53 protein-coding genes and 1 rRNA gene (1 of these 54 running past the window's edge) are annotated in these 57,671 nt (G+C 43.4%); 51 read left to right on the top strand and 3 right to left on the bottom strand.

Going from position 1 to position 57,671, the window contains the following annotated elements; translation table 11 throughout:
* The 26 genes from hisH to ACQRCC_RS11490 all read left to right on the top strand — a co-directional run.
* Nucleotides 1-342: the 3' portion of an imidazole glycerol phosphate synthase subunit HisH gene (hisH, locus tag ACQRCC_RS11615; protein WP_427850941.1), read on the top strand. 264 nt of this gene lie to the left of the window's left edge; only the last 342 of its 606 coding nucleotides appear in the window; its start codon lies off the left edge, out of view; the stop codon is at nucleotides 340-342.
* 16 nt (nucleotides 343-358) lie between these two features.
* The gene (hisF, locus tag ACQRCC_RS11610) at nucleotides 359-1,120 is read left to right on the top strand and encodes an imidazole glycerol phosphate synthase subunit HisF (protein ID WP_427850940.1); all 762 of its coding nucleotides are present in this window, start codon (nucleotides 359-361) and stop codon (nucleotides 1,118-1,120) included.
* A 27-nt stretch (nucleotides 1,121-1,147) separates the two neighbouring features.
* Nucleotides 1,148-1,816, top strand: a complete 669-nt coding sequence (locus ACQRCC_RS11605; protein WP_427850939.1) for a uracil-DNA glycosylase — start codon at nucleotides 1,148-1,150, stop codon at nucleotides 1,814-1,816.
* A gap of 25 nt (nucleotides 1,817-1,841) precedes the next feature.
* Nucleotides 1,842-3,254: a dihydrolipoyl dehydrogenase gene (lpdA, locus tag ACQRCC_RS11600; RefSeq protein ID WP_427850938.1), complete on the top strand. Its 1,413-nt coding sequence runs from the start codon at nucleotides 1,842-1,844 to the stop codon at nucleotides 3,252-3,254.
* 25 nt (nucleotides 3,255-3,279) lie between these two features.
* Entirely contained in the window at nucleotides 3,280-3,834 is a 555-nt protein-coding gene (locus tag ACQRCC_RS11595) for a hypothetical protein (RefSeq protein WP_427850937.1), read from the top strand.
* A gap of 168 nt (nucleotides 3,835-4,002) precedes the next feature.
* A complete protein-coding gene (locus tag ACQRCC_RS11590) occupies nucleotides 4,003-6,393 on the top strand; it encodes a heavy metal translocating P-type ATPase (protein WP_427850936.1) in 2,391 nt (796 codons plus the stop codon).
* 182 nt (nucleotides 6,394-6,575) lie between these two features.
* Nucleotides 6,576-6,935 (top strand): ArsR/SmtB family transcription factor, encoded by a 360-nt coding sequence (locus ACQRCC_RS11585; protein WP_427850935.1) that lies wholly within the window; start codon nucleotides 6,576-6,578, stop codon nucleotides 6,933-6,935.
* Nucleotides 6,936-6,950: 15 nt separating this feature from the next.
* Nucleotides 6,951-8,810 carry a heavy metal translocating P-type ATPase gene (locus ACQRCC_RS11580; RefSeq protein ID WP_427850934.1) on the top strand — a complete coding sequence of 620 codons (1,860 nt, stop codon included), beginning with the start codon at nucleotides 6,951-6,953 and terminating at the stop codon, nucleotides 8,808-8,810.
* A gap of 35 nt (nucleotides 8,811-8,845) precedes the next feature.
* Complete coding sequence (locus ACQRCC_RS11575; RefSeq protein ID WP_427850933.1) at nucleotides 8,846-9,373, top strand: tetratricopeptide repeat protein; 528 nt, start codon at nucleotides 8,846-8,848, stop codon at nucleotides 9,371-9,373.
* Nucleotides 9,374-9,387: 14 nt separating this feature from the next.
* Entirely contained in the window at nucleotides 9,388-10,626 is a 1,239-nt protein-coding gene (hflX, locus tag ACQRCC_RS11570; RefSeq protein WP_427850932.1) for a GTPase HflX, read from the top strand.
* Nucleotides 10,627-10,638: 12 nt separating this feature from the next.
* Nucleotides 10,639-14,007, top strand: coding sequence for a PD-(D/E)XK nuclease family protein (locus ACQRCC_RS11565; RefSeq protein ID WP_427850931.1), 3,369 nt, complete (start codon nucleotides 10,639-10,641; stop codon nucleotides 14,005-14,007).
* Nucleotides 14,004-17,684, top strand: coding sequence for a helicase-exonuclease AddAB subunit AddA (gene addA / locus ACQRCC_RS11560; RefSeq protein WP_427850930.1), 3,681 nt, complete (start codon nucleotides 14,004-14,006; stop codon nucleotides 17,682-17,684). The genes ACQRCC_RS11565 and addA overlap by 4 nt, the downstream gene beginning before the upstream one ends.
* A 150-nt stretch (nucleotides 17,685-17,834) precedes the next feature.
* Complete coding sequence (locus tag ACQRCC_RS11555; RefSeq protein WP_427850929.1) at nucleotides 17,835-18,158, top strand: PadR family transcriptional regulator; 324 nt, start codon at nucleotides 17,835-17,837, stop codon at nucleotides 18,156-18,158.
* Entirely contained in the window at nucleotides 18,155-18,916 is a 762-nt protein-coding gene (locus tag ACQRCC_RS11550; protein ID WP_427850928.1) for a DUF1700 domain-containing protein, read from the top strand. Before ACQRCC_RS11555 ends, ACQRCC_RS11550 begins: the two co-directional genes overlap by 4 nt.
* Nucleotides 18,917-19,774 (top strand): DUF4097 family beta strand repeat-containing protein, encoded by an 858-nt coding sequence (locus ACQRCC_RS11545; protein ID WP_427850927.1) that lies wholly within the window; start codon nucleotides 18,917-18,919, stop codon nucleotides 19,772-19,774. It begins immediately after the preceding gene.
* Between the two features lie 3 nt (nucleotides 19,775-19,777).
* The gene (locus ACQRCC_RS11540; RefSeq protein WP_427850926.1) at nucleotides 19,778-19,966 is read left to right on the top strand and encodes a PspC domain-containing protein; all 189 of its coding nucleotides are present in this window, start codon (nucleotides 19,778-19,780) and stop codon (nucleotides 19,964-19,966) included.
* A gap of 70 nt (nucleotides 19,967-20,036) precedes the next feature.
* On the top strand, nucleotides 20,037-20,234 hold the full coding sequence (locus ACQRCC_RS11535; protein ID WP_427850925.1) for a small, acid-soluble spore protein, alpha/beta type: 198 nt from the start codon (nucleotides 20,037-20,039) through the stop codon (nucleotides 20,232-20,234).
* Nucleotides 20,235-20,334: 100 nt separating this feature from the next.
* The gene (locus ACQRCC_RS11530; RefSeq protein WP_427850924.1) at nucleotides 20,335-21,027 is read left to right on the top strand and encodes a WecB/TagA/CpsF family glycosyltransferase; all 693 of its coding nucleotides are present in this window, start codon (nucleotides 20,335-20,337) and stop codon (nucleotides 21,025-21,027) included.
* A 215-nt stretch (nucleotides 21,028-21,242) separates the two neighbouring features.
* A complete protein-coding gene (locus ACQRCC_RS11525) occupies nucleotides 21,243-22,331 on the top strand; it encodes a PucR family transcriptional regulator (protein WP_427850923.1) in 1,089 nt (362 codons plus the stop codon).
* A 16-nt stretch (nucleotides 22,332-22,347) separates the two neighbouring features.
* Nucleotides 22,348-23,034, top strand: a complete 687-nt coding sequence (gene ftsE, locus ACQRCC_RS11520; protein WP_427850922.1) for a cell division ATP-binding protein FtsE — start codon at nucleotides 22,348-22,350, stop codon at nucleotides 23,032-23,034.
* On the top strand, nucleotides 23,024-23,932 hold the full coding sequence (ftsX, locus tag ACQRCC_RS11515; RefSeq protein WP_427850921.1) for a permease-like cell division protein FtsX: 909 nt from the start codon (nucleotides 23,024-23,026) through the stop codon (nucleotides 23,930-23,932). Before ftsE ends, ftsX begins: the two co-directional genes overlap by 11 nt.
* Before the next feature lie 70 nt (nucleotides 23,933-24,002).
* Nucleotides 24,003-25,172 carry a murein hydrolase activator EnvC family protein gene (locus ACQRCC_RS11510; protein WP_427850920.1) on the top strand — a complete coding sequence of 390 codons (1,170 nt, stop codon included), beginning with the start codon at nucleotides 24,003-24,005 and terminating at the stop codon, nucleotides 25,170-25,172.
* Between the two features lie 12 nt (nucleotides 25,173-25,184).
* Entirely contained in the window at nucleotides 25,185-26,384 is a 1,200-nt protein-coding gene (locus tag ACQRCC_RS11505; RefSeq protein ID WP_427850919.1) for a S41 family peptidase, read from the top strand.
* Nucleotides 26,385-26,556: 172 nt separating this feature from the next.
* Nucleotides 26,557-27,468 carry a trans-4-hydroxy-L-proline dehydratase activase gene (locus ACQRCC_RS11500; protein ID WP_427850918.1) on the top strand — a complete coding sequence of 304 codons (912 nt, stop codon included), beginning with the start codon at nucleotides 26,557-26,559 and terminating at the stop codon, nucleotides 27,466-27,468.
* 4 nt (nucleotides 27,469-27,472) lie between these two features.
* Complete coding sequence (gene hypD / locus ACQRCC_RS11495) at nucleotides 27,473-29,848, top strand: trans-4-hydroxy-L-proline dehydratase (RefSeq protein WP_427850917.1); 2,376 nt, start codon at nucleotides 27,473-27,475, stop codon at nucleotides 29,846-29,848.
* 105 nt (nucleotides 29,849-29,953) lie between these two features.
* Nucleotides 29,954-31,027, top strand: coding sequence for a M24 family metallopeptidase (locus ACQRCC_RS11490; RefSeq protein WP_427850916.1), 1,074 nt, complete (start codon nucleotides 29,954-29,956; stop codon nucleotides 31,025-31,027).
* A 32-nt stretch (nucleotides 31,028-31,059) separates the two neighbouring features.
* Here the strand turns inward: ACQRCC_RS11490 and ACQRCC_RS11485 are convergent, their stop codons facing one another.
* Complete coding sequence (locus ACQRCC_RS11485) at nucleotides 31,060-31,722, bottom strand: GntR family transcriptional regulator (protein ID WP_427850915.1); 663 nt, start codon at nucleotides 31,720-31,722, stop codon at nucleotides 31,060-31,062.
* 210 nt (nucleotides 31,723-31,932) lie between these two features.
* Here ACQRCC_RS11485 and proC point away from each other — a divergent pair, with 210 nt between their 5' ends.
* The 6 genes from proC (at nucleotide 31,933) to ACQRCC_RS11455 (ending at nucleotide 37,395) form a co-directional block, all read left to right on the top strand.
* A complete protein-coding gene (gene proC, locus ACQRCC_RS11480; protein WP_427850914.1) occupies nucleotides 31,933-32,727 on the top strand; it encodes a pyrroline-5-carboxylate reductase in 795 nt (264 codons plus the stop codon).
* A 123-nt stretch (nucleotides 32,728-32,850) separates the two neighbouring features.
* A complete protein-coding gene (locus ACQRCC_RS11475; protein ID WP_427850913.1) occupies nucleotides 32,851-33,438 on the top strand; it encodes a TetR/AcrR family transcriptional regulator in 588 nt (195 codons plus the stop codon).
* A 36-nt stretch (nucleotides 33,439-33,474) separates the two neighbouring features.
* Nucleotides 33,475-34,767: a dihydroorotase gene (locus ACQRCC_RS11470; protein WP_427850912.1), complete on the top strand. Its 1,293-nt coding sequence runs from the start codon at nucleotides 33,475-33,477 to the stop codon at nucleotides 34,765-34,767.
* Nucleotides 34,760-35,686 carry an orotidine-5'-phosphate decarboxylase gene (gene pyrF, locus ACQRCC_RS11465; protein ID WP_427850911.1) on the top strand — a complete coding sequence of 309 codons (927 nt, stop codon included), beginning with the start codon at nucleotides 34,760-34,762 and terminating at the stop codon, nucleotides 35,684-35,686. The genes ACQRCC_RS11470 and pyrF overlap by 8 nt, the downstream gene beginning before the upstream one ends.
* Before the next feature lie 24 nt (nucleotides 35,687-35,710).
* Entirely contained in the window at nucleotides 35,711-36,493 is a 783-nt protein-coding gene (locus ACQRCC_RS11460; RefSeq protein ID WP_427850910.1) for a dihydroorotate dehydrogenase electron transfer subunit, read from the top strand.
* Nucleotides 36,493-37,395 carry a dihydroorotate dehydrogenase gene (locus ACQRCC_RS11455; protein ID WP_427850909.1) on the top strand — a complete coding sequence of 301 codons (903 nt, stop codon included), beginning with the start codon at nucleotides 36,493-36,495 and terminating at the stop codon, nucleotides 37,393-37,395. The genes ACQRCC_RS11460 and ACQRCC_RS11455 overlap by 1 nt, the downstream gene beginning before the upstream one ends.
* Before the next feature lie 66 nt (nucleotides 37,396-37,461).
* Here the strand turns inward: ACQRCC_RS11455 and ACQRCC_RS11450 are convergent, their stop codons facing one another.
* Nucleotides 37,462-38,784, bottom strand: a complete 1,323-nt coding sequence (locus ACQRCC_RS11450) for a hypothetical protein (protein ID WP_427850908.1) — start codon at nucleotides 38,782-38,784, stop codon at nucleotides 37,462-37,464.
* A 219-nt stretch (nucleotides 38,785-39,003) separates the two neighbouring features.
* Between ACQRCC_RS11450 and ACQRCC_RS11445 the strand changes: the two genes are divergently transcribed.
* The 13 genes from ACQRCC_RS11445 to purD all read left to right on the top strand — a co-directional run bounded on the left by ACQRCC_RS11445 (nucleotide 39,004) and on the right by purD (nucleotide 49,677).
* A complete protein-coding gene (locus tag ACQRCC_RS11445; RefSeq protein WP_427850907.1) occupies nucleotides 39,004-40,227 on the top strand; it encodes a M20 metallopeptidase family protein in 1,224 nt (407 codons plus the stop codon).
* 32 nt (nucleotides 40,228-40,259) lie between these two features.
* Complete coding sequence (locus tag ACQRCC_RS11440) at nucleotides 40,260-40,970, top strand: DUF5058 family protein (protein ID WP_427850906.1); 711 nt, start codon at nucleotides 40,260-40,262, stop codon at nucleotides 40,968-40,970.
* Nucleotides 40,971-40,985: 15 nt separating this feature from the next.
* Nucleotides 40,986-41,780 (top strand): hypothetical protein, encoded by a 795-nt coding sequence (locus ACQRCC_RS11435; protein ID WP_427850905.1) that lies wholly within the window; start codon nucleotides 40,986-40,988, stop codon nucleotides 41,778-41,780.
* A gap of 168 nt (nucleotides 41,781-41,948) precedes the next feature.
* A complete protein-coding gene (locus ACQRCC_RS11430) occupies nucleotides 41,949-42,104 on the top strand; it encodes a rubredoxin (protein ID WP_427850904.1) in 156 nt (51 codons plus the stop codon).
* Between the two features lie 155 nt (nucleotides 42,105-42,259).
* Nucleotides 42,260-42,940, top strand: coding sequence for an orotate phosphoribosyltransferase (pyrE, locus tag ACQRCC_RS11425; RefSeq protein WP_427850903.1), 681 nt, complete (start codon nucleotides 42,260-42,262; stop codon nucleotides 42,938-42,940).
* A gap of 14 nt (nucleotides 42,941-42,954) precedes the next feature.
* Nucleotides 42,955-43,107 (top strand): hypothetical protein, encoded by a 153-nt coding sequence (locus ACQRCC_RS11420; protein WP_427850902.1) that lies wholly within the window; start codon nucleotides 42,955-42,957, stop codon nucleotides 43,105-43,107.
* Between the two features lie 23 nt (nucleotides 43,108-43,130).
* On the top strand, nucleotides 43,131-43,616 hold the full coding sequence (locus tag ACQRCC_RS11415; RefSeq protein ID WP_427850901.1) for a VanZ family protein: 486 nt from the start codon (nucleotides 43,131-43,133) through the stop codon (nucleotides 43,614-43,616).
* Nucleotides 43,585-43,980, top strand: a complete 396-nt coding sequence (locus ACQRCC_RS11410; RefSeq protein WP_427850900.1) for a DUF6142 family protein — start codon at nucleotides 43,585-43,587, stop codon at nucleotides 43,978-43,980. Before ACQRCC_RS11415 ends, ACQRCC_RS11410 begins: the two co-directional genes overlap by 32 nt.
* On the top strand, nucleotides 43,981-46,020 hold the full coding sequence (locus tag ACQRCC_RS11405; protein WP_427850899.1) for an aminopeptidase: 2,040 nt from the start codon (nucleotides 43,981-43,983) through the stop codon (nucleotides 46,018-46,020).
* 169 nt (nucleotides 46,021-46,189) lie between these two features.
* The gene (gene purE, locus ACQRCC_RS11400; protein ID WP_427850898.1) at nucleotides 46,190-46,702 is read left to right on the top strand and encodes a 5-(carboxyamino)imidazole ribonucleotide mutase; all 513 of its coding nucleotides are present in this window, start codon (nucleotides 46,190-46,192) and stop codon (nucleotides 46,700-46,702) included.
* A gap of 35 nt (nucleotides 46,703-46,737) precedes the next feature.
* Nucleotides 46,738-47,763 (top strand): phosphoribosylformylglycinamidine cyclo-ligase, encoded by a 1,026-nt coding sequence (purM, locus tag ACQRCC_RS11395; RefSeq protein ID WP_427850897.1) that lies wholly within the window; start codon nucleotides 46,738-46,740, stop codon nucleotides 47,761-47,763.
* The gene (gene purN, locus ACQRCC_RS11390) at nucleotides 47,757-48,383 is read left to right on the top strand and encodes a phosphoribosylglycinamide formyltransferase (RefSeq protein WP_427850896.1); all 627 of its coding nucleotides are present in this window, start codon (nucleotides 47,757-47,759) and stop codon (nucleotides 48,381-48,383) included. The genes purM and purN overlap by 7 nt, the downstream gene beginning before the upstream one ends.
* Nucleotides 48,384-48,405: 22 nt before the next feature.
* The gene (gene purD / locus ACQRCC_RS11385; RefSeq protein WP_427850895.1) at nucleotides 48,406-49,677 is read left to right on the top strand and encodes a phosphoribosylamine--glycine ligase; all 1,272 of its coding nucleotides are present in this window, start codon (nucleotides 48,406-48,408) and stop codon (nucleotides 49,675-49,677) included.
* A 60-nt stretch (nucleotides 49,678-49,737) separates the two neighbouring features.
* Here the strand turns inward: purD and ACQRCC_RS11380 are convergent, their stop codons facing one another.
* A complete protein-coding gene (locus ACQRCC_RS11380; protein WP_427850894.1) occupies nucleotides 49,738-50,595 on the bottom strand; it encodes a MurR/RpiR family transcriptional regulator in 858 nt (285 codons plus the stop codon).
* Between the two features lie 294 nt (nucleotides 50,596-50,889).
* On the opposite strand from ACQRCC_RS11380, the gene ald reads away from it, so the two are divergent.
* The 6 genes from ald to ACQRCC_RS11350 all read left to right on the top strand — a co-directional run.
* Complete coding sequence (gene ald, locus ACQRCC_RS11375; RefSeq protein WP_427850893.1) at nucleotides 50,890-52,011, top strand: alanine dehydrogenase; 1,122 nt, start codon at nucleotides 50,890-50,892, stop codon at nucleotides 52,009-52,011.
* Nucleotides 52,012-52,188: 177 nt separating this feature from the next.
* Nucleotides 52,189-52,560, top strand: a complete 372-nt coding sequence (locus ACQRCC_RS11370) for a GntR family transcriptional regulator (RefSeq protein ID WP_427850892.1) — start codon at nucleotides 52,189-52,191, stop codon at nucleotides 52,558-52,560.
* Nucleotides 52,561-52,595: 35 nt separating this feature from the next.
* Nucleotides 52,596-55,040 (top strand): ATP-dependent Clp protease ATP-binding subunit, encoded by a 2,445-nt coding sequence (locus ACQRCC_RS11365; RefSeq protein ID WP_427850891.1) that lies wholly within the window; start codon nucleotides 52,596-52,598, stop codon nucleotides 55,038-55,040.
* 47 nt (nucleotides 55,041-55,087) lie between these two features.
* On the top strand, nucleotides 55,088-55,501 hold the full coding sequence (locus ACQRCC_RS11360) for an endosialidase (protein WP_427850890.1): 414 nt from the start codon (nucleotides 55,088-55,090) through the stop codon (nucleotides 55,499-55,501).
* 85 nt (nucleotides 55,502-55,586) lie between these two features.
* The gene (gene radA, locus ACQRCC_RS11355) at nucleotides 55,587-56,945 is read left to right on the top strand and encodes a DNA repair protein RadA (RefSeq protein ID WP_427850889.1); all 1,359 of its coding nucleotides are present in this window, start codon (nucleotides 55,587-55,589) and stop codon (nucleotides 56,943-56,945) included.
* Between the two features lie 587 nt (nucleotides 56,946-57,532).
* Nucleotides 57,533-57,671: ribosomal RNA gene (locus ACQRCC_RS11350) — 16S ribosomal RNA — on the top strand; the annotation flags it as partial.

The following is a 57,671-nucleotide window of genomic DNA, read 5'->3' as shown; positions in this document are numbered from 1 at the left end:
AGTGAAGAAACACCCGGAGTGGAAGGACTGGGCATATTAAAAGGCGAGATACTCAGGATCCCGGATAAGGAAGGACTTAAGATTCCTCATATGGGATGGAATTCACTGGATTTCCCGAGGGAGGGTCGGCTGTTCCGGGGACTGCCGGAGAATCCATATGTATATTTTGTTCATTCCTACTATCTGAAAGCGGAGGACGAAGATATTGTAACGGCAACTACGGAATACAGTACAACTATTCATGCTTCTGTTGAGAAGGATAATGTATTTGCCTGTCAGTTCCATCCGGAAAAGAGCAGTGATATTGGTATACAGATATTGAAAAATTTTGTGGAATTATAGATGGAGGACAGACGGAATGCATACGAAGAGAATTATTCCCTGCCTGGACGTTCATAACGGTCGGGTGGTAAAAGGGGTAAATTTTGTAGATCTGAAGGATGCCGGTGATCCGGTGGAGATTGGAAAGGCCTATGATAAAGCAGGGGCAGATGAACTGGTATTTTTGGATATTACAGCATCCTCTGATGCAAGACAAACAGTAGTTGATATGGTAAGGAAGGTGGCAGAGACGGTATTCATTCCATTTACGGTTGGCGGAGGTATCCGTACGGTGGAAGATTTTAAGGCACTTCTGCGGGAAGGTGCGGATAAGATATCTATCAACTCTTCTGCAATTAATACTCCGAACCTGATTTCCGAGGCTGCAGAAAAATTCGGCAGTCAGTGTGTAGTGGTGGCGATTGACGCCAAACGCAGAGCAGATGGAAGCGGCTGGAATATTTACAAGAACGGCGGACGAATTGATGTGGGAATCGATGCGCTGGAATGGGCAGCCAAGGTTGAAAAATTAGGAGCCGGTGAGATACTTCTGACCAGTATGGACTGTGACGGAACCAAGGCAGGATACGATCTGGAACTGACGAGAGCCATTGCGGAGGAAGTATCCATTCCTGTGATTGCTTCAGGAGGAGCAGGAACACTGGAACATTTTAAGGACGCGCTCACAGAAGGCAAGGCAGATGCGGCGCTTGCGGCATCTCTGTTTCATTATAAAGAGCTTGAGATTAAAGAGGTAAAAGAATACCTGCGCCGGGAGGGAGTATCGGTGCGGCTTTAGGATGCTTTGAAGAGAGGATATAGTTGTATGGCAGCAATTAATAATGACTGGCTGGAGGCTCTGAAAGGAGAGTTTAAAAAGCCATATTATAAAGAACTATTCAATAAGGTAAATGAGGAGTACCGTACGCATCTTGTATTTCCACCGGCAGATGACATTTTCAATGCATTTCATCTGACGCCTCTTAAGGAGGTTAAGGTGGTGATTCTGGGGCAGGATCCATATCATAATGTGGGACAGGCACACGGGCTGTGTTTTTCCGTAAAGAAAGGCGTGGATATTCCGCCTTCGCTGGTGAATATTTATAAGGAGCTTCATGATGATCTGGGATGTACGATTCCGGATCACGGCTATCTGGTGAAATGGGCAAAGCAGGGAGTGCTGATGCTGAACACAGTGCTGACGGTGCGGGCGCATCAGGCGAATTCCCATCGGGGAATCGGATGGGAGGAATTTACTGATGCCGCGATTATGGCGCTGAACAGTCAGGACAGACCGATTGTATTTATATTATGGGGGGCTCCGGCACAGAGAAAAAAAGCTATGCTTCATAATCCGAAACATTTGATACTGGAGGCACCGCACCCCAGTCCATTATCTGCATATCGGGGATTTTTTGGAAGTAAACCATTCAGTAAAACGAATGATTTCCTTGTGGCAAATGGATTGGAGCCGATTGACTGGCAGATAGAATAGTGTATTACATATTGGGGGATTTTGTATGGAGACAAGGTATGATTTATTGATCGTCGGTGCAGGACCGGGCGGTTATGTGGCGGCAAAAAAAGCTGCAGGTCTGGGAATGAAGGCTGCGATCATTGACCGGGGACCGGTAGGAGGAACCTGTATTAACAGGGGATGTATTTCTACTAAGGCGCTGCTTCATGCGGCTACATTGTACCGGGAAATGAAAGAATGTGAGAAATTCGGTCTTTCTGCGGAGAAGGTGAGTTTTGATCTGCAGAAAATTTATGAATATAAGGATCTGTCTGCGGCAGAGATGCGGGAGGATCTGGAAAAAGAATTTGAAGTGCTTGGAGTTACTGTTATTCATGGAGATGCCAGGATCATAGGCAACAGGCGGGTTCGGGTGACGGATTCTGAAGGGACAGCCACAGATTATCTTGGAAAAAATATTCTGATAGCTACCGGGGCAAAGGCGAATATGGCTGATATTCCGGGAATGGAACTTCCGGGAGTCATGACCAGTGAAGAGCTTCTGACTTCCAATGAAAGTCAGTATAAAAGCCTCCTGATTCTGGGAGGTGGCGTGATTGGTCTGGAGCTTGCTACGGTATTCAATGCATTGGGAACAGACGTAACGATTATTGAGATTTCCGACCGCCTGCTTCCGAATATGGATCTGGAGTTTTCCCAGACACTGGAGGAAATGCTGGCACACCGGGGCATTAAGATTTACAAAGAAAGTATTCTGGAGAGAGTAGAGCAGAAGGAAGACGGACTGGGATGCCGGTTTGTCAGCCATGGAAGCAATCAGGAAATCGTAGTGGAAGGTGTACTGGTGTCGGTTGGAAGAAGTGCCAATACCGAGGGACTCTTTGATCCGAGTGTTCCTATTAAACTGGAAAAAGGGAAAATTGTGGTAGACGAATTCTTTATGACCAGCATTCCGGGAATATATGCGGTGGGAGATGTCATAGAAGGCATTCAGCTTGCCCATGTGGCATCGGCAGAGGCTACCTATGTGGTGGAGAGGATGAATAATCTGAAGCCATCGGTTATATTATCTATGGTTCCGAGCTGCCTGTTTACCCCAATATCGATCGTGCCGAGCTGTCTCTATACGGAACCGGAGATTGCCTCTGTGGGACTTACCGAAGAAGAGGCAAGGCGCAAGAGTGTTCCGGTGCGCTGCGGCAGATATGTAATGAATGGCAACGGTCAGTCTATCATTACGAAAGAGGAACAGGGATTTATCAAAGTGCTTTTCGCGGCAGACAGTGATGTAATTCTGGGAGCACAGCTTATGTGTCCGAGAGCAACGGACATGATTGGTGAGCTTGCTACTGCACTGGCCAATGGCCTTACATCAAGGCAGTTAATGTATGCGATGCGTGCGCATCCTACATTTAACGAGGCTATTTCATGTGCAGTTGAAAATAGCAGGAAGTAAAAGGAGAGAGAAGGAGGACAAAATCATGGAACTGAAACAGACAAGAACAATTATGGATGTCAGAAGAGGGTATCTGATGACGGTACTGGGAGTCAGTGTTGCGGCGATATTTATTTCCGCAGTCGTGTCAAATTATTTTGTACACAGCATCCCGATATTTACCGTATGCGTATTTGCAATCTTTATTATTATGTTGTCACTTTTTTATGATGTGTTTATTAATTCTACATATCGTATATTTCTGGTAGGTGACGATGTGTATATTTATTATCCGACGTACAGTTCCCGTGCAGGAAACGAGTTCATTTATTACAAGGTTCTTAATGTGACCCGTTCCACAGTAAAGGGAAGTTCTATCGTATTTGATGGAACAGTTGCGGTAAAAGCAGATGGAGTAGAGCGTCCGGGCATGCGTGATGTGAAGAATCCGAAGGAACTTTTCGAGGAAGTATTCCAGGATGAACATGTATACACGATTCAGAAAAATTTCCGTATTTCCCGAATCTTTGAGGGAGAAAATGAATTGATGGAATGCCTGGCAAAGAAGAAACGTGCGAATAAAGCGAACCAGAATGGTTAGAAAATAAGATGGAAAAATCTCTGATGGCAGAACTCGGTAAAGGGGTTGGTTATCAGAGATTTTTGTTATATGAAAACTTTGAAAATCTCTCTTGACATTTATCTAAAACTATGTTTATATTTAATTATGAACATATGAACAGATATTCATATGTATAGGAGGAGAGATATGACAGAAATAGATAAAAACAGAGAAAGCTGCAATTGTGGCTGTGGTCACGAACATCACCACGATGAAGAATGTGGATGCGGTCATGAGCACCATCACGATGAAAAATGTGGCTGCGGACACGAACATCATCACCATGAACACGATGAAAAATGCTGCTGTGGTCATCATCATGATCATGAGGAGCACCATGAACATCACCATGACCATGGGCATCATAAACATCATCATGAACCGGATTTTACATCTGTATCTGCCGGTGTGGAACAGAGAGTATATATTCTGGAGAATTTGGGCTGTGCCAATTGTGCCGCTAAGATGGAGAAGAAGATACAGGAGCTGCCGGGTGTAAAGATGGCAAGTATTACATTTGCCACAAAACAGCTTCGGGTGGCGGCTGATCATCAGGAAGAGCTGCTGCCGAAGTTTCAGGAGATATGCAGTTCCATAGAAAGCGAAGTGACCGTAACACCAAGGGAAGAAGTAAAAGCAGAAAGAAAGACTGGAGAAAACCATGTGGGAAAACGAGGATTCTTTGCGGAAAATAAATCAGATCTTCTGCCTATTATCGGAGGAGCAGTTCTTTTTGCCGCAGGAGTGATTATGAAACAGACAGGCGTTGAGACAATCTATTTCCGAATTGTATTTCTGATTGCCTACCTGGCGTTGGGGCAGGAGATTGTAAGGACGGCATTTTCAAATCTCTTAAAGGGAAGAGTGTTTGATGAGAATTTCCTTATGAGTATTGCTACACTGGCTGCTCTGGCTATCGGTGATTTCGCAGAGGCAGTGGGTGTTATGCTGTTTTATCGGATAGGAGAATTATTTGAGCATGTGGCAGTGGAGCGAAGCCGTTCTCAGATTATGGATGCGGTAGATATGCGTCCGGAGGTTGTGAACCGGATGAATGGTGAGGAGGTTCTGGTGATTCCGGCAGAGCAGGCATGTGTTGGTGATATCCTGCTCATTCGTCCCGGGGACAGAATTCCTCTGGATGGAGTTGTGATTGACGGGGAGAGCAGGCTGGATACATCTCCGGTAACCGGGGAACCTGTCCCTGTGGCTGTGAAGGAAGGGACAGAGCTTCTGTCAGGCTGTGTTAATGGTCAGGGTCTGCTGAAGATGAGAGTGATGAAGCCGCTTGGTGAGTCAATGGTGACCAGAATTTTAAATTCCGTGGAAAATGCGGCGGCAGGAAAGCCAAAGCTGGACCGTTTTATTACACGGTTTGCAAGAGTGTATACACCGGTGGTGGTACTGGCGGCTATTGCAACGGCAGTAATTCCGTCACTTATAACGGGAGACTGGAAGCATTGGATATATACCGCGATTACCTTCCTGGTTATCAGTTGTCCGTGTGCATTAGTATTAAGTGTGCCGCTGGCATTCTTTTCCGGTATCGGAGCAGGGTCCCGACAGGGTATTCTGTTTAAGGGAGGCGTTGCACTGGAAGCGTTAAAGGATGTGAAGGCTGTTGTTATGGATAAAACCGGAACCATTACAAAAGGAGAGTTTCGGGTACAGAGCATCGTTCCGTATCAGAATCAGGAGATGAATGATATATTGAAAATGGCTGCTCAGTGCGAACTTGGTTCAACGCATCCTATAGGAATCAGCATTGTGGAGGCTGCCAGGGAGAGAAAGCTTCCGCTTGTTCGTCCGGAGGGAGTGGAAGAAATATCCGGAAAGGGCATTCGTGCTGTATGTGAAGGAAAAGAGATCCTGTGTGGTAATCAGACTTTTCTCAAAGAGCGGGGAGTTGATATTGATGGTTATCACAACGAGCAGTACGGAACAGAAGTGCTGGTTGCGGTGGAAGGAAGATTTGCCGGTTATCTGGTGATAGCCGATACCGTTAAGGAGGATGCAAAAGAGTCTATTCGGGTTATGAAACAGCACCATCTGGTAACAGCCATGCTGACCGGAGATGCTCAGAACAGTGCACAGGAGGTGGCTCGAATAACAGGAATTGACGAAGTATACGCCAAACTTCTTCCGGAAGAGAAGCTGTCAAAGCTTCAGGATATCCGAAGCCGTCATGGGGCAGTGCTTTTTGTGGGAGATGGAATTAATGATGCTCCGGTGCTTGCGGGAGCCGATGTCGGGGCAGCAATGGGAAGCGGAGCCGATGCGGCTATAGAGGCTGCAGATGTTGTATTTATGAATTCATCTGTGAGTGCGATTTCCCAGGCCATAGAGATAGCCAGGACAACCGGACGGATTGCTATGCAGAATGTAGCCGGTGCGCTGACGGTTAAGGCTCTGGTCATGATTCTGGGCTTTCTGGGCTTTGCGAATATGTGGATGGCGGTGTTTGCAGATACGGGAGTTGCCATGCTCTGTGTTATGAATTCCATTCGTGTTCTGGCGACAGGACGAAAAAAAGATTAGAATATAGATATTATTAGATGTTGGGGGGCAAAAGCCCCCAACTATGACACTAAAGTTACGAAATGATAAAAAACTGTTAACTTTGGTGTCATTTTAGTTGAAACTGTTGAAATAAAAAGCTGCATTTGGCATAATTAACAAATGAGCAGATGTTCATATATGATAGAAAGAGGAAAGTCGGTATGGAAAGATTAGAAGTGGAATGCTGTGATGTTGTGGCAACACATGATACTGCTATTGAAAAGGTAAAGGATACGATGCCGGGAGAAGATACCATGCGGGAATTGGCTGATTTTTATAAGGTTTTTGGTGATGCCACAAGAATTCGAATTTTGTGTGTTCTGCTTCAGGCGGAAGTATGTGTCTGTGATCTGGCAGAACTTCTGGGTATGACGCAGTCGGCGATTTCACATCAGCTCAGGATTTTAAAACAGGCAAAATTGGTGAAAAACAGAAGAGAAGGTAAAACAGTTTATTATTCGCTGGCAGATGATCATATCCAGACGATTATCAGTCAGGGAATGGAGCACATTGCAGAGTAGAGGAATAGAATACGCATGACAAAACAGTTGAAGACAAGGGGTTTGGTCCTTGGTATTGGAATTTTAATTTATCTGGTAGTATTGTATGCTGTTAACCGTATGCTGATAACGGACAGAGTAAAATATATTATGTTTTTTGTTACCTACCTTGTAATTGGATTCGAGGCATTTCGAAAATTTAGTGAGAATGTTTCAAATAGAAAGATTCTGGATGAGAATTTTCTGATTATACTGGCAACAATGGGCGCCTTTGGTGTGGGAAGATATCAGGAGGCTGTTTTTGTTATGCTTTTATTTGAAGCAGGGTATTTTGTCGAAGCCCTGTCGGTGGATCGCACGAAGCGCAGGATCGCAGATCTTATAAATATTCGACCGGAATATGCAACGAGAAAAGTAAGGGGAAGAGAATTCCGGGTTGTTCCGTCGGCACTTAAGCTTTATAACATCATTGTGATTAAGCCGGGAGAAAGAGTTCCGGTTGATGCTGAGATCGTGGCAGGTACTACTTCGTTGGATACTAAAGCGCTTACCGGTGAAGCGATGCCACGGTCAGCGGGAGTCGGAGATGTTATTTACAGCGGCAGTATTAATCTGACTGGTGTGATCGAGGCAAAGGTATTGAGAATATATGAGGATTCTACGGTTTCCAGAATTATGAAAATGGTAGAGGAGGCACAGAATCATAAGTCGGAGAGTGAGAATTTTGTTGCAAAATTCATCCGGATATATACTCCGGTCGTAATGCTTCTGGCGGCTCTCACTGCTTTTGTACCCGTTTATTTCTTTCAACTGGATTGGGAAATCTGGGTATACAGAGGGCTGGTCGTTTTGATTGCGGCGTGTCCGGCCGGACTTATCATGTCTACGCCAGTAGCTTTTCTGGGCGGTATCGCCTGTGCTGCAAGACAGGGGATTCTGGTAAAAGGCGGTAATTATCTGGAGGATCTCACGAAGGCAGATACGTTTATTTTTGATAAAACAGGTACATTAACGGAAGGTGTATTTCGGGTAAAAGAGATTAAGGCTGTTGGTATGAGTGAGGACGAACTTTTAAAAATAGCGGCTCATATTGAGAGTTATTCGAATCATCCAATTGCGCATTCGTTGCGTACAGCATATAAAGGAACTTATGATAAGCGCAGGGTGAAAAAGATTCGTGAAGAATCCGGTCTTGGAATCAGTGCCAGCTATGATGGAGAAAGAGTACATATTGGTAACTATCGGATGGCGCAGAAGTATGGAGTACAGACTGAGAAAGTTAAAACAGACGGAACGGTACTGTATATTATAATAGGAGATCGCTATGCCGGTTACATCGTGATTGCAGATGAGATAAAAGAGGGAGCAATGGAAATGATGGATGTCCTGAAGGAACGTTATCATGCTGTTCTTGTTATGCTGACCGGTGACAGTAAAGATGCAGGAAAGCGGGTGGCGAGAAAGCTTCGGATGGATTATGCATATACCAGTCTCATGCCGGAGGATAAGATGGAACGGGTAGAAGAGTTCCTTCAGGGGCAGGGTGCTATGGAAAAGGTAGTGTGCGTAGGAGATGGAATGAATGATGCACCCATTCTCGCACGTGCGGATGTGGGAATTGCCATGGGAGCACTCGGTTCCGCAGCGGCTATTGAGGCTGCAGATGTCGTGCTGATGGAAGATGATCTTCCTAAAATTATTGATGTTATTAAGATTGCGAAGGAAACTCTCCGGGTAGTAGGGCAGAATCTTTCTTTCGCATTGATGATAAAATTTTTGATTTTGCTATTTGCCGGAATTGGTTACATCAGTATGTGGGAAGCTGTGTGCGCAGATGTGGGGGTTATGATAATTTCAGTAATTAATGCAGCCTGGGTGGTAAAATATCAGGCGTAAAAGACAATCTGCATAGTAGATAGATGGAGGAATATATGAAAAAGAATCTGGGAACAATAACAGCGGCTCTTATGCTGGCGATTTCACTGGTTGGCTGTGGTGCTCATCCTTCGGAAGAAGGGGTGGAATTGCTGGAAGAAGGAAAGTATGAAGAAGCAATCGGAAAGTTTGAGGAGGCAATTGAAAAAGGAAAAAATGAAGCGGATGCTTACAGAGGAATAGGAATTGCCAGATGGGAATTAGAAGATTATGAAGGCGCCCTGACAGCTTTTCAATCCGCATTGGAGCAGGATGCAGAGGCCACGGCAACTCTTTATAATTTTCTGGGCAGCTGTGAGATGAAGCTGGGAGATGCGAAAAGTGCGTTGAATTATTATCGACTGGGAATTGCTTCGGAGGATTGCAGTGATGAGATGAAGCGGGAGATGCGTTTTAATGAGATTGCTGCTTATGAGCAGACAGGTGATTATGAAAGTGCCAGAACGAAGCTTAAGGAATACGTGAAAGATTATCCGGATGATGAGAGAGCAGCGAAGGAAGCAGAATTTTTAGAGACACGCTAAGGCAGGAAATATTGATGATAGAATTAGAACGGGAAATGGAACGGGTGATACTGGTGGGTATCAGTACACAGGATAATGATGATGCTGAGAAATCTCTGGAGGAGCTGGAGGAACTGGCGAAGACTGCAGGTGCGGTTACAGTCGGAAAAGTTCTGCAGAGACGGGAACAGATGCATCCGGGAACCTATGTTGGAAAGGGAAAACTGACAGAGATCAAAGACCTTCTGTGGGAAACGGAGGCTACGGGAATCATATGTGATGACGAGCTTTCTCCGGCTCAGCTTGGTAATTTAAGAGATGAACTTGACACAAAAATTATGGACAGAACACTTTTGATTCTGGATATTTTCGCATCCCGTGCATCTACCAGTGAGGGAAAGATTCAGGTGGAACTGGCACAGCTCAAATATCGTCAGTCCAGATTGACCGGATATGGAACATCGCTTTCCAGACTGGGAGGCGGAATCGGTACCAGAGGACCGGGTGAGAAGAAGCTGGAGATGGATCGGCGATTAATTAAGAGCCGGATAGCAAAATTAAACAGGGATCTTAAGGAAGTAAAAAGTCATCGTGAAGTAACACGTGAACAGAGAAACCGGAATCATATGCCGGTGGTGGCAATTGTGGGATATACCAATGCAGGAAAATCCACACTTTTGAATCTTCTGACCGGAGCAGGGATTCTGGCAGAGGATAAGCTGTTTGCCACGCTGGATCCTACTACACGCGGATATCGTATGGAGAGTGGACAGGAGATCCTTTTGACAGATACGGTTGGGTTTATCCGGAAACTTCCGCATCATCTGGTGGACGCTTTTCGCAGTACTCTTGAGGAAGCGAAATATGCAGATATCATCCTACATGTAGTGGACGTGGCCAATCCACAGATGGATGAGCAGATGTACATTGTGTATGAGACGTTGTCCATGCTGGGGGTTCAGGATAAGCCGATTATCACAGCATTTAATAAATGTGATCTTATGCCGGAAAGGATGACTGTGCGGGATTTTAAAGCGGATGAAACAGTTTTTATCTCGGCAAAAACCGGAGAGGGTGTTACAGCACTTTTAGAGAAGATTGAATCTGTTCTTCGTGGACAAAAAATTGCCATAGAGAAGCTGTATCCGTATAAAGATGCGGCAAAGATCCAGTTGATCCGAAGATATGGAGAGTTGATCGAAGAAGAGTATCTGGAAGATGGAATTGCGGTAAAAGCTTATGTACCTGCCAGAATTTATGAAAGCATTATGTGAGGGGGACGGTATATGGCGTTACAATTTATTCTGGGTGGATCCGGTTCCGGAAAATCCCATCATCTTTATAAAACAGTTATTGAGGAATCCGGGAGAAATCCCGGATTAAATTACATGGTCCTGGTGCCTGAGCAGTTTACGATGCAGACACAGAAGGACCTTGTTTTGATGCATGAAAAAAAGGGGATTATGAATATAGATGTGCTCAGTTTCGGGCGTTTGGCGTACCGTATTTTTGAGGAAACAGGAAAGGGTAATACACCTGTTCTGGATGATGAGGGCAAAAATCTGATTCTTCGACGAATTGCGGGAACCTGTGAATCCAATCTTAAGGTTCTGAGGGGAAATATGAAAAAGCTGGGATACATCAGTGAGGTGAAATCCGTCCTCTCTGAGTTTACCCAGTATGATATCGGATCGGATGAAATAGAACGTGTAATGAAGCAGGCAGGAGAAGAGTCTTATTTGTATTATAAGCTACAGGATATTCTGGTTTTACAGAAAGGATTTCAGGAATATCTGAAGGATAAATTTATTACAAAGGAAGAGGTGCTGGATGTGCTCTGCGAAGTGGCAGAGGAATCTGAACTGTTGAAGAGAAGTTGTATCGTTCTGGACGGATTTACCGGATTTACACCGGTACAGAACCGTCTGCTTGCAAAGCTTATGAAACTGTGTCTTGATGTAAGGATTACGGTGACTATTGATGAGAGAGAGAATCCTTATGTATATCAGCATCCGTACCAGCTCTTTGGGATGAGTAAGAAGACAGTTTCATCTCTGATAGCTATTGCAAAGAAAGAGGGAGTTGAGATAAAAGAACCTGTATGGATGAAGGAAAAACCATTTTTCAGATTCCGGGAAGAACCTGCTCTGGCATGGCTTGAGTCTTCTTTATTTCGTTATACAGGGGAGTCATACATAAAAGAGCAGAAGGCGGTAGTAATCCATGAAGCAACCAACCCGGGAGAAGAGGCAATGGCAGCAGCAGGTGAAGTTCGCCGTCTGGTTCGTACGGAAGGCTATCGTTATCGGGAGATTGGCGTGATTGTCACGGATATGAATACATATGGAGAGTATCTGGAACGAGCCTTTCTTCAATATGGAATTCCGATTTTTATGGATCATAAGAGAAGTATACTTTTGAATTCTTTTGTGGAGTATTTAAGGAGCCTGCTTGCTATGGTGGAGCAGGGATTTACTTATGACAGTGTATTTCGTTTCCTGAGAAGCGGATATTTTCCTTTTGAGCATGAGAAGCTGGATACTCTGGATAATTATGTGCTGGGGCTTGGAATCAGGGGATATAAGAAATGGCAGGAAAAATGGGTAAGGCTTCTGCCTGGGATGAAGGAAGAGGATTTGGATAGTGTGAATCATCTCAGAAGACAATTGGTTGAGAAACTGGATGGTCTGGTGTTTGTGCTTCGCCAGCGGAGGAAGACGGTGCGGGACATTACGGAGGCTCTCTATGATTTTCTGGTGGCGGAAGGGATGCAGCAGACGTTGAAGGTGCAGGAGGATGCATTTCTTGAGAGAGGGGAGCTGGCGCTTGCCAAAGAGTATGCGCAGATATATGGAATCGTAATGGGATTGTTTGATAAATTTGTAGAACTTCTGGGAGAGGAACAGGTGAGTCTGAAGGAATACTGTGATATGCTGGATGCCGGATTGAATGAGGCTAAAGTAGGTGTAATCCCGCCGGGTATGGACCAGGTGGTTGTCGGAGATATGCAGAGGACAAGACTTCGGGATATTAAAGCCCTTCTTTTCCTGGGGGCGAATGATGTATACCTTCCGGGAGCATTGATGCGAACCGGACTTCTGGGAGAGCGGGACAGGGAGAAATTTCAGAAAGAGAAGATTTCTCTTACCCCGGGAGGAAAAGAACAGGCTTATGTGCAGAAGTTTTATCTTTATCTGAATCTGACGAAACCTACCCGAAAGCTCCATATTTATTATAGTCGTGTGTCTTCCGGAGGAAAGAGCCTGAGACCGTCCTATCTCGTTCAGGAGATCCGAAGAATTTTTCCGAATCTGTCGGTGGTGGATGAGAGTCAGAAGACGCTGCGGGAAAAGGAAATTTCGGAAAATACAGCTGTGGCGGATCTGATCGAAGGGCTGAGGATGAGAAGTGAAAAATCGGGAAGTGCATGGATGGAACTCTACAGCTGGTATCAGCGAAACCCGGATTGGGCAGGAAGAATTGCAGCCATTCTGGACGCAGGATTTTATCACAGACCGGTGGATGAGATCAGTGAGGCTGCGGCGAGACAGCTTTACGGGGAGCATTTTGAAAACAGTATCACCAGAATGGAGCGGTTTTCAGCCTGTGCATTTGCTCATTTTCTGACGTATGGGCTGGCACTTAAGGAACGTCAGGAATTTGAATTTCAGGCGGTAGATATGGGAAATGTATTTCATAAGGCTATAGAATATTATTCCCGTAAACTGGAAAAAGAGGGTCGGGGCTGGACGGAAATCAGCGAGGAGGAGCAAAAAAAGTATGTATCAGAGAGTCTGGAACTGGCAATTGCAGATTATGGTAATTCCGTTCTTTACAGTTCTTTTCGGAATGAACACATGATTACTCGCATGAAACGTGTGATGGAACGTACGGTATGGGCGCTTACGAATCAGCTAGAAAGAGGCGATTTTAAGCCATCGGCATATGAGCTTCGATTTGGAAGTGGTAAGATTGACCGGGTGGATACCTGTGTGGATGGAGACCAGGTCTATGTGAAGGTGCTGGATTATAAGACGGGTATGAAAGAGTTTGATATCTCTGCGCTTTATCATGGGCTGCAGCTGCAGTTGATGGTATATATGAACGCTGCAGTGAATGCGGCACAGCAGTGGTATCCACAGAAAGACGTTATCCCGGCAGGGGTGTTTTATTACAGAATCAGAGATCCCTTTGTGGAGAAAACGAAAGATGAAGGTCAGAGGGAGAAGATGATATTGAAAGAGCTTCGACCGGATGGAATCGTGAATCTGGATCAGGAATCACTTCGGCATCTGGATCGGAGTATGGCCGGGGACAATGCCGGAGAATCTCTGGCGATTCCGGTTAAGCTAAAAAAGGGCGGAGGACTTGCGAAGACTTCGAAAGCGGTGAGATCGGAGGAGTTCGAGACGATGTCAGCTTATGCCGGGGAGAAAGTGGAACAGCTCCATCGTCAGATCCTGGAGGGCGATGTGTCAGTAATGCCATACCGTATGGGAAATAAAACAGGGTGTGATTACTGCGGATATCGTCATATCTGTGGATTTGATCAGCATATTCCTGGATATGGATACCGGAATATTTCCAAACTTTCGAGAGAAGAAGCAATTGCAAAAATGCGTCAGGATACAGGCAGAGAGGAGGTGCAGTCATGAGCGTGGTATGGACAGAAGAGCAAAAGAAAGTGATTGATCTTCAGAATCGGAATATTCTGGTATCGGCAGCGGCGGGATCCGGAAAGACGGCTGTACTGGTAGAAAGAATCATTTCCATGCTGGTGCGGGAGAATGATCCGGTGGATGTGGATCGGCTTTTGATTGTCACCTTTACGGAAGCGGCTGCTGCTGAAATGAAGGAGAGAATTCGAGATGCGATTGAGAAGAAACTGGAAGAAAATCCTGAAAATGAACATTTAAAGCGGCAGGAGACTTTGATTCACAATGCGCAGATTACTACGATACACAGTTTTTGCCTGTCGGTAATCCGGGAACATTTTCATAAGATAGATCTGGATCCAGGTTTTCGGATTGGTGAAGAGGGGGAATTGAAGCTTCTGAAGCACGATGTACTGGATCAGCTTCTGGAGTCCTGGTATGAAGAGGGAGAACCACAGTTTCTGGATTTTACAGAGGCATATGCAGATGGAAGGGATGATAAAAAGCTGGAGGGATTATTATTAAAGCTTTATGAATTTTCCCGAAGTTATCCGGATAGTGAGGAATGGCTGAAGACCTGTGTAAAATCTTACCGGATTGATACGGCTGAGGAACTGGAAGCTTCCCCTTATTTTCAGACTGCAACGGAAAATGTGCGCCGATATATGGAGAGTGCACTGACAATGATCGAGGAAGGAATCGAAGTATGCCGAAGCGCAGAAGGACCATATATGTATGAGGAAGCGTTTGTGTCAGACCGGCATCAGGCAGAAGCTTTTCTGAGTGCAAAAACTTATGCAGAATTTTATGAGGTGAGTCAGAATATTGTATGGGCAAGGCTTGCACCTAACCGGGATAAGGATGTGTCTGAAGAAAAAACAGCGCAGGCAAAGGCAATTCGTGAAGAGGTTAAGGGAATCATAAAATCGGCGGCAGAGCAGTATTTTACAGAACCGTTAGAAGATGTGCTGGAGGGCATGAAGAGCTGTGCACCGATGATGGATGTGTTGGCGCGGCTTACCTGTGCATTCGCGGCAGCGTTTGAGGAGGCAAAGAGGACGCGCAATATCATTGATTTTGATGATATGGAGCAGTATGCGCTTCAGATTCTTACAGATAAGACAGAGGAAGGAAGGGTTCCTTCCAGAGTTGCGAGAGAGTATCAGGAACAATTTCAGGAAGTTATGATTGACGAGTATCAGGACAGTAATCTGATACAGGAAACGATTCTGACCAGTGTGTCCGGTGTGGCGGATGGACGCTACAACCTTTTTATGGTGGGAGATGTGAAACAGAGCATCTACCGGTTCAGGCTTTCCAGACCAGAATTATTTATGGAAAAATTCGATTCTTATTCTCTGTCAGATAGTAAGGAACAGAGAATTGATCTGCATAAAAATTTTCGAAGCCGAAAAGAGGTATTAGACAGTGTAAACTTTCTGTTCCGGCAGATCATGACCCGTTCGCTTGGCGGTGTGGTCTATGATGATCAGGCGGCATTATATGTGGGGGCGGATTATGCGCCTGTGCCGGGGAATGAGACGGAGGTTTTGCTGGTCGATACGGAATATGAAGAAGTTTTGGAAGATATTCCGTATACAGGAAATGCCGGTGGAAATGTGGTAAATGTTTCTCTTCCGGCAAGAGAGACAGAAGCCCGGGCGATTGCAGGAATCATAAAGAGACTCTTGGATTCTCAGATGGTTACGGATAAAAAAAATGGAGAGCTCCGACCGGTAAGGCATTCGGATATTGTTATTCTGACCAGAAGTGTAAAGGGATTCTGTGATGTGTTTACGGAGGTTCTGATGCGTGAAGGAATTCCGGTCTGTGCGGGAACCAGGGAAGGGTATTTCGAGACACGGGAGATAGGAGTGTTATTGGATTATTTGAGTATTATTAATAATCTGAAGCAGGATATTCCGTTGACGGCGGTACTTCGCTCTTTTTTTGGCGGCTTTTGTGATGAAGAACTGGCGGTGATTAGAAGTACGTACCCAAATCGACCCTTTTGGCAGGCGGTAAGCCTGTATGCCCGGGGAGATGAAATTGAGAATTCTGCTGATAAAGTAATCTCTTCTGAGAAAATTAGAAAAAAACTTACAGCTTGTCTGGGACAGATAGAAATGTTCCGGCAAATGGTTCCATTTACATCAATTCATGAGCTTTTGTGGAAGATTATGGACCAGACCGGATACCGGGACTATGTGTCTGCTCTTCCGGGCGGGGAGCAACGCAGGGCAAATCTGGAAATGCTGTTGGAGAAGGCAATGGCATTTGAAGGAACAAGTTACAAAGGATTATTTAATTTTATTCGGTATATTGAACAGCTGAAGAAGTATGAGGTGGATTACGGGGAAGCTGCTATGGAGGATGAACAGTCGGACAGTGTCCGTATTATGAGTATACATAAGAGTAAGGGGTTGGAATTTCCGGTTGTCATTGTTGCCGGGATGAGCAAAAGATTTAATCTGCAGGATACCAGAGGGAGTGTTCTGATTCATGCTGGTCTTGGTGTGGGTCTGGACAGTGTGGATGTGGAGCAACGCATGAAAACGCCGTCTTTTTTGAAGAGGGTGATACAAAAAGAAGAGGTGCTGGAAACACTGGGAGAAGAACTTCGTGTACTCTATGTGGCGCTTACCAGGGCGAAAGAAAAGCTGATTATAACCGGAACGTTGAAAGAACCGGACAAAATTCCGGGACTTACAGAAGAGAAGAAGGGAATGACGGAGACGGTCACCCCTCTTTCATTTGGAAGGCTGTCGCGAGTTTCTTCTTATATAGATTGGTTATTGCCGGCTCTGGCGGGCAGGGGAGAAAAAACTCCTGTCAGGGTGGAAACGGTGAATCTTCCGGATATGGTAAAAGCGGAGATGGAAGAAGAGGTATCGGATCTGTTTACCAGAAAAGCATTGGAAGAGTGGGATACGGAACGGATATTTGATGAAGAAATGAGGAGTCTGATAGAAGCCCAGTTTTCGTATTCTTACCCGTTTGATGAGTTGATGGGCAAAAAATTAAAGTTTACCGTGTCCGAGCTTAAGAAAAGAGAGTATCTGGAGGAGGAGGCCGGTGAGCTTTTAATTACAGAAGAACCGGTTGTGCCACTGATTCCCAGATTTCGAAAAGAAGAAAAGGAAGTATCCGGTGCTTCCAGGGGAAGTGCTTATCACAGAGTGCTGGAACTTCTTGATTTTACAAAGGATTATGATATCCGGTCCCTGGAAAAGAGCATTGGAGACATGGCAGAGGCGGGCAGAATCGCTGGAGAAATGGCAGAATGTGTGAGGCCGGCGGATGTCAAGCAGTTTCTTGAGGGTGATGCGGGTCAGAGGATGCAAAGAGCAGCCAGGAAAGGACTTCTCTGGAAGGAACAGCCTTTTGTATTGGGGGTCCCAATGGAGGAAATCTATCCGAAGATAGATGCCGCACATGTAGGAACGTCAGGAGAGACAATTCTGGTTCAGGGAATCATAGATGTCTATTTTGAGGAAAATGATGAGCTGGTTCTGCTGGATTACAAAACGGATAAGGTGTACCATGGAGAACAGCTGGTGGAAAAGTATCATGCTCAGCTTGAGTATTATGCAAAAGCCCTGGAGCAGATAACAGGAAAGCATGTAAAAGAGAAAATTATATATTCAATCACACTGGGAGAAGAAATCCGGATGTAATGAGAAGGGAATGCCGTCTGAATACGGTGTTCTCTTTTTTTAGTACAATATTGTATTGACAAACAATATTATATAACATATAATATGACTGTAAGAACAATATTAACAAAATAATAATATTGTATAAAATTATAGCAAGGGAGTGATACTATGGTATTCAATACCGGTGCAGCGCTTTTGGATGCAATCGTTCTGGCAGTTGTATCAAGAGAACCGGAAGGGACATATGGATATAAGATCACTCAGGATGTAAGGAAGGCGATTGAAGTATCAGAGTCAACACTGTATCCGGTGCTTCGCAGACTTCAGAAGGATGAATGCCTGGAAGTATATGACCGACAGTTTGACGGAAGAAACAGACGTTACTATAAGGTGACGGATCGCGGAAAAACACAGCTTCACTTATATCAGAGTGAGTGGAAGAAATATTCCGGAAAGATTAATGAATTATTTGAGGGAGGTGTTACTGCATGAACCGCATAGAATTTATGACAGAGCTTGCCGCATTACTGCAGGATATATCGGCGGAAGAGCGGGTAGAAGCAATGCAGTATTATAATGATTATTTTGATGATGCCGGTGAGGAGAATGAAGAAAAGATTATTGAAGAACTGGAAAGCCCGGCGAAGGTTGCTGCTGAGGTAAAGGCAGGACTGAAGACTCAGGAGGATGATACTTCTGAGTATCGGGAGACTGGATATACAGATACCAGATTTGAGAGTAAGGAGTCCCCGGCAACGAGAAAGACAGCTCAGGAGAAAAATGGATATAAAGACAGCAAGGCCTATGACTATGGAATTGGCAGGGAAAACGAAACGGGGAAACAGACGGGTGAGGAGACTCCGCCGAGAACCAGTAAAGTATTGAAAATCATCTTAATTATTGCAATTGCAATTTGTGCTTTTCCGGTGGCAGTTCCGCTGGCACTGGGAATACTTGGTGTGATTTTTGGATTGGGAGTGACAGTGGTTGCGCTTTTTGCCGCATTGCTTATTGGATCAGTGGCAGTAGCAATTGCAGGTGTTGCACTCTTCGTAACAGGATTGATTACTTTGGTTACAGAATTTGCAATAGGTCTTGCTCTGACCGGAAGCGGTATGATTGTTACGGTGATCGGTGTGATAGCAACTGTGGCATCAGTAAGACTATGTATCATTGTTTTCCCGGGAATTGTCCGTGGGATTGTATGGTTGTGCCGCAAACCATTTCAGAAAAGAAAGGCGGTGGCATAGATGAAAAAAGGATGGAAGATTTTCTGGATCACCTGTGGAATAGCTGCGGCAATCGGTCTGGTGTTATGCGTGATCGGAGTGGGCATGGGAGCCACGGTTGGAGCTGTGCAGGCAAGATTTCCTAATGGAATCGGTCTGGTGGATAATGTCGACCTGATATGGTTTGATGATGAATATGAGCCGGAGTATGAAGATGGAGAGACACCGAGTGTGTCGGATGACAGCCAGAGCTTCCGGGGAGTACGGGAGGTGGAAGTGGACGTGTCACGGCTCAGTCTTCAGATTATGGAGCAGAATGACGGCACGGATGATATTCGTGTGGAAACGGCGAACGTAAACTCCCGGCTGGGACTTCGGTATTATCAGGATGGAGATAAACTTGAAATAACTACGAAAAAGAATCTTCATAATATTAGCAATGGAGGGACGGTATGGCTCTATCTTCCAAAAGACAGACTGGCAGAGGTAGATATCAGTATGAAGGCCGGAAGAGTATATATACAGAATTTGAATGCAGATAGCTTTGGCCTGGATGTGGGGGCCGGAGAAGGAGTGATTGATCAATTTTCGTCAACAGAAGCAGATTTAAACTGTGGAGCAGGAAGGCTGGAAGCATTTGGTATATTCAGCGGAAAACTGGATGTTGATTGTGGTACCGGTGAGGTTGAATTAACAACGACAGGAAGAAAGCAGGATTATAATTATAACGTGGATTGTGGAATTGGCGAGGTAGAGATCGGTGGTGATTCCTATGCCGGAATCGGAGTAAGAAAACAGGAATCCAATCAGGCAATGAAAGCAATGAATATTGATTGCGGAGTTGGACGTGTTGCTGTAAATTTTATAGAGGAGGAATAAATCATGGAACAGAAAAGATTATATCGTTCAAGAAATCAGCGTATGGTTTGTGGCGTATGTGGAGGAATAGCAGAATATTTTAATATAGATCCGACACTGATCCGCCTTGCCTGGGTATTGTTTGCACTGTCAGCAGGGTCCGGAATACTTGCATACATTATTGCAGCGATAGTTATCCCGGATGAACCGTAAATGAGTTCTTAAAATGAATATTTTCGTTAATATATGTGCATACTCCTGAAAAAGAAAGGGGTATGCACATATGTCTGTAAATAAAGAAAAGAAGATTGTTTTAAGCGAATTGACTGAAGAGGAAAAACTAAAATACGAAATTGCTGAAGAACTTGGGCTGCTTGATAAGGTGATGACACAGGGATGGCGTTCCCTGTCTTCCAAAGAGACAGGAAGGATAGGAGGTCTTGTTACTAAAAAAAGGCGGGAGATGTTACGGCAAAATTAACAGAAATATTAAGAAGTGTGAACAATTATTGACAAGTCTTGAAATGGAAAAACCATTTTGCTATAATCGAACAACCGGGAGAAAAATAGCAGGTGATGGAATGAATGAAATAATTCGTGTTTTAGACATAGATATAGATGATTATACGGCAAAACGGGCATTCAAAGAGACAGTACACTATCTGGAGACCGAACCTCTCAGCGTCATAGAGATGGTGACGGCAGATACTTTGATGTATGCGAAAGAAGACATGACCCTGAAGGAAAACCTTGGAAAATGTGACATGCTTCTTCCAGGGGAGAAGGAGATCCTCGAGGCGGCACATATCACGGACCACCGGCATCTACAGGAAGTGGAGACCAGGACTTATCTGAAGCTTTTACTCAGATATCTGCATAAGAATCATGTAAGAGTATATCTTCTGGTGGATACAGAACAGGATGCAGAGGAGCTTTATGGATATCTGGAGCAGGCCTACAGTGGCATACAGATTGTAGGAATTGCAAAAGTATCGGCAAGTGACCGTGCAGATGATATGGTAGTGAATGCGGTAAACGGCGGAGAGGCAGACTGTGTATTTGCAGCTATGTCGGCTCCGGTGCGGGAAGAATTTATCGTAAAGAACCGCTCACTCATTAATGCACGGGTATGGTTGGGAGTGGGTACGGCTGTAAAGTCGTTTTATAAGACCGAGAATCGCAAAGGACGGCTGATGCAGTTTATGATTCACAGCATTTTTAAGAGAGAGATTGCAAAAAAGCAGAGAGAAATGCAGATACAGGGATTGAAATGAAAAAATATTTTTTCACCCTTTTGTGTACTATGTATAAGCCGGAAAAAGAGAATAATTGCAAAAAAAACTGAGGAAATTAACAAAAATGTTTGATTTCCTCTTTATTTTATTGTTTATTTATATTAATATAGGAATGAATAGTATGCATATCGGTGAAAATATATAATAAACACATTGTGAAAAATGCATATTGAAATGAGTGGAGGAGATGGAATATGATATCTAATCAGATACTTCAAAACACAATCGATGGTTTAAAAGGGATTACACGTATTGATTTGTGCGTAATGGATACAGATGGAAAATCTCTTGCAAGTACATTTGCTGAGCAGGGGAACTATGAAGATGCAGTACTCTCTTTTGTGGAATCACCGGCAGACAGTCAGGTAGTACAGGGATATCAGTTTTTTAAGATATTTGATGAGCATCAGTTGGAGTATGTCCTTCTTGCCAACGGCGGTACGGAGGATGTATATATGGTGGGTAAGATAGCGGCATTTCAGATTCAGAATCTTCTGGTGGCATATAAAGAGCGATTTGATAAGGATAATTTTATTAAAAATCTGTTGCTTGATAATCTGCTTCTGGTGGATATATATAATCGTGCCAAAAAATTACATATTGACACTGATGTAAGACGTGTTATCTTTATTGTTGAGACGGAGCATGAAAAAGATAGTAATACTCTGGATAATGTCCGGGGGCTTTTGGGAAATAAGGCCAAAGATTTTATCACGGCAGTAGATGAGAAAGATATTATTGTTGTGAAAGAGCTTGGAGTAAATGATGGACATATCGAACTTGACAGGATGGCAAATGAGATGCTTGAACTCCTTAAGGGAGAGGGGGAAGAGGATGTCCGTATTGCCTATGGTACGATTGTCAATGATATTAAGGAAGTTTCCAAATCTTATAAAGAGGCGAAACTTGCGTTGGATGTAGGTAAGATATTTTTTGATGAGAAGAAGGTGATTGCTTACAGTACGCTGGGAATAGGACGTTTGATCTACCAACTTCCAATTCCGCTTTGCAAGATGTTTATTCGTGAGATTTTTGAGGGGAAATCTCCGGATGAATTTGATGAGGAGACACTTACGACGATTAACAAGTTCTTCGAGAATAGTCTGAACGTGTCTGAGACCTCCAGACAGCTTTATATTCATAGAAATACACTGGTGTACAGACTGGACAAGCTTCAGAAAAGTACCGGTCTGGATTTGCGGGTGTTTGAGGATGCGATTACTTTTAAAATTGCGCTGATGGTAGTTAAATATATGAAGTATATGGAGTCGTTGGAGTATTAGTAATTAGGAGGAAAGTATGATTGAATTAAAAGAAGTAACGAAAGAGTACTCGAAAGGGGTTGCTGCTCTGAACGGTGTGAATTTGAAAATCGAACGGGGCGAATTTGTTTTTATTGTAGGAGACAGCGGTTCCGGTAAATCAACACTGATTCGTCTGATCATGAAAGAGCTGGAGCCCACATCGGGAAAAATTGTTGTGAATGGACAGGATCTGGGAAGATTAAAACACAGACAGATTCCTATGTACCGCAGAGGTATCGGAGTAGTATTTCAGGATTTCCGGCTTCTGAAAGATAGAAATATATATGAGAATATTGCATTTGCACAGCGTGTTGTTGAAACACCGACCCGTGTGATAAAGAAGAAGGTACCGGCAGCACTTTCGCTGGTAGGACTTGCACAGAAGTACAAATCCTATCCGAAGGAGTTGTCGGGTGGAGAACAGCAGCGTGTTGCAATTGCAAGAGCGATTGTAAACGAGCCTGCGATTCTTTTGGCTGACGAGCCTACTGGTAACCTTGATCCGACGAATTCATGGGAGATTATGAAATTGTTGGAAGAGGCAAATGAAAGGGGAACGACAGTGTTGGTTGTAACTCATAACCAGGAGATTGTAAACGAGATGCAAAAACGAGTAGTTACAATGAAGAAAGGTGTCATCGTCAGCGACGAGCAAAAAGGTGGGTATAGAAATGAGGATTAGTACAATCGGATATTCAACAAAACAGGGGTTTAAGAACATAGGAAGAAATAAAATGTTCTCTGTTGCATCTATTGCGACTATGGCGGCATGTATCTTCCTGTTTGGATTATTCTTCTCTATCGTAACCAATTTTAATTATATTGTTAAGAAAGCAGAAGAAGGAGTTGCAATCACGGTATTTTTTGATGAAGATGCGACTGAGAGTCAGATTAAAAAAATTGGTGAAGAGCTTAAGAATTATGATGGAGTAAATGAAGTGAATTATGTGTCGGCAGATGATGCGTGGGATTCATTTAAAGAGGATTATTTTAAAGAGTCTGCAGATTTGGCAGATGGATTTAAGGATGATAATCCGCTTGGTAATTCTGACAACTATGAGGTGTACATGTCTGATGTGGCAAAGCAGAAAGATGTTGTTGCCTTTGCGGAGAAACTGGATGGTGTCCGTAAGGTAAATAAATCCGATGTAGTTGCCAAGACTCTTACCAGCATTAATAAACTGATTGGATATGTTTCGGTTGCGATTATTGCTATATTGCTTGCAGTTTCCATTTTCCTGATCAGCAATACGGTAACCATGGGTATTACGGTTAGACGTGAAGAGATTGCAATTATGAAATATATCGGCGCTAAAGATAGTTTTGTGCGGGCACCTTTTGTTATAGAAGGTCTTGTGATTGGTTTGATCGGTGCAATCATTCCGTTGGTATTTTTATATTTTGCTTATGATAAAGCAGTGCAGTACGTAATGACGAAATTCAGTTTGCTGAATAATATTATGGAATTCCTTCCGGTTATGCAGGTTTATCGTACACTTCTTCCGGTTGGTCTTGCGCTTGGTGTGGGAATTGGTTTTGTAGGAAGTACATTTACGATCCGCAAACATCTGAAGGTATAGAAGATTGTTTTTGTGGGAGAAATGGAATATAGAGTAATTTGTAAGGGTAGAATAAAAAGGGAGAAGAGATATGCGTAAAAAAAGATTATTGAGTTTTTTGCTGGTTCTGATGATGTCATTTGGCATGGTGCTTCAGGTTCATGCAACAACTATTGATGAGGCAAAGCAGAAGGATAGTGAGCTTCAGTCGCAGAAGAGCGCAGCGGAGTCCGAAAAGAAGGCATTAGCTGATCAACTGAATACGATTATTAATGAGATGGAGCAGACAAAGCAGAATATTGCGACCAAGCAGGAAGAGATTGATCAGAAAGAAACAGAACTGATTCAGGCGCAGATTGATGAAAATAATCAATATGAGAGTATGAAAAAGCGTATCAAGTATATGTACGAAAATGGAAATACTCAGTTTATTGAAATTCTGTTTGAGTCAAAAAGTATTGGAGATTTTTTGAATAATGCCGAGTATATTACCAAGATTTCCGAGTATGACAGAGATATGCTGATAGAGTTCCAAAAGACTGTAGAATCCGTGGAAGAACAGCAGAGAGTGTTGGAGGAAGAAAGAAAAAATCTGGAAGAGATGCAGAATCAGCTTCAGTCAAAGCAGACAGAGGTTCAGCAGCTGATTGAAAGCAAAAGTGCTGAGATCAGTAGTCTGGAAGCAGAAATTGGTGAGAATGCAGCAAAACTGAAGGCATTGCAGGAAGAAGCAGAGAGACAGAGGAGACTTCAGCAGGAGGCAGCTGCAGCAGCATCAGGGAATAATTCGAGTTCGGGAAGCAGTTCCGGTGGCAGCAGCTCAGGTGGTGGAAGCAGTAGTTCCGGTGGGGCGGGTCCATCTATTCCGGCAAGCGGTAATGGGCGTTTGATTAATCCGTGTCCGTCCGCATACATAAGCAGTGAGTTTGGTGGAAGACAGTCTCCGGGAGGAATCGGAAGTACAAATCATAAAGGACGCGACTATGCGGCGGCATCAGGCAGTCCGATTTATGCGGCGGCTTCCGGTACAGTAACAACTGTTGGATATAACTCAGTGCGTGGTAACTATTTAGTTATCAACCATGGTGATATTGCAACTTTATATCAGCACTGCAGTGCAATCTATGTAAGCAGTGGTCAGTATGTAAGCTGTGGACAGAATATTGCTGCGGTAGGTTCAACGGGAGCATCAACAGGACCGCATCTTCATTTTGAAGTGCATGTAGATGGAACTCCGGTAGACCCGAGATTATATCTGTAAGCAGGAGAAGACATGAAACAAAATAAAGGATTTATAAAAGGGGCGCTTTTTGGCGCCCTTACTGTATTATTAGTAATGGGAATCCTGTCCTGTGGGATGCAATTTGCAGGAGGAACTGAAGGTGAGAATCAGTCGAAAAACCGCGAAGTGATCGGAAAGTCAGAAGAAACGAAAATTACTCTTCTAAAAACGCTTATTGATCACTATTATCGTGGTGATGTGGATGAGGAAGCACTTCAGGAGGGATTATATAAAGGATATATAGAAGCTTTGGGGGACCCGTATTCTGCATATTACGATGAAGAAGAAACAAAAGAATTGAACGAAGCCATTACTGGTGAGTTTTGCGGCATAGGTGCGTTGATGAGTCAGGATAAATCCACCGGTCTGATTACAATTGTTCAGGTATACGAGAATTCGCCAGCTTCAGAGGCGGGCTTAAAAGAAAAGGATATTCTCTATAAAGTGGATGGTAAGGATATACTTGATAAGAATTTGAATGAGGTTGTAAATAAAGTCCGGGGAGAAGAAGGAACAACGGTTGAACTGACCGTTCTCAGGGGTGAGGATGGAAAAGAAATAACGTTGACGGCTACACGAAGGGTCATTCAGACGCATACAGTAGAGAGTCGGGTATTGGAAGGCAATATTGGAGTTCTCGGTGTGTCAGAATTTGGCACGGTTACAAAAGATCAGTATATAACTGCGCTTGAGGAACTGGAAAATCAGGGGATACAGGGACTCGTTGTGGATCTCCGGGGAAATCCGGGAGGAAGCCTGGATGTAGTTGTAGATATTCTGGATGAGATGCTTCCGGAGGGAATGATTGTATCTGTGAAGGATAAGAATGGAAAAGTGGAAGAATATACTTCGGATGACGAACATCAATTCCGCAAACCGCTGGTAGTTCTTGTAGACGGCAACAGTGCCAGTGCATCGGAAATTTATGCGGGCGCTATTCAGGATTATGGAATTGGACAGATCGTCGGCACACAGACTTATGGAAAAGGAGTAGTCCAGCAGGTTTATGATTTGAAAGATGGAAGTTGCGTGAAACTGACTATTGCAGAATATCTTACGCCCAAAGGAAGAAGTATAGATGGCGAGGGGATTACACCTGATGAAGAAGTGGAGTATGAGTGGGATGAGAATCGCCCCGATTATGATAATCAGTTGGAAAAAGCTTTGGAAATAATCAAAAGTCAGTTATAAAGAATAATCAAAAGTTATGGAAATGCTATGGCTGGGAATTTGAGATTTTATAATAAATTTCAGGTTCCCGGTCTTTTTTTGTGGCATGTGAAAGTATTGACAATCTCGGCTTTGTATGTTATGATTAGACCAGAGTTCAAACTGTGGTCTAAAATGCAAAGAGGAGAGCAAAATGAAGCCGTTAGTTACCAATATACAGAAATATTCCATTCACGACGGAGATGGGATCCGTACCAGTGTTTTTTTTAAAGGATGTCCTTTGAAATGTATGTGGTGTCACAATCCGGAGACACAGAATTTTAATAAGCAGGTTCTTACGAATCGCGAGAAATGTGTGGTATGCAGAACCTGTGAAAAGGCCTGCCCGAATGGAGCGATTCGGTTGGAAGACGGCAAGATGGTGACAGATCGAGTATTGTGTGAGGCGTGCGGAACCTGCACAGAATATTGTCTGTTGAATATCAGAGAAATTGCCGGGAAGGAATATGAGGTTAAAGAACTGGTCAAAGAGCTGAAAAAGGATCTGATGTTTTATGAACAGTCCGGCGGAGGGGTTACCTTATCAGGTGGAGAAGTAATGTGCATGAATATGGATTACATAGAGGCTCTTGTGAAAACCCTGGATCATCAGGGAATAACTGTGACGATCGATACCTGTGGGTATGCGCCATACGAGAATTTTAAGAGAATACTCCCTTATGTGAATACTTTTCTGTATGATATAAAGGCAATTGACAACGAAGTACATAAGAGATTCGTTGGAGTTGATAATAGTCTGATACTGGAGAACCTGGAAAAACTGAGTGAAGACCAGGGGCGTATCTATATCAGAATTCCCACGATAAAAGGGGTGAATGCGGATGATATGAGTATGCAGGCAGTGATTGACTGGCTGAAAACTCATAATATAAATGTGGCACAGGTAAATCTTCTGCCTTACCACAATACCGGCAGCAGCAAATATGGAAGACTTGAGACGGAATATGAGGGACAATTTTTAAGCACGCCGGATAAAGAAGAAATGCAGCACTTTATGGAAATGTTCCAAAAAGCAGGATTCAACAACACAAAAATAGGAGGTTAAGGACATGGGAAAAAGAGGTATGAATGAACGTGTACAGGCACTTCGGGAATTGAGTGTTAATACACAGCCGCACATTGATCTGGAAAGAGCAAAGAGCGAGACGGAAACTTATAAGAAATATGAAGGTCAGTTGTCCATTCCGGAATTAAGAGGACAGGTACTGTATGATTATTTCTCAACTAAAACACTTTATATCGGTGAAGGAGAGCTGATCGTTGGAGAAAAGGGAGACAGCCCGCAGGCTGCACCGACTTTCCCGGAATTATGCTGCCATACAGTAGAAGACATGCATGTAATGAATGACCGTGAGCTTATCAGTTTTAAGGTAAAAGAGGAAGACTACAGTTATCAGGAAGAAGTTGTCATTCCTTACTGGGATAAACGTTCTACACGTTCTAAGATTGTTGCGAATATGACTCAGGAATGGAGAGATTGTTATGAAGCAGGTCTCTTTACCGAGTTCATGGAACAGAGAGGACCGGGACATACGGTAGGATCTTTTAAAATTTATGAAAAAGGTTTTCTGGACTATAAAGAAGATATCCAGAAAGCAATTGATGCGCTGGATTTCCAGAACGACCTGGAAGCATTTGACAAGAGAAATCAGCTTCGTGGTATGTCTAAAGCCTGCGATGCTATTATGATACTCGGCGAGCGCTATGCAGCATATGCGAGAGAACTTGCTGAAAAAGAGGCTGATCCGAAGAGAAAAGAAGAGCTGCTTCAGATTGCAGCAAACTGTGATGTAGTACCGGCACACAAACCGGAGACATACTGGCAGGCAATTCAGATGTACTGGTTCGTTCATCTGGGAGTAACTTCAGAACTGAATCCATGGGATGCGTACTCACCGGGACGTCTTGATCAGCATTTGAATCCGTTCTATGAGAAGGATGTAGAGGCTGGAATCCTGGACAATAAAAAAGCGCTGGAATTGCTGGAATGCCTCTGGGTAAAATTCAATAATCAGCCGGCTCCTCCGAAGGTAGGAATCACACTGAAAGAAAGCTCAACATACACAGACTTTGCCAACCTGAATACCGGTGGTATTACACCGGAAGGAGAAGATGGTGTCAACGAAGTCAGCTATCTGATTCTTGACTGTATGGATGAAATGAAGCTTCTTCAGCCAAGTTCCAATGTACAGATCAGCCGTAAGACACCACAGAAGTTTTTGAAGAGAGCCTGCGAAATTTCCCGTAAAGGATGGGGACAGCCTGCATTCTACAATACAGAGGCTGTTATTCAGGAACTTCTTAATGCAGGAAAGTCGCTGGAAGATGCAAGACGCGGTGGAACCAGCGGATGTGTCGAAACAGGTGCGTTTGGAAATGAAGCATACATCCTGACAGGATATTTCAATATTCCGAAAGTATTTGAGCTTACATTAAATAATGGATTTGATAAAGTGTCAGGCAAACAGCTGGGATTGAAACTGGGATATGCTACAGAATTCAAGACCTACGATGAACTGTTCGATGCATTTAAGAAACAGATGAAATACTTTATCGATATCAAGATTGAGGGAAGTAATGTAATCGAGAAGATTTTTGCAGAATACATGCCGGCACCGTTCCTTTCTATCATTACAAATGACTGTATTGCAAAAGGAAAGGACTACAATGCAGGTGGAGCAAGATACAACACAAAATATATTCAGGGTGTTGGTATTGGAACGATTACAGACTGTCTGGCTGCAGTTAAATACAATGTATATGACGAGAAGAAATTTACGATGGAAGAACTCATGCAGGCGCTGGATGATAATTTTGAAGGACATGAGAGAATCCTGAATCTTGTAAAGAATCATACACCAAAATATGGTAATGATGATGATTACGCAGATGATATTATGAAGAGCGTATTCCGTTTCTACCAGGGTGAGGTAACCGGAAGAAAGAATATGCTTGGAGGAACATATCGTGTCAACATGCTTCCGACAACCTGTCATGTATACTTCGGTGAAGTGCTGCTGGCAAGTGCAAATGGACGTCTTGCACATGTACCGGTTTCAGAAGGTATTTCACCTGAGAAAGGTGCCGATGTCAACGGACCGACTGCTGTAATTAAATCCTGTGCGAAGATGGATCACCTGATGACAGGAGGAACTCTGCTGAACCAGAAATTTACTCCGGGTGTTGTGGCAGGAGAAGAAGGACTGGATCAGATGGCAAATCTGGTTCGTTCCTACTTCAATATGGATGGACATCATATTCAGTTCAATGTTATTGATCGTGAAACTTTGATTGCCGCTCAGAAGAATCCGGAAGAATACAAGGATCTGATTGTACGTGTTGCAGGATATAGTGACCACTTCAGAAATCTGAGCAAAGCATTGCAGGATGAGATTATTAACAGAACAGAACAGAGTTTTAATTAAGACGGCGGATAAGGGGACGGTTCTCTGTCCTTCTGTCCTTTTACAAGGACAGAGTGGGACAGAGAACCGTCCCCCTCGTCCCGTCCCAGACAGGAGGTAAAAAAGATGAAAAGTATAGAACAATTAAGACTTTATATGGAAAAAGAGGGACTGGATGGTTTTTATGTGGCCAAGCCTGCGAATGTCAGATGTATCAGCGCTTACACTGGTGAGGATTCTTATCTGTTTATTACAAAAGGAAAACAGTATTTTCTTACGGATCCCAGATATACAGAACAGGCATCCTATGAATGCCCGGATTATGAGATTGTAGACTGGCGCAATGGTTTTAGTTACAATATTGGGGCGGCAGTTGCTCATTGTGCAGAAATGAATCAAGTGAAAAAGATTGGATTTGAACAGGATTATCTGACTTTTGGGGCATGGAAGTCCATGCAGGATCAGTCTGAGGCGGAGTTCGTACCTACATTGAATGTTATTGAAGGATTCCGGGCGGTGAAGACCCCGGAAGAAATCAAAAATCTGACGATTGCCTGTGATATTGCATCGAGAGCATTTGATCTGATTTTGAAAGATATCCGGGTAGGTGTGACAGAAAAAGAACTTGCATCGAAGCTGGCACATTACATGGTAATGGAAGGTGCGGATACGAAGCCGTATGGGGGAATCCTGATATCCGGAGCAAGAACCTCACTTCTTCACGGAATTCCGGGAAATAAGGCAATAGAATATGGGGACTTTGTACTGATGGATTATGGATGTCAGTATAAAGGTTATTTATCTGATATGACGAGAACCGTTGTTGTAGGAAAGGCAGATGAGAAGCAGAAAGAGGTGTATAATCTCTGCCGCCGCATGACAGAAGATACGGAGAAGGCTGTCAGAGCAGGCGTGACGGGAATCTCATGTTACGAAGCTTCACTGGAAGCAATTAAAGATACAGAATATTTCCAGTATCATTATAAAGGAATCGGTCATGGAGTTGGTCTGTTTGTTCATGAATTGCCGAATATCGGTGCAAACTGCAGCAATATTCTTATGGAGAATGCCGTAATGACGGTAGAACCAGGTCTTTATATTCCGGGTTGGGGCGGCGTCCGTATTGAAGATCAGGGTATTGTCACGAAGGATGGATATGAGAACCTGATAAGTGCTACACATGAGCTGATTGAGCTCTAGACAATGGAGGAAGGGGACGGTTCTCTGTCCGATTAATCGGACAGAGAACCGTCCCCCGTGCCGTTCAGCGCCCTGTCTTTGCCCTGCATAAAGTGGTCTTTTTTCAGAATCGCAAATGCTTTTTCATAATTATTTTTCCGCATGTAATTTACCATTTTTTTCAAATTTTCATTAGTAGGAGCAATGCGCATTCCGTTTTTGACGGAATACAAACCTATACGTACCAATTCATATAGGTTGGATTCGTAAAATTTCGTGATGCGTTCGTTATCGAATATGCTGATGATCTCCAGATGCATCTGGGTATCTGCCAGCTCCCATTCGTAGATATCCCCTGCCTTCGCGCACATCTGTACCACTTTGGTCTCAATGCGGTAAGAATATTCTTCAGCCCTGCCGCTGTCGTAAATCAGTTTGAAAGCAGCACCTTCAAATAATTCGCGGAGCTGGTAAATATCATTGATATCTTTATCGGTGATTTCTTTGACGGTCATGGATTTGTAATAATCTGTCACAATCAGTCCTTCTGACTGGAGCATTTTAATTGCCGTACGAACCGGATTGCGGCTCATGCCCAGTTCTTCGGTCAATTTTGCCTCTGTAAGAGGCATGCCCGGAGGATAGGTCAGATTCATGATTCGGTTTTTAATGATTTCGTATGCCTGGTCGGCAAGCGATTGTCTTTTTTCAGCCATAAATGTCCTCCCTGCCATAAAAAGTATGGCTCATTTGGTTTTCTTTGAGATATTGTATACAATTATGAACGATTTTTCAAGGAAAAACAGTGCTTTTTTAAGAAAAATGTTGACTTTTCTTTTGACACATGTTATATTGTATACAAACATAGAAAATGTATACAAAACATTAAAGTGAATACAAGATATGGCGAATTTAGGAGGGAAATCATGAAGTTAGGATTTATCGGAACAGGTAATATGGCAGGAGCTATCATGGGCGGAGTAATCAAGAGTAACGTATTTAAACCGGAAGAGATCATAGGGGCAGATTTATTTGCACCGGGACGCGAGAAGGTGAAAGCACTCTATGGAATCAATGTTACGGATAGCAATAAAGAGGTTATAGAAAAGGCAGAAGTAGTTATTCTTTCTGTAAAGCCACAGTATTATGAATCTGTGATCAGTGAAATAAAAGAACTGGTCAGACCGGAACAGATTATTGTTACAATTGCACCGGGAAAAACTCTGGGTTGGCTTGCTGAAAAGTTTGAAAAAGATGTGAAGATCGTACGTACTATGCCGAATACACCGGCTATGGTAGGGGAAGGTATGACGGCAGCATGTGCGAATGAGCATGTAACAAAGGAAGAACTGGACTATGTATGCAGAATTCTTTCTGCTTTTGGTAAAGTAGAGGTTGTAGGAGAACATTTGATGGATGTTGTTGTTGCGGTAAGCGGAAGTTCACCGGCATATGTGTTTATGTTTATCGAAGCAATGGCAGATGCGGCTGTTTCCGGCGGAATGCCAAGACCGCAGGCTTATAAATTTGCGGCTCAGGCAGTTATGGGAAGTGCGAAGATGGTTCTTGATACGGGAAAACATCCGGGAGAACTGAAAGATATGGTTTGCTCACCGGCAGGAACAACTATCGAAGCTGTTCGTGTACTGGAGCAGAAAGGCTTCCGCAGTTCTGTGATTGAAGCAATGATGGCTTGTGTAGATATTGCAAAAGGAATGTAGATAGGATATACTGTCTACGTGGAAACATAACAATGTTCGCGTAGATGTTGACTGAGAAAGAGGCTGGTGTGTGTTCCGCATACCGGTCTTTTTCGATTATCTTATTGCAGGAGGTAATAGATTTTGGCCGAAAAGCAGAATGTAAAGCGCAGAATTGTTGAGGCTGCCTGGAAATTATTTTATGAAAAGGGATATGATAATACAACTGTAGAGGATATCATTAAGCTGTCAGATACGTCAAAAGGGTCTTTTTATTATTATTTTGTAAGTAAGGATTCTCTGCTCGACACACTCTCCACAATTTTAGATGAGTATTATGTACAGCTGGAAGAAAGACTTGACCCGGAGATGAACAGTTTTGACAAGCTGATGTTTCTGAACTATGAAGCACACAAATATATGGAGCAGAATATTGAGGTGAATTTGCTGGCTTCCCTGTATTCGACGCAGCTGATTGCAAAGGGAGAACGGCATCTTCTGGACCAGAATCGGACATACTATAAGCTGGTAAGCCGAATTGTGGAAGAGGGGCATGTGAGAAATCAGATTAATCGTGAGAAATCCATTCAGGAGATTACCAAGTATTATTCGCTTTGTGAGCGTGCGCTGGTGTCTGACTGGTGCCTCAACAGGGGAGATTATTCGCTGGCAGAATACAGCAAAGAATATATGCCGATTCTGATGGAGTATTTCAGAGTCAGGGAAGAATAAAAGTTAAAATGAGAGCATTGAGGAAAGGAAACTATTATGACAATTTTAATTAAAAACGGGCACGTCCTTGATCCTTTGACCGGACAGGATGGTATATGTGATGTATTAATTGACGGGGACAGAATTACAGGGATGGGAGAAAACCTGGATACTCCCGCAGATCGGGTGATTGATGCTGAGGGATGTTATGTAATGCCGGGCTTTATTGATCTCCATGTGCATTTCCGTGATCCGGGTCTGGAATATAAAGAGACTCTGAAGACGGGAGGAAGAGCCGCTGTCAGAGGAGGTGTGACGACTGTCTGTGCTATGCCGAATACGAAGCCGGTTATTGATAATGGTGTGAAAGTAAAAGAAGTGCAGGATAGAGCTAAGAGAGAATCCCTGACCAATGTGATTCAGCTGGGGGCAGTCACGGTGGGACAGAAGGGAGAAGAGTTGGCTGATATACGTGGGATGGCGGCGCAGGATTGTCATGCTATCAGCGAGGACGGCAAATCTGTGATGAATGCATCTCTTTACCGCCGTGCAATGAAGATTGCAAAAGAAGAGAATCTGGCTGTATTTGCTCACTGTGAAGACATTACCATGGTAGAAGGTGGTGTCATGAATGCGGATGCAAAGGCAGAGAGTCTGGGGTTAAAGGGTATTACGAACAGCGTAGAAGACGTAATTACAGCAAGAGATATTCTGCTTGCCAAGGAAACCGGTGTACAGCTTCACCTGTGCCACTGTTCTACGGCAGACAGCGTGAAGATGGTGGCGCTTGCAAAGGAAGAAGGACTCCCGGTAACCGCAGAAGTGTGTCCGCATCATTTCATCCTCACATCCGATGATATCCCGTCAGATGACGGCAATTTTAAAATGAATCCGCCGCTTCGCAGTAAGGAAGATGTGGAGGCGCTGAGAGAAGGACTGAAAAATAATATTATGGATGTGATTGCTACAGATCATGCACCACATGCCGAGGCAGAAAAGAACAGAACTATGAAGCTGGCAGCATTTGGAATTGTGGGAATCGAGACATCCGCAGCGCTGACATATACAGAGCTGGTTGATAAGGGAGTTCTTACACCAATGCAGATGGCAGAGAAGATGAGCTATAATCCGGCGAAGATACTGGGACTTTCCGATAAGGGATCCGTATCAGAAGGAATGATAGCGGATGTGGTAATCTTTGATCCGCGCAAAGAATATGTGATTGATAAGAAAACATTTTTATCCAAAGGGAAAAATACGCCATTTCAGGGAAGAAAGGTAAAAGGAGAAGTTGCAGTGACCATCGTTGGCGGAAAAATTGTATACGAAGGAGGAAGAACCATTGATTAATCAGTTAGTTTCCAATATTAAGAAAACAGGAGCACCTATCGTTGTCGGACTGGATCCGATGTTAAATTATATTCCAAAGCATGTGCAGGACAAAGCGTTTGCACAGTTTGGAGAGACACTGGAGGGTGCAGCAGAAGCAATCTGGCAGTTTAATAAAGAGATTGTGGATAAGACATATGATTTGATTCCGGCAGTTAAGCCTCAGATTGCCATGTATGAACAGTTTGGAATTCCGGGACTGGAAGCATTTAAAAAGACGGTTGACTACTGTAAAGAGAAAGGCCTTGTAGTTATCGGCGATATTAAAAGAGGTGATATTGGCTCTACATCTGCAGCCTATGCTGTAGGCCATATCGGAAAGGTACAGGTAGGAAGCAAGACCTATGCGCCATTTGACGAGGATTTTGTAACGGTTAATCCATACCTTGGATCTGATGGTGTGAATCCATTTGTAAATGTCTGCAAAGAGGAGAAAAAAGGTCTTTTCATTCTGGTTAAGACTTCTAATCCTTCCAGCGGAGAGTTCCAGGATCAGATGATCGACGGAAGACCACTCTATGAACTGGTTGGCGAAAAGGTTGCTCAGTGGGGAGAAGACTGTATGGGAGATGAGTACAGCTATATTGGTGCAGTAGTTGGTGCAACCTATCCTGAGATGGGAAAAGTGCTTCGCAAGATCATGCCGAAGTCCTATATCCTGGTTCCGGGATATGGTGCTCAGGGAGGCAAAGGAAAGGATCTGGTACATTTCTTTAATGAAGATGGGCTGGGTGCGATAGTAAACTCTTCCCGTGGAATTATTGCAGCATACAAACAGGAAAAATATGCTGAATATGGAGAGATGGCTTTTGGAGATGCATCACGTGCAGCTGTGGAAGATATGGTGGCAGACATTAGGGGTGCATTAGAAAATCGTTAAGAAAGTGTGCCGGAGGGAGATAAGATGGACAGAAAGAAAGAACAGGCAGTGGTAGTCTCACAGGAGATGCTGGCAGACGGTATCTTTAGTATGTGGCTTCGCACAGAGGCGGCACAGACTGCCGGACCGGGACAGTTTATATCCATGTATACCAATGACGGAAGTAAACTGCTTCCGAGACCAATCAGTATCTGTGAGATTGACAAAGAGAATGGACGTCTTCGGGTAGTATACCGTGTAACTGGTGAGCATACGGGGACAGAACAGTTCTCGAAGCTTAAGGCAGGGGATACCATTCCGGTTATCGGACCTCTTGGAAATGGGTTTCCTTATGAAAAAGCAGAAGGGAAACGGGTGTTTCTGATGGGAGGAGGTATTGGTGTTCCGCCGATACTTGAACTTGCGAAACAGATGTACTGTGCGAAGAAGCAGATTGTAGTGGGATACCGGGATGCTCAGACCTTCCTGAAGGAAGAGTTTGAAAAGAACGGGGAACTGTATATTTCTACAGAGGACGGCAGTGTGGGCACAAAAGGCAATGTTATGGATGCTATCCGGGAAAATGGGCTGGAAGCGGATATGATCTTCGCCTGCGGACCGACTCCTATGCTTCGGGCAATTAAAGCATATGCAGAGGAAGCTGGTATAGAATGCTATATTTCTCTGGAAGAGCGGATGGCCTGTGGAATAGGTGCCTGCCTTGCGTGCGTGTGCAAATCCAGAGAAAAGGATCATCACAGTAATGTGAATAATAAGAGAATCTGTAAAGACGGACCGGTATTCTTATCTACGGAGGTGGAAATCTAATGAACATGAAAGTGAACATTGCGGGAGTAGAATGGAATAATCCGGTAACTGTTGCTTCCGGAACATTCGGGTCCGGAGCAGAATTTGCAGAGTTTGTTGACCTGAACAGACTGGGAGCAGTAACAACTAAGGGGGTTGCAAATATTCCGTGGCCGGGCAATCCTACACCGAGAGTTGCAGAGGTATACGGAGGTATGATGAATGCCATCGGTCTGCAGAATCCGGGGATCGATCTTTTCTGCGAGAGGGATATTCCGTTTTTAAGACAGTATGACACCAGAATTATTGTCAATGTCTGCGGAAAATCTACGGAGGATTATTGTGAGGTAGTGGAACGTCTTGCGAACGAGGACGTAGATATGCTGGAAATCAACATTTCCTGCCCGAATGTAAAAGAGGGTGGAATAGCTTTTGGACAGAATCCGAAAGCGGCAGAGGACATTACGAGAGCGGTAAAAAAATATGCGAAACAGCCGGTAATTATGAAACTAAGTCCGAATGTAACCGATATTACGGAGATGGCAAAGGCTGTTGAGGCGGGAGGCGCTGATGCAGTGTCTCTGATCAATACTCTGACTGGAATGAAGATTGATATTAACAGAAAGACATTTGCGCTGGCCAACAAGACCGGCGGTGTATCGGGACCGATCGTACATCCGATTGCAGTGCGTATGGTTTATCAGGTGGCAAATGCCGTGAAGCTTCCGATTATTGGTATGGGCGGTATTTCCACCCCGGAGGATGCCATTGAGATGATTCTGGCAGGAGCAAGTGCGGTTTCAGTGGGAACGGCTAATTTCCATAATCCGGGAGTGACTATGGAAATCGTAGATGGAATTGAGAGCTATATGAAGAAGCATGGGTTCGAAACTGTTGCCGATATGGTGGGAATTGTAAAATAAACACACAAAAACAAGGGGACAGGCTTCCCGACTCTTTAGAGTCGGGAAGCCTGTCCCCTTGTTATATTAGTCCAGATCTATGCTGTAAATCTTGGTTGGACGACCTCTCATATGGCTGGATTTCTGGAAGGATGCTTTGGCGATACCACTATCCTCCAGTTTTTGCAGGATTCGATTGGCACCCCGGAGGGATATGTGGAAATTTTCTGCAAGATCAGCGCTGGTAATTTCTCTCCTGCCCAGGAGTATCAAAAGCCGGGAGAGGCGGTGCATGGTCATGGTGGACAGAGAAGCTTTTTTGGCCAGCTCCTGCATGTGGGATGTAATGATATTGCTGGAATATGTACGTTCAGTTGCACTTAGCGGACCAATTAATTGCAGATCTTCATCTACCAAAAAGGAATCCCCGGAGATGCCGGAAGCTGCAAAGGCATTTTGGGCGTTGGCGATCGCTTCTTCGAGCGTGTTGCCGATTCCATAGGAAATGTTCAGGTTAAAATCAATATATTCATTCAGGTATGTGGCAAGGTGATTTTGTTTGAAATCGGAGGTAATATACGAAATCACCGCTTTTTCTGTAATAATGAGAAGTTTTTCACGCTTCCTCTGGAGAATAAAGTCCAGATCATTTTTATGGGCAAAATCCATGACTGCTTTTTGCAGGGAAATGTCCAGCCGGTCTGTCCAGAGCTGATCTTTGGTCTCTCTTGGAATGATTGAAATTACGGCAGGTGCATGGGCAGTAATTTTTTCAATTTTAATCATGGCAAGCAGGTGCTGCAGAGTGTCTCTTACATATGCATCTGTTCCGTTTGCAAACACACATGGGATATTCAGCTCTTTGAGTCGCGGAACCAGACTGCTGTAACGGCAGATGACCAGATCAATTTTATTCTGTGACCATAGTCTTTGAATGTGTTCTAATGTAGCGTCTTCTATATCATACAATTCATCCAGAGTAGCCATTGAGAGCCAGTTCGAAAAATCCGGAAATGTATCCATGATACTCTTATTTCCTAAAAGACTGAGGACAGATGCCCGCGGCTCGACATTAATAAAAACATCGAAAATAATCCGTTCCGGATCGAGAAAACGATTCTCAATCAACAGAGTAAGAGGAATCCTGTAAAAGCTCTCATTATCGGTATCCAGAGAGAGTATGGGTTTTAAAGGGGTGTCGATAGCCCGCTCTAATACAGTCTGCACTACGATTCCCGTTGTGAGTATTCCGTCTGCCCAATTTTCATTTTTCTGATAAATATCCTTCAGATCTGTAAATTTCTTATATTCTACAAATCGAAATTCCACATGTTCGGGAGGGGTTCCCAAAGTATCCTTCATATATTGTGTCAGGTATGCAGATGTAATAATTAAGATGTGGTAGGTCATGTTTGTTTCCTCCTTGTTCTTATTTATATTTTCTATCAATCTATTCCATAAATCAATAAGTATCTTCCAAAAATACGAAAAATATATGTAAGTTTATATAATTTTAACAAAGTTTGCAAACAATAAAGAAAAGCATTTGATATTTTCAGAATAGCAAATTATAATCAGAAATAAAAGAAGAGTTCTTGAAATATTCCTAAAATAAAGAGGAGGACACTTATGAATGCGGAACAATTGTTAAAAGAGGCGGAAGCTTACAGAGAAAAAATAGTCAATAACAGACATTATCTTCATAGACATGCGGAGGTCGGTTTTGATCTGAAAGAAACTGTAGCTTTTGTAAAATCAGAATTAGAGGCTATGGGATATGAGCCCAAGGAATGTGGAAAAGCGGGTCTGGTAGTAAATGCAGGCGGAAAAAAACCTGGCAAGGTATTTCTGATTCGCGGAGATATGGATGCGCTTCCGATGGAAGAGCAGGCAGATGTAGATTTTCCATCCGAAACGGGAAAAATGCATGCATGCGGACATGATATGCATGCGTCTATGATGCTGGGGGCTGCAAGACTTCTGAAAGATCATGAGGATGAAATTGAGGGAACAGTGAAGCTGATGTTCCAGCCGGCGGAGGAAATATTCCAGGGTGCTCATGATATGATCGAGGCGGGAGTGCTTAAAAATCCGGATGTAGATGCAGCTTTGATGATTCACGTTATGGCAGGTCAGCCATTCCCGGCAGGAACAGTAATTGTCAGTGATGGCGGTGTCAGTGCTCCGGGAGCAGATTTTTATAAGATCCGTATCCAGGGTAAAGGCTGTCATGGCTCCATGCCGAACACGGGTGTGGATCCGGTTACAATAGCTGCCCATATTATTACAGCACTTCAGGAAATTCATGCAAGAGAGTTGGCACTGATGGATGAAGCAGTTCTGACGATTGGAATGATTCATGCGGGACAGGCACCGAATGTAATTCCTGATGTGGTGGAGATGGAAGGAACGATCCGTACCTATGATGAGGAGGTTCGGTCATTTATTAAGCAGAGAATTGAAGAAATATCACAGAGTATTGCATCCGCTTTCCGTGGATCGGCAGAAGTGATTTTCGGAAAAGGATGTCCGGTTCTTGAGAATAATGCTGAATTGTCTGCATGTGCTGCTAAGTATATGGCAGAACTTCTGGGACCAGGAAAATCCTTTACAGCGGGACAGCTTCAGGCTATGGCCGGAGGAAAGGCGCAGAAGTCAGCAGGATCAGAGGATTTTGCTTATGTGAGTCAGGAAGTTCCTGCTATTATGCTGGCATTGGCAGCAGGAGAACCGGGAAAAGGATATGCGTATCCGCAGCATCACCCGAAGGTAAAATTTGACGATGCTGTTCTGGCACCCGGAAGTGCAGTGTATGCATACGCAGCTATGAGATGGCTGGAAGAGCATAAATAACCAAAACACATGAGAGAAGGGAAGGGAAATCTATGAAAGAAATTATCACAAGTCCATTGTTGCTGGCATTGGTTGCAGGCGGTCTGGTTTATATCGTACTGTTCTCACTGGCATATCTGAAGAAGGCATATAAGAGATGTCAGGAGCTGGGAATCAGCGATGAGAAATTAAAAAAGGTTATTAAATCAAGTCTTGTATTTTCAATTGTGCCAAGTTTGTCTATTGTTGTAGGATTATTTGCACTGATACCGGTGCTGGGAACCATCTGGTCCTGGTGGAGATTATCCGTAATCGGTTCTCTGTCATATGAAACACTGATTTCCAGTAGTGTTGCCAGTGCACTTGGATTTGAGACCAGTGCACAGATGTTGGAAATGGGAACTGCTAATCAGTTTGGTGTAGTAATGATCCTGATGAGTATCGGAATGCTGAGTGGATTTTTCATTCTGATTCCGTTTGGAAAGAAACTGTGTATGAGTGTTTCCAAGACAGAAAATGCAAGTACATGGAAATATGTACTTAGTGGAACCTTTATGTTATGTCTGTTTGCAGTATATGTACCGGTCCTTCTGATTGGTGATACCATTCAGGCAGCGGTTATGCTTACAGGTCTTGTGATTGCAGTAGTATTGGGAGTTCTTGCCTCCAAGCCGAAATTAAGATGGCTGAATGATTTTATCATGGCATTTTCCATGATCGGCGGTATGGTTTCATCCCTGTTGTGGACAAGCATTTTTAAGTAAGAGGAGGTACAAAAGATGAGTAAGGATAAAAAAGAAAAGAACAATAAAGCTGTAATGGATCCGTTTCAGAAGTGGTCCCACAGCAAAGGTCGCATTGGTACACTTATCATGCTGATTTACATGGTAGCGATTCCGTTCATTGTTCTGGGATATTATGATGCGATTCCTTCCGTTGGAGAGGTATTTAACCTGGCTACCATTAGTATTCTTATGATTTACATACCTGTCGGAATCTCAGAGGCACTCAGTTATACACCTATTTTGGGCAGCTCCTCTTACCTTACATTCCTGACCGGAAATATTATGAACCTGAAAGTTCCGTGTGCGATTAACGCGCTGAAACTGTCAGAGACAGAGCAGAACACACCGGAAGGTGATGCGATTGCATCTGTAGCAGTAGCAGTTTCCTCTATTATGACGGTAGCTATCCTGGCAATAGCGGCGCTCCTTAGCTCCAGAATCGGATTTGTATTTGAAATTCCACAGGTAAAGACAGCTTCCAATTACATTATTCCGGCTCTTTTCGGTTCTCTGACACTGGGTCTGTTCTCAAGCAGCAGTTCCGGAGACAAGGTAGTAAAAGGCGGAACAAAGGGAGTAATTCCGGTACTCGTTATCGTAACAGTTCTTTCATTACTGGTTCGTATTTCCTCCGGCGGTTCTCTGTTTGGGGCAATTGGATTCTTGATTATTGCAATGCTTCCAATCGCAATCATCACTTCCAGAATCATGTGGAAGAAAGGTATTATTACAGTTGTTGATAATCCGAATCCAATCAAAAAGAAAGATACAGTAGAAGAAACAAAATAATAGTTGTTCTTTCATTCGGGAGGCTGATTAGGGCAGTCTCCCGATTTGTATGTCAGGAGTTCTGAATAGACTTGTATTTATAAAGAAATTGCATTATAATGTGCTCAGCAGAAAGTGTGAAAAATATCATACTTAAGTAAGAATAACAGAAAAAGGAGAGAAAAGATTATGAAATATGTTTGCGAAGTTTGCGGATGGGTATATGATGAGGCAGAAGGATACGAGGAAGGCGGAATTGAACCGGGAACAAAATGGGAAGATGTTCCGGAAGATTTTGAGTGTCCGCTTTGCTCTGTAGGAAAAGATCAGTTCACAGAAGAATAGAATATAGTTTTACATGGCGGCAGTCCTTGCGGGGGCTGCTGTTTTTATGTAAGAGGAAATAATAATTGATAGCTTTCCTGTTTTATGGTAGTATAAAAAATATATTTAGAGATTAAATCAGGCGAAAGCCTTGAAAATAGGAGGATGTACGGACCATGGAAAGTTATAAACAGGAATTTATTGAGTTTATGGTAGAGAGCGATGTGCTCAAATTTGGAGAATTCACATTAAAAAGTGGCAGAAAGTCCCCATTTTTTATGAATGCCGGAGCATATGTGACCGGTACACAGTTGAAAAAGCTGGGTGAGTATTACGCAAAAGCTATCCATGACAGATATGGAGATGATTTTGATGTTCTGTTTGGACCGGCATATAAGGGAATTCCGCTGGCAGTTGTAACTGCTATGGCATTCAGCGAATTATATGGCAAGGAAGTGCGTTACTGTTCTGACCGTAAAGAAGAGAAGGATCATGGCGCTGATAAAGGAAGCTTCCTCGGCAGCAAGCTTAAGGACGGGGATCGGGTTGTTATGATTGAAGACGTTACGACGTCCGGTAAATCCATGGAAGAGACTGTTCCAAAGGTACGGGGAGCTGCTGATGTTGAGATTGTAGGTCTGATGGTTTCCCTGAATCGTATGGAAGTTGGAAAAGGCGGCGAGAAGTGTGCTCTGGATGAGATTAAAGATCTGTACGGATTTGAAACAGCAGCCATTGTTTCTATGGATGAGGTGGTAGAGTGTCTGCACAACAAAGAGTGTCAGGGAAAAATTATAATCGACGATACATTAAAAGCGGCAATTGACGCATATTATGAACAGTATGGTGCGAAATAGCGGGAGGAATAAGTATGAACGAAAAGGCATTTAAAACCATGGGAGTTACAGGTGTCGGAGGGATTGCAATCGGAATTATTGTGATTGTAGTCGGAGTTACTACAGGAATTCTTTCTGTTGTGAGCGGGGCACGTCTGCTGAAAGTAAGAAAAGGGCTTACATTTTAACCAGAAGTTAGAAGGGTGCTGTTTTGGAGTATAAAAGAAGAAAATATTTACGAAAATTGGGGAAAATACTATTTGTCCTGTATATTGGATTTATCATATATTTCCTGCTTTTTTCGGAATGGTATGGGAGAAATCCGGGAGGTATGCAGGAATATCATTACAATTTAGAATTATTTAAGGAAATCAAACGGTTCTGGTATTATAGAGAGCAGCTTGGCTTTTATGCAGTATTTACTAATCTTTTTGGAAATGTGCTGATATTTGTTCCGTTTGGTTTCTTTATGCCTATGGCAAGCAGGTACAGAAGTTTCTGGTCAGCCATGTTTTATAGTTTTATATTAAGTTTTTGTGTGGAAACATTTCAGCTAATAACCACAGTAGGAAGCTTTGATGTGGACGATATGCTTCTGAATACCATGGGTGGAATGATTGGATATATAATATTTGTTGTTTTTGCAGCAAAAAGGAGACATTATTATGCTAAGAAGGCTGAGAGAAGTCATCGTTGAGATGCGTAAGGAACGGCAGAAGAAGAAAACAGAGCGCGAGAAAATGAAGCGACGGAGCCGCAAATTCGGACAGGCAGAGCTGAAGCATTCACGGCGGGGAGTGATGTCCTGTCTGCTTGCGGGGCTCACCTTGTTTTTTATGGTTTTGGTTTTTTCGGTTTCGTACATAAGCAGGGGCGATGTAAGCATTCTGATTGGTACGGTTGGATTGGGATGTCTGATACTGGCTTTTTCTGGACTTAATCAGGGAATTCAGGGATTTAAGGAGCGTGACAAAAACTATCTGACCTGCAAGATAGGAGTAGTGAGCAATGGATTGTTCGTGCTTGGATTACTTATTATTTTCCTAAGGGGGCTTTTTTAGATGATTACTGAGCGATATGAACTGGCAATAGGAAGAATTCGGGAGATACCGGAAGAAGAAACAGTGGCGGATAGATTCCGTCCGTATTTTCGTCAGGTATCCCATTTTATTTTGATGCTGGATGATTTGAAGAAAGAAATAGAGTCGGGAAGATACAGGAAGCAGAGCCTGGATGTTTTAAAAGAGTGGAACAGGAAGCTGTATGAGGATATTCTTCCTGAAAAATATGAAGCAGGTTATGCGGATCCGGCATATGCTGTCAGAATGATGGGAGAGGAATATGGACAGATTCTTTCTTTTTTGTATACAGAAATACGTGGGGCAATTGCATATACGTTTGAACAGAGAGAAGAATATCTTGCGATTGTATACGAATTGTTTATAGAAGTCTATAATTGTTTTGAAGGTCGGGAACTGCCGGAAATACGGGAACTGAAAGAGATTGTTTACTGGTATGCCAGCGATTATTGTGATGTGTTTGCAGCGGACAGAATTTGTGAGCAGATCGATCCGTCATATTCTTTTGCAGTGGATATTATCCGTGAAGCAGACCTGACGGATCTGAGGTATTTGTACTGGTTTGGTGAATATATCAGTGAAAATGAGTGGAAGACTGCTGAACATTTGAATAGTCTGGATGAATCAGTGATTCAGAAGATGGCTGATGTCTATACAGAAGGGTACCGGATGGGATTTATAAATACCGGCAAGGATTTATCTAAGAAGTCGGTAGTGAATATCCGATATGTCCTGGGATTTGAGCGGGTAGTAAAAAAAGCTATTGAAAATTTTGCAAAAATGGGACTTCAGCCTGTGATTTACCGGGCAGCAGTCAGTGTGCTGACCAAACGGCAGCAGCATAAGGTTGGATATTATGGTGGAATTGCAAATAAACAGTATGAGTATGATCACAGGAATGATCAGGGTCTGTTCCTGGGTAAGCGCTTTGTGGAACGTAAGCTGGAAGTTATCAGCCATGTTTATGAGATGAATAAAGAACTGGCAGGGGAATTTGCGGGACCGGCAGTTATGGAGGTGTTTGGAGAACAGCCATTTTCTCCGGTTCAGAAGAATGAGGCAATACATCTGAATGAGAAACAGGAGGAGATATCTCTTGTGTACGACAGCCGTTCCGGTCAGATTACCAATGAGTATATCCGGGGAGATGAGAGGAGCTTTACCATTATTGCTTATCCGATTCCGGAAATCGGACCGGATTATCCGGAGATTTTTAATGAAATTATCCGTATTAATACTTTGGATGCAAAAGTGTACGAGCAGGTGCAGCAGACCATGATCGACGCGTTAGACCAGGGAGAATATGTCCGTATTCTCGGTAAGGGAGATAATCGAACGAATCTGACGGTACAACTGCATAAGCTTCGTGATCCTGAGAAGGAGACAATATTTGAAAACTGCGTTGCGGATGTTAATATTCCGGTAGGTGAAGTATTTACATCTCCGGTACTGGAAGGTACAAATGGAGTTCTGCATGTAAGCAGGGTATATTTAAATGAACTGCAGTATCGCGATCTGGAGATAACTTTTTCCAATGGAATGATTGCGGATTACCGTTGCGGAAATTTTGAACGGGAATCAGATGGCAAAAAGTATATCAGTGATAACATTCTTCATAATCATGCAACTCTTCCTATGGGAGAGTTTGCAATTGGCACTAATACTACCGCTTACGTGGCGGCGAGAAAGTATCAGATGGAAGAGAAGATGCCTATCCTGATTGCGGAGAAGACAGGACCACATTTTGCAGTGGGAGACACCTGTTACAGTTGGAGTGAAGATATTCCGGTGTATAATCCCAACGGAAAAGAAATTGTGGCGAGGGATAACTCTGTCTCTATTCGCAGGAAAGAGGATGTGTCCAAAGCATATTATCACTGCCATACGGATATTACGATTCCATATGATGAGCTGGGAAGTATTACCGTTGTGAAGAAGAATGGAGAGCAGACAGACATTATCAGGGATGGAAGATTTGTTCTGCCGGGAACAGAAATTCTGAATGAACCGTTGAACAAATAAACAATGATATGATATAATGAGCGCATGGCGCGCATTATATCATTGCGCATACCGGTTTCTGCGTTTGCCGCAGAAATCCGGGCGCTAAAATCTGCCAGAGGCATCATGGCCGCTTGCGGTCATGATATAGTATAAACGAATAGTGACGAATGCAGAAAGGATGAACACGATGTCAAAAGTAGGAATTGTAATGGGCAGCGACTCAGACCTTAAGGTTATGGGTAAAGCCGCTGATATGTTGGAAAAGTTAGGGATTGAATATGAGATGACGATCATCTCCGCACACCGGGAGCCGGATGTGTTCTTTGAATATGCGAAATCTGCAGAATCAAAGGGATTTAAAGTAATCATTGCAGGTGCGGGAATGGCCGCTCATCTTCCGGGAATGTGTGCAGCGATTTTCCCGATGCCGGTGATCGGTGTACCGATGTCAGGAAAGAATCTGGATGGACAGGATGCACTTTATTCAATTGTTCAGATGCCGCCTGGAATTCCGGTTGCGACGGTAGCGATCGACGGAGGAATGAATGCTGCAATTCTGGCAGCGAAGATTCTTGCAACATCTGATCCGGAACTGCTTGACAGACTGAAAGCGTATACAGAAGAGATGAAGAATACGGTTCAGGCTAAAGATGCGAAGTTGAAAGAGCTGGGACACAAAGAGTACATGAACCAGAAGTAAAATAATAATACAAATACAAATTAAGGAGACGTGTTATGGATTACAAGAATGCAGGTGTTGATATTGAAGCGGGTTACAAGTCGGTAGAATTAATGAAAAAGCATGTAAAAGAGACCATGAGACCGGAAGTGCTGGGAGGTCTTGGTGGATTTGCAGGTGCTTTTGATCTGAGTGGAATTAAGAATATGGAGGAGCCTGTTCTCCTGTCAGGTACTGACGGATGTGGAACTAAGGTAAAACTTGCATTTGTTATGGACAAGCACGATACGATCGGTATTGATGCGGTTGCAATGTGTGTGAATGATATTGCATGTTCCGGTGGAGAACCGTTATTTTTCCTGGATTATATTGCATGTGGTAAGAACTATCCGGAGAAAATCGCTACGATCGTAAGCGGTGTGGCAGAAGGATGTAAGCAGTCTGAATGTGCACTGGTTGGTGGTGAGACCGCTGAGCATCCGGGTCTTATGCCGGTTGATGATTATGATCTTGCGGGATTTGCTGTTGGTGTTGTAGATAAGAAGGATATTATCAATGGTGAAAATATCAAACCGGGTGATGTTCTGGTAGGTATGGCATCCACTGGTGTTCACAGTAACGGATTTTCTCTGGTGCGTAAAGTATTCGAAATGACTAAGGAATCTTTGGATACATATTATGACGAGCTTGGAAAAACATTGGGAGAGGCGCTGATCGCTCCGACAAGAATTTACGTAAAAGCTTTAAAGAGTATTAAGAACAGTGGTGTAAAGGTAAAGGGCTGCAGCCATATTACAGGAGGCGGTTTCTATGAAAATATTCCGAGAATGCTTCCGGAAGGAGTTCGTGCAGTCGTGAAAAAAGACAGCTATGAAGTTCCGGCAATCTTTAAGCTTTTAGCTGAAAAAGGTGATATTGCGGAAGAGATGATGTACAACACCTTTAACATGGGGCTTGGAATGGTTCTGGCACTGGATCCGGCAGATGTTGATAAGGCTATGGAAGCAATCCGTGCAGTCGGTGATGTGCCTTACGTAGTTGGTCATGTAGAAGCAGGAGAAAAAGGAGTTACCTTATGTTAAACGTAGTGGTACTTGTATCCGGAGGAGGAACGAATCTTCAGGCGATTATTGATTCGGTAGAATCCGGTGCAATTACCAATACAAAGATTACGGGTGTCATCAGTAACAATAAGAATGCCTATGCCCTTGAAAGAGCAAAGAAGCATGGTATCAGTGCGCAATGCATTTCTCCGAAGGATTTTGAGACGAGAGACAGATTCAATGAAGTGTTCCTGGAAACGATTGACAGTATGCAGCCGGATCTGATCGTTCTGGCTGGATTCCTGGTAGTCATTCCGGAAGCCATGATAGAAAAATACAGAAATCGAATCATTAATATTCATCCATCTCTGATCCCGTCATTTTGTGGAACAGGGTATTATGGACTTAAAGTTCATGAGGCGGCGCTGGCACGCGGTGTTAAAGTAGTGGGTGCGACTGTTCATTTTGTAGATGAAGGTACGGATACAGGACCGATCATCCTTCAGAAAGCAGTAGAAGTAGAGCAGGGGGATACTCCGGAAGTGCTTCAGCGACGCGTGATGGAACAGGCAGAGTGGAAGATTCTTCCGAAAGCAATTGATCTGATTGCTAACGGCAGAATCCAGGTGGAAGAGAATCTGGTAAAGATTCTTCCATAACGAGAGAAGGAGGAGGAGCAGCATGAAAGTATTAATCGTAGGCAGCGGCGGAAGAGAGCATGCAATCGCGTATTGTGTGGCAAAGAGTGAAAAAGTGGATAAGATATACTGTACACCGGGAAATGCCGGAATTGCAGAATATGCGGAATGTGCACCGATCGGTGCTATGGAATTTGAAAAAATTGTGGCATTTGCAAAAGAAAAAGAGATTGATCTGGTTATTGTAGGTATGGATGATCCGCTGGTGGGAGGTCTTGTGGATGAATTGGAGGCAGCAGGAATCCGTGCGTTCGGACCACGGAAAAATGCGGCAATACTGGAAGGATCCAAGGCATTTTCTAAAGATCTGATGAAAAAGTACAATATTCCTACAGCGGGGTATGAGAATTTTGATGATGCGGAGAAAGCACTTGCTTATCTTGAAACAGCTAAATTCCCGATCGTACTGAAAGCTGATGGACTTGCTCTCGGCAAAGGTGTACTGATCTGTAATACACTGGAGGAGGCTAAGGAAGGTGTCAAGACTATTATGCTGGACAAAAAATTTGGTGCGTCCGGTAATACTATGGTTGTAGAAGAATTCATGACAGGACGTGAAGTATCTGTTCTTTCTTTTGTGGATGGAAATACGATCAAGACTATGACTTCTGCGCAGGATCATAAGCGTGCGCAGGATGGAGATCAGGGATTGAACACCGGTGGTATGGGAACTTTCTCGCCGAGTCCATTCTATACCAAAGAAGTAGAAGATTTCTGCAATAAATATATATATCAGGCCACGGTAGATGCAATGAAGGCTGAAGGCAGACCGTTCAAGGGTGTTATTTTCTTTGGACTGATGCTGACAGAAGATGGTCCGAAAGTGTTGGAATACAATGCAAGATTTGGAGATCCGGAGGCACAGGTAGTACTTCCGCGTATGAAGAATGATATTGTTGAAGTAGTAGAGGCATGCATTGACGGAACTCTGGATCAGGTAGACCTGCAATTTGAGGACAATGCAGCCGTATGTGTTGTGCTTGCATCGGACGGATATCCGCTGTCATATGAAAAAGGACTCCCGATCAGCGGTCTGGATGAATTTAAGAAGCATGAGGGATATTACTGTTTCCATGCAGGTACCAAATTTGACGGTGACCGGATTGTGACGAATGGCGGACGTGTTCTTGGTATTACTGCCAAGGGGGCTACCCTTAAGGAGGCACGAGCAAATGCTTACGCTGCAACGGAATGGGTGAAATTCGATAACAAATATATGCGCCATGATATTGGAAAAGCGATTGATGAGGCATAAAACTGAATAAAACAAAAAAAGATTGCGCGTAATGCGCAATCTTTTTTTACTCCGGAATTTTTAATAATTTCCAAGCTGGGCAAGATATTTATCGATTTTTTTGAGTCGCTTTTCTATTCCTTTTACTTTATGACTGATGGTATCTAAAAGAGCTTCTGCAACAAACTGAGCGCCCACCAGGGAATTGAAAAAGGTATCGCTGTTTACAGGAACTGTCAGGAGTACCGTCGCATATCCGGCAAGCAGGGAGCTGGGTTTGTCGGTGATGACAACAATTTTTGCTCCGGCATCTTTTGCCATGGAAGCACTGAGTTTATCCAGGGATGAATATCTGGGAAAAGAAAATACAATCAGACAGTCATCTTTGGAAATATTGCATAAATGATCCATGGGGCTCATGGAAGAGGAGACAGTGGTGTCTACATTTGGAAGCATGTGTTTCAAATACAGAAAAAAATAATCTCCAAGTGAAGCGTTTCCACGGGAAGCAGTTATGTATTTGAACCGGCTGTTTATAATGACATCGGCAGCTTCTTCAAAAGCGGCAAGACTGTTATTGGCGAAGACGTTTTCAAGATTGTTAAGGGCATTTTTAAAATGTCTGTTTATATAATCGGAACTGGTACCCATCTTTGAGCGATGAGCCATCCGCTGTGATGGTACAGTGATGGAGCTGGAGATGCTGTATACCTTATCCTGATAATCCTTTCGAAGTGTTTTCTGAAAATCCATAAAGCCGCTGAATCCAAGGGAACGGCTAAAGCGTATGACTGATGATTCACTTACGCCGAGTTCCTGAGCTATTTCGGTTGATGTCATGAAACAGGCATCAGAAGAATGATCCAGAACATATTTTGCAATCATTCTCTGTGTTTTTGTCAGACTGGCATTATTAATTATTTCTCTTAATTCTTTCATATTGTGTCCTCCGATAGCATATATAGTTCTATCTAATAGAATTTAACCACGAAATAACAAAATATGCAACAGAATTGTTAATACAATAACAAAAAAATGCTTGAAATAAAACTTTTGTGAAAAAAATAACTTTTATTGAATAATATAAATCCCTGTGATAGTATAAATTTAGAGATAAATGAAAAATATTTTTCACATAGGGGATAAAATGAAAAATATTATTCATAATGAACGGGAACAAAAAATAAAGATTCAGTGGCGAACAACAAAAACGAAAATCAGGAGGGTAAAAAAGTGAAAGTTGGATGTGTAAAAGAAATTAAAAACAACGAGTTCCGTGTAGGTATGACACCAGATAATGTAAAAAGCTATGTAAATGCCGGTCATGAAGTTTATATTGAGAAAGGTGCCGGAATCGGGTCCGGATTTGCGGATGATGAGTATGAAGCAGCAGGCGCTAAAATGATTGATACTGCAAAAGAGGTATGGGATACTGTTGAGATGATGGTTAAGGTAAAAGAGCCGTTGGAGGAAGAGTATCCACTGTTCCACGAAGGACTGATTCTTTATACATATCTTCATCTGGCAGCAGATAAACCGCAGACTGATGCACTTCTTGAAGGTAAGGTAAAGGGCGTTGCTTATGAGACGTTATTTGATCCTAAAAATGGCGGACTTCCTCTTCTTGCTCCGATGAGTCAGATTGCAGGACGTCTGAGTATTCAGGAAGGTGCAAAATATCTGGAGAAGAGATTTGGCGGAGAAGGTGTTCTTCTGGCAGGTGTTCCGGGAACTCCAAAGGCTAATATTGTCATCCTTGGTGGAGGTAATGTAGGTACAAATGCATGCAAAATTGCTGTAGGTATGGGAGCTAATGTAACAATTATAGATATCAGTCTTCCGAGACTGGCTTATCTGGATGACATCTTTGGTGCGCGTATCCAGACTCTGGTATCTACCGATGCAAATATTGAAAAAGCTGTGAAAGAAGCTGATCTGGTAATTGGCTGTGTATTGATTCCGGGAAAGGCTGCTCCGAAGATCTTTAAGAAAAAATATCTTAAAGAGATGAAGCCGGGAGCAGTATTTGTAGATGTTGCAGTTGACCAGGGCGGATGTGGAGAAACAACAAAGGTTACATACCATGATGATCCGATCTTCATTGAGGATGGAGTTGTTCATTACTGCGTAGGAAATATGCCGGGAGCAGTTCCGAGGACATCTACGATTGCTCTTACTAATGCAACATTGAGCTATGGATTACAGATTGCTAACAAAGGTCTCGAAAAAGCATGTGCAGAAAACGAGGTTATTTACTCTGCAATCAACACATATGACGGAAAACTTACATGCAAGAATGTTGCTGACAGTTTTGACTGCTATGAGTACGTAGATGTAAGAGAAGTGTGCAAATAAGCAAAGCTGCTTAATTTCTGATATGATTCTTTCTGTTGCGGGAAAGCGCATCCTTCGGGATGCGTTTTTTCGCATTATTAGGAAACTCTTCCGGTCTTGCGCGGATGAAGGATTGACGTAAGACGTAGTGTGTGCTAATGTATGTATAACACAAGAAACATAAGAAAAGGTGAGAAAATGCTGATAGAGATTGATTTTAACAGTGACGAGGCCATATATATGCAGCTGCGTAATCAGATTATTATGGGAATTGCAACATCTGCCCTGCAGGAGGGAGAGGCTTTGCCGTCCGTGAGGCAGCTTGCACAGACGGTGGGAATTAATATGCATACAGTAAATAAAGCTTATGCGGTACTTCGCCAGGAAGGTTTTATCCAGCTTGACAGAAGAAGAGGTGCAGTGATTGCGCTTGATGTGGATAAGATAAAGGCGATTACAGAGATGAAAGAACAACTCCGTATTGTCCTGGCAAAGGGATGCTGTAAGAATATTTCTAAAGAAGAGGTCCATGAACTTGTGGATGAGATATATGAAGAATATCAGGTGTGAGAATGCTCCCACCGCTATAGGAGGATAACTTGGAAATGAATTATACACAACAGGCAAAAGAAGTATTAAGGATTGCCAGAGCGGCGGCGAAGGATCTGGACCATCCCTATGTAGGGACGGAACATCTTCTTCTGGGACTAAAAAAGGTTTATTCGGGTGTGGCAGGCCAGATTCTGGGCTCTGGTGGAGTGAAAGAGGATGATATCCTGAGAATTATGAATGAGCTGGTATCACCTGTGGCCGATGCAGAACCATCTCATCATCCACAAACCAGTCCCAGATTTGAATTTATTCTGGAAGAGGCTAAGGAAGAAGCAATCAGGCTTCGTTCGAATGAGATTGGAACGGAACATCTTCTGCTGGCGCTTCTTAGGGATGTGGATTGTGTGGCTACCCGTATTCTTCTTACTATGAACGTGAATCTGCAGAAGGTACTGCAGGAAATTTTATATATTGTTGGAGCGGATCCGGCCGATTATGCAGATGACATGCAGGATGACGGACGCAAAAAAACGGCTGTTCTGGAACAGTACGGAACAGATATTACAACGCAGGCTGCTGAAGGAAGGCTTGATCCGGTTATCGGCCGGGAACAGGAGATTGCCCGGCTGATGCAGGTGCTGAGCAGACGGACGAAGAATAATCCGTGTCTTGTCGGAGAACCCGGAGTGGGAAAAACTGCGGTGATAGAAGGACTTGCGGCTCGAATCGCTGAAGGAACCGTGCCGGAAGGCATGAAAGGGAAGCGGATTCTTACAATGGATCTGGCTGCAATGATCGCAGGTTCCAAATACAGAGGAGAGTTTGAGGAGCGTATGAAACGTCTTATCCAGGAAGTGAAAAGTTCCGGAAATGTTATCCTTTTTTTGGATGAGGTTCATACAATCATAGGTGCTGGAGGAGCGGAAGGGGCTATGGATGCCTCAAATATATTAAAACCATCTCTGGCACGAGGAGAGATTCAGCTGATCGGTGCTACTACGATTTCAGAATATCGAAAGCATATTGAAAAAGATGCTGCACTGGAGCGCAGATTTCAGCCGATTACTATTGAAGAACCGGGAAAAGAGCAGTGTTTTGATATTTTGAAAGGGTTAAAGAGCCGTTATGAAGAACATCATCATGTAAAGATTACGGACGAAGCGTTAGAGGCAGCAGTTAACTTGTCCGGAAGATATATCAATGACCGTTTCCTGCCGGATAAGGCAATTGATGTGTTGGATGAGGCGTGCTCTAAGGTTGGTCTTCGCGGCTATAAGGTTCCGGAGAATATTGGGGAGCTGGAGCATATCATTACAAGAATGACAGAAGATAAAGAGGAGGCAATTAGAAAGGGAGATTTTGCAGAAGCTTCTCTGATTCATAAAGAGCAGGCGGAGGTTGAGAATAAGCTGGAGCAGGTTCGCAGGCGTTTTCAGAAAAAGAATGAAAACAGACAGATAAATGTTATTGAAGCTGATATCGCAGATGTTGTATCAGAGTGGACGAAAATACCTGTGCAGAAACTGACGGAATCCGAAGGCGTGCGCCTGAAAAATCTGGAGAAGACTTTGCATAAGAGAGTAATCGGGCAGGAAGAAGCAGTATCGGCAGTGGCAAAAGCGGTTCGCCGCGGGCGTGTAGGTTTGAAAGATCCGGGACGACCGATTGGGTCATTCCTTTTTCTGGGACCAACCGGAGTGGGAAAGACGGAGCTTTCCAAAGCTCTTGCTGAGGCGCTTTTTGGAAGCGAGGACTCCATTATTCGGGTAGATATGTCGGAATATATGGAAAAGCACAGTGTGTCAAAAATGATTGGCTCTCCGCCGGGATATGTGGGGCATGAGGATGGAGGACAACTGAGTGAACAGGTGAGAAGACATCCCTATTCCGTAATTTTATTTGATGAAATTGAGAAAGCACATCCGGATGTTTTTAATATTTTGCTGCAGGTGTTGGATGATGGGCATATTACCGATTCACAGGGAAGAAAAGTGGATTTTAAAAATACGGTTATTATTATGACATCAAATGCGGGGGCGCAGGCAATTATTGATCCGAAGCGGCTTGGATTTGTGACGAAGGAGGATGAATCCGGTGATTACAAACGGATGAAATCCAACGTAATGAATGAAATCAAGCTGATTTTCCGACCGGAATTTCTGAACCGCATTGATGAGATTATTGTATTCCATGCGCTGAATAAAGAACATATGAAACGAATTGTTGGTCTGATGTGCAAAGAGGTCTGTGCGAGGGCGGGCGAACAGTTGGGAATCCGGCTCGTGATAAGGGATTCTGTAAAAAAACACATTGTTGAGACGGGTATGGATCAGAAGTATGGAGCCCGTCCGCTGCGGCGTGCGGTGCAGAACCTTTTGGAAGATAAACTGGCAGAGGCTATTCTTGACGGCACTGTTACCAGAAACAGTGAAGTGGAAGTGGGCATATCTAAAAAAGAAATAAAATTTATTCCAAAAGCTACAAATCAGGAAGTTTAAATGCTATAATGACAACATAAGTACGAAATACCAGGAGGATAAATAATATGGCAGTAATAAAAGAACTGTTGAGAACGGAAGCAGATGGAACACTTAGCTTTGGAGATTTCACTCTGGCATCCAAGACAAAGCTGGATGGATTTGAATATCAGGGAGATCTGTACAAAGTAAAAACATTTGCAGAGATCACCAAGCTTGAGAAAAATGGAATGTTTGTTTATGAATCAGTTCCGGGAACAGCAGTGGAAGGTTTCAAGGCATCTGAAAATGTTGTTACATTTAAAGTGTCAGGGGAGAAAGACGCACAGTTTACATTGGAGCTTGAGGCCGATACAGAATATGTGGTATATATGGATGACGTAAATATTGGTGATATCAAGACGAATTTGAGTGGAAAACTCAGTGTCAGCGTTGAATTGGAGTCTGGCAAGAGCGTTGATATCAAGATTGTCAGAAAATAAGATAATCGGATATTTTTCAGTAATACATTGGCGGAAAGGCTGCAAAATTGCAGCCTTTTTTAGACGGAAGAACGAGGAAGAGATAATGGCAAAAGGGAAGAAAAGCATTTTTTTCTGTCAGAATTGTGGACATGAAGAAAGTAAATGGCTTGGGCAATGTCCGGTGTGCAAGGAATGGAATACATTTGTTGAGGAGAAGACGGCAGTGACTCACAGCAGCACTGTCAAAGGGGGTGCGCGTGGGGCTGAGGTGGTCACGCTTTCCAATGTATGTACAGATCAGGACGAGCGCCTGAAAACAGGAATAAAAGAACTTGACCGGGTTCTGGGAGGAGGAATTGTGCCGGGTTCCCTTGTGCTGGTAGGCGGTGATCCCGGCATTGGAAAATCTACACTGCTTCTTCAGGTGTGTCAGTGTCTGTCGGCGGAAAAACGGAAAGTTTTATATATATCAGGAGAAGAATCCTTGAAGCAGATTAAGCTTCGTGCAAATCGTATGGGAAATTTTACAGAAGATTTGCTTCTGTTATGTGAAACAAATCTGGAAACGATTAGCACAACAATTGAAAAAGTTAATCCGGCAGTGGTGGTTATTGATTCTGTTCAGACTATGTACAGTGAAGAAGTGGGATCTGCTCCGGGAAGTGTATCTCAGGTCAGGGAAGCAACCCATGTCCTGATGAAACTTGCAAAAGGTTTGAACATTGCTGTATTTATAGTAGGACATGTGACAAAAGAGGGGACGGTCGCAGGACCGAGAGTGTTGGAACATATGGTGGATACAGTCCTTTATTTTGAGGGGGACCGACATGCTTCATATCGAATTCTGAGAGGTGTTAAAAATCGTTTTGGTTCTACTAATGAAATTGGTGTTTTTGAAATGCAAAAATGCGGACTGGTAGAGGTTGAAAATCCATCTGAATATATGCTGAGTGGAAGACCGGAAAATGCTTCGGGCTCGGTAGTGGCGTGTGCGATTGAGGGTACAAGACCAATGTTGATGGAGATTCAGGCTCTGGTCTGTCAGAGTAATTTCGGCATGCCAAGGAGAACAGCTGCTGGCCTCGATTATAATCGCGTAAATCTACTTATGGCAGTTTTGGAGAAAAGGATAGGACTTCCCCTGTCTAATTACGATGCCTATGTTAATATTGCGGGAGGTATCCGTATGAATGAACCTGCGTCGGATCTGGGGATTGTGATGGCAATTGTATCCAGTTATAAAAATAAACCGGTTGCAGAGGATACCATTGTTTTTGGAGAAGTAGGACTTAGTGGGGAGGTTCGGGCAGTAACGATGCCGGATCAGAGAGTGGCAGAGGCGAAAAAGCTGGGATTTAAAACATGTATTATGCCGGAAGTATCAGTGAAAAATCTTGGTAAAGTGGAAGGAATAGAGATTGTTGGAGTCAGAACGGTTAATCAGGCTATATCCTTATTGTAAAAACTTCACTTCGCATCTAAAGTACTGGTTGGTAAAATGGTCGGTCAAAAAATAAAAACCTGGAAAACAATTGTTTGAATTGTATAAATTAAATAAAAAATAAAAATAATATTGACAATTCAAAGAAGACTGTGGTATTCTATCAAAGCTGTCACTTGAACATTGAGTTGTTACAAGAGACAAGCAAAAAAGAAATTAAAAAAGTTGTTGACAAACGACGAAAGATATGATAATCTATTAAAGCTGTCGCTTGAACGACAACACAAAGAACCTTGATAACTGAACAATAGACAACGACCCTGAAGATTTCTTTAAGAGAAAATTCAGAGAACAGCTAAGAACTGCGCGAGTGGAGCTGAGATGTAAAAACTTGTTTTTTAACATTGAGCAAACGAGCATTGGCGAAGCCAAGATGAGCGAGAAGCTCTGCTTCGAGCTTATAGAGCAGTTCTGGTACTTTAAAAACAGTAATAACGGGATAGGAAAGCTAGTAGTTTTCCTGACTGTGATTAAACGAAAATGAAGTTCCATCGGCGATGCCGAGGAACGATTAATTTGCTAAGCATCAAAGATGCAAAGCAAATTATATCAACGAGAGTTTGATCCTGGCTCAGGATGAACGCTGGCGGCGTGCTTAACACATGCAAGTCGAACGAAGCACCTTACTTTGATTCTTCGGATGAAGAGTATTGTGACTGAGTGGCGGACGGGTGAGTAACGCGTGGG

The organism is Sporofaciens sp. SGI.106 (genome assembly GCF_050314255.1).
Taxonomy (GTDB): Bacteria; Bacillota; Clostridia; order Lachnospirales; family Lachnospiraceae; genus Claveliimonas.
This window is presented reverse-complemented; position numbering and strand designations above follow the sequence as displayed.

Coding starts and splice junctions, on each gene's coding strand:
- hisF (WP_427850940.1), top strand. CDS start 359: ATGCATACGAAGAGAATTATTCCCTGCCTGGACGTTCATAACGGTCGG.
- ACQRCC_RS11605 (WP_427850939.1), top strand. CDS start 1,148: ATGGCAGCAATTAATAATGACTGGCTGGAGGCTCTGAAAGGAGAGTTT.
- lpdA (WP_427850938.1), top strand. CDS start 1,842: ATGGAGACAAGGTATGATTTATTGATCGTCGGTGCAGGACCGGGCGGT.
- ACQRCC_RS11595 (WP_427850937.1), top strand. CDS start 3,280: ATGGAACTGAAACAGACAAGAACAATTATGGATGTCAGAAGAGGGTAT.
- ACQRCC_RS11590 (WP_427850936.1), top strand. CDS start 4,003: ATGACAGAAATAGATAAAAACAGAGAAAGCTGCAATTGTGGCTGTGGT.
- ACQRCC_RS11585 (WP_427850935.1), top strand. CDS start 6,576: ATGGAAAGATTAGAAGTGGAATGCTGTGATGTTGTGGCAACACATGAT.
- ACQRCC_RS11580 (WP_427850934.1), top strand. CDS start 6,951: ATGACAAAACAGTTGAAGACAAGGGGTTTGGTCCTTGGTATTGGAATT.
- ACQRCC_RS11575 (WP_427850933.1), top strand. CDS start 8,846: ATGAAAAAGAATCTGGGAACAATAACAGCGGCTCTTATGCTGGCGATT.
- hflX (WP_427850932.1), top strand. CDS start 9,388: ATGATAGAATTAGAACGGGAAATGGAACGGGTGATACTGGTGGGTATC.
- ACQRCC_RS11565 (WP_427850931.1), top strand. CDS start 10,639: ATGGCGTTACAATTTATTCTGGGTGGATCCGGTTCCGGAAAATCCCAT.
- addA (WP_427850930.1), top strand. CDS start 14,004: ATGAGCGTGGTATGGACAGAAGAGCAAAAGAAAGTGATTGATCTTCAG.
- ACQRCC_RS11555 (WP_427850929.1), top strand. CDS start 17,835: ATGGTATTCAATACCGGTGCAGCGCTTTTGGATGCAATCGTTCTGGCA.
- ACQRCC_RS11550 (WP_427850928.1), top strand. CDS start 18,155: ATGAACCGCATAGAATTTATGACAGAGCTTGCCGCATTACTGCAGGAT.
- ACQRCC_RS11545 (WP_427850927.1), top strand. CDS start 18,917: ATGAAAAAAGGATGGAAGATTTTCTGGATCACCTGTGGAATAGCTGCG.
- ACQRCC_RS11540 (WP_427850926.1), top strand. CDS start 19,778: ATGGAACAGAAAAGATTATATCGTTCAAGAAATCAGCGTATGGTTTGT.
- ACQRCC_RS11535 (WP_427850925.1), top strand. CDS start 20,037: ATGTCTGTAAATAAAGAAAAGAAGATTGTTTTAAGCGAATTGACTGAA.
- ACQRCC_RS11530 (WP_427850924.1), top strand. CDS start 20,335: ATGAATGAAATAATTCGTGTTTTAGACATAGATATAGATGATTATACG.
- ACQRCC_RS11525 (WP_427850923.1), top strand. CDS start 21,243: ATGATATCTAATCAGATACTTCAAAACACAATCGATGGTTTAAAAGGG.
- ftsE (WP_427850922.1), top strand. CDS start 22,348: ATGATTGAATTAAAAGAAGTAACGAAAGAGTACTCGAAAGGGGTTGCT.
- ftsX (WP_427850921.1), top strand. CDS start 23,024: ATGAGGATTAGTACAATCGGATATTCAACAAAACAGGGGTTTAAGAAC.
- ACQRCC_RS11510 (WP_427850920.1), top strand. CDS start 24,003: ATGCGTAAAAAAAGATTATTGAGTTTTTTGCTGGTTCTGATGATGTCA.
- ACQRCC_RS11505 (WP_427850919.1), top strand. CDS start 25,185: ATGAAACAAAATAAAGGATTTATAAAAGGGGCGCTTTTTGGCGCCCTT.
- ACQRCC_RS11500 (WP_427850918.1), top strand. CDS start 26,557: ATGAAGCCGTTAGTTACCAATATACAGAAATATTCCATTCACGACGGA.
- hypD (WP_427850917.1), top strand. CDS start 27,473: ATGGGAAAAAGAGGTATGAATGAACGTGTACAGGCACTTCGGGAATTG.
- ACQRCC_RS11490 (WP_427850916.1), top strand. CDS start 29,954: ATGAAAAGTATAGAACAATTAAGACTTTATATGGAAAAAGAGGGACTG.
- ACQRCC_RS11485 (WP_427850915.1), bottom strand. CDS start 31,722: ATGGCTGAAAAAAGACAATCGCTTGCCGACCAGGCATACGAAATCATT.
- proC (WP_427850914.1), top strand. CDS start 31,933: ATGAAGTTAGGATTTATCGGAACAGGTAATATGGCAGGAGCTATCATG.
- ACQRCC_RS11470 (WP_427850912.1), top strand. CDS start 33,475: ATGACAATTTTAATTAAAAACGGGCACGTCCTTGATCCTTTGACCGGA.
- ACQRCC_RS11460 (WP_427850910.1), top strand. CDS start 35,711: ATGGACAGAAAGAAAGAACAGGCAGTGGTAGTCTCACAGGAGATGCTG.
- ACQRCC_RS11455 (WP_427850909.1), top strand. CDS start 36,493: ATGAACATGAAAGTGAACATTGCGGGAGTAGAATGGAATAATCCGGTA.
- ACQRCC_RS11450 (WP_427850908.1), bottom strand. CDS start 38,784: ATGACCTACCACATCTTAATTATTACATCTGCATACCTGACACAATAT.
- ACQRCC_RS11445 (WP_427850907.1), top strand. CDS start 39,004: ATGAATGCGGAACAATTGTTAAAAGAGGCGGAAGCTTACAGAGAAAAA.
- ACQRCC_RS11440 (WP_427850906.1), top strand. CDS start 40,260: ATGAAAGAAATTATCACAAGTCCATTGTTGCTGGCATTGGTTGCAGGC.
- ACQRCC_RS11435 (WP_427850905.1), top strand. CDS start 40,986: ATGAGTAAGGATAAAAAAGAAAAGAACAATAAAGCTGTAATGGATCCG.
- ACQRCC_RS11430 (WP_427850904.1), top strand. CDS start 41,949: ATGAAATATGTTTGCGAAGTTTGCGGATGGGTATATGATGAGGCAGAA.
- pyrE (WP_427850903.1), top strand. CDS start 42,260: ATGGAAAGTTATAAACAGGAATTTATTGAGTTTATGGTAGAGAGCGAT.
- ACQRCC_RS11420 (WP_427850902.1), top strand. CDS start 42,955: ATGAACGAAAAGGCATTTAAAACCATGGGAGTTACAGGTGTCGGAGGG.
- ACQRCC_RS11410 (WP_427850900.1), top strand. CDS start 43,585: ATGCTAAGAAGGCTGAGAGAAGTCATCGTTGAGATGCGTAAGGAACGG.
- ACQRCC_RS11405 (WP_427850899.1), top strand. CDS start 43,981: ATGATTACTGAGCGATATGAACTGGCAATAGGAAGAATTCGGGAGATA.
- purE (WP_427850898.1), top strand. CDS start 46,190: ATGTCAAAAGTAGGAATTGTAATGGGCAGCGACTCAGACCTTAAGGTT.
- purM (WP_427850897.1), top strand. CDS start 46,738: ATGGATTACAAGAATGCAGGTGTTGATATTGAAGCGGGTTACAAGTCG.
- purN (WP_427850896.1), top strand. CDS start 47,757: ATGTTAAACGTAGTGGTACTTGTATCCGGAGGAGGAACGAATCTTCAG.
- purD (WP_427850895.1), top strand. CDS start 48,406: ATGAAAGTATTAATCGTAGGCAGCGGCGGAAGAGAGCATGCAATCGCG.
- ACQRCC_RS11380 (WP_427850894.1), bottom strand. CDS start 50,595: ATGAAAGAATTAAGAGAAATAATTAATAATGCCAGTCTGACAAAAACA.
- ACQRCC_RS11370 (WP_427850892.1), top strand. CDS start 52,189: ATGCTGATAGAGATTGATTTTAACAGTGACGAGGCCATATATATGCAG.
- ACQRCC_RS11365 (WP_427850891.1), top strand. CDS start 52,596: ATGAATTATACACAACAGGCAAAAGAAGTATTAAGGATTGCCAGAGCG.
- ACQRCC_RS11360 (WP_427850890.1), top strand. CDS start 55,088: ATGGCAGTAATAAAAGAACTGTTGAGAACGGAAGCAGATGGAACACTT.
- radA (WP_427850889.1), top strand. CDS start 55,587: ATGGCAAAAGGGAAGAAAAGCATTTTTTTCTGTCAGAATTGTGGACAT.